Origin of the sequence: Allomuricauda sp. d1 (assembly GCF_039592695.1) — a bacterium.
In the GTDB taxonomy this organism is placed as follows: Bacteria; Bacteroidota; Bacteroidia; order Flavobacteriales; family Flavobacteriaceae; genus Flagellimonas_A.
This window is the reverse complement of the sequence record NZ_JBBUTK010000001.1, coordinates 805,221-862,891: the sequence shown is the minus strand read 5'-3', so window position 1 is coordinate 862,891 and position 57,671 is coordinate 805,221. Positions and strand designations below refer to the sequence as shown.

Below are 57,671 nucleotides of genomic sequence, written 5' to 3'. Positions count from 1 at the left end.
AAGTCCTGATCACACCATGGAACGACTGATTGCCGTGGCAAAAAAGCTACGTGAAGAGGAGAATTTCAATGGCTACATTCATTTAAAATCCATTCCTGGGGCGAGTGATGAGCTGATGTATGAGGCCGGGTTGTATGCGGATCGTCTTTCGGTCAACATCGAAGTGCCCACCATTTCTGGCCTCAAACTCTTGGCGCCCGATAAAAAGCATGAAGATTTCACCAAACCTATGCGCAAGGTCAAAAATGAACTGATTCGTTACAAAAACGAACGCAAGGTCATCAAAAGCACGCCAAAGTACGCACCAGCTGGGCAGAGCACCCAGATGATCGTGGGTGCCACGGGCGAGACTGATAAAGATATCATGTACTCCGCCACCTATTATTACAAGGCCTACAATATGAAACGGGTCTACTATTCGGGCTACGTGCCCGTGCTGGAAGATAATCGTTTACCGTCAATTGGGTCACAAGTGCCCATGTTGCGTGAAAATCGATTGTACCAGACAGATTGGCTCCTACGCTTTTATGGCTTTGCCGTAAAGGAAATTTTGAACGATGAACATCCGAATCTCGATATAGATGTAGACCCCAAGCTGTCATGGGCACTACGGAATCTGCACCATTTTCCTGTGGATGTCAACAAGGCGGGCAAACGGATGCTGGCCCGCATACCGGGTTTGGGCATGCTTTCGGTCAACAAGATTTTGCAGGCCCGAAAGTTTCGAAAATTGAACTGGGACCATCTCAAAAAGATTGGGGTGGCCCTCAACCGTGCCAAATATTTCATGGTATGTGATTCCCATCAATGGGAACGCCGTGATTTGGACGCGGAGAAAATCAAGGGACTGATTTTGCAGAACTCCACCGGTAAGTTTCGGAAACAGTACAGCAATCAGTTAGCACTATTCACGAGCGAAGCGACGTGAACTGTAAAATCAATGAATGAAGTGGGCGGATTGCTTCGCTTCACTCGCAATTGGAAATACAATGAAAACTCTGGTCAAAAAACAAAGCTATTTGGAACGCAGGCGCACAGCCATTCTCAACTTTGGTTATGACTATGTGGCCTTTAGAAACAGGGCCAAAAAATCATTGGTTCGATTAAAAGAATTGATTAGAAACGAAAGCAAGACTTTCTAGTGTTCATTGAAGACAGTGGTGTCAAAGAGGTCAAACTCTCGATACCACCGTCTTTTCGCAAGAGAATTAAAAAATAAGATTATGAATCCATCAACAACAGATTCCCATCAAAGTTTATCACGATCGCAGTCGAGAGGCGGGAATGACATAAAAAGTACTACACTAGTCTATGACGGAAGTTTTAACGGCTTTCTCACAGCAGTTTTCGTCGCTTTTGATGAAAAAATCGATGTAGCCGATATTCAGAAAAACGACCAGGGACAAAATGGACTCTTCTCAGAGACGGAAACCATTTTCACCAATGTTGAAAAGGCAAAACGCGTCTGGAACGGCGTTCGCAACAAAAGCTACAACGCCATCACCAATATCTATTTTGCCTTTTTGAGCGAGGAAGATGGGGTCGAGCTCCTCCTCTACTCCTACATTCAAAAGCTGATGACTTCTAAGAACAGAAAGCAAGTGGACTACTCCGATGGCGTGGTGTTGCGCATCAGTCAATTGGCACGTTCCGTGGGGCGTGAAAAACACCGCATGGAGGCTTTTGTACGCTTTCAATTGACCAAAGACAACATCTATTTTGCCAATATCGAACCTGATTTTGATGTGTTGCCGCTCATCTCTAAACACTTTCGTAATCGTTATGCCGACCAACAATGGTTGATTTATGATGTAAAACGCCGTTACGGTATTTTCTATAATCTAGAGCGCGTAGAAATTGTGTCGTTAGATCTGCACGAAGTGCATTTTAACCGTACCAAAAAGAGCTGGGTCTTTAACGACGGTGAATACGAATATCAAGACTTATGGAACAACTATTTTAAAAGCACCAATATCAAATCGCGAATCAATAAAAAATTGCATACCCAGCATGTACCAAAGCGGTATTGGAAGTATTTAAGTGAAAAGAAAGAGGCGGTGTAGGCCTCCCCTAACCCCTTCAAAGGAGGGGAATAAAATAGCTCACCCCTTTTGTCATCCTGAACGCAGTCGAAGGACAAAGGGAGGTGTTTTCTCCACCATCGGTGGAGAAGACGGAGGGGTCTGATTGTCCCCTTGAGGGGACAGCCAATCCGCCAGAGGCGGATTGCAGGGGTGTTAGTAAATAAATAAGTGTAACGGTGTGACACCACCAGTTCGCAAATACGGACTGCCCTCTCGCATCAAGTGCGGGGACAGGCTCTTCAAATGGGGAATCATTCAAAAGGTATTTATGCGAGAAGAAGGGGGCTGTCTAGACAGCCCCCTTCTAAGACGATTATTTTCGCCCGATTTTGAATTACTCTTGATTTGAAACCTGCTGTATCGCAGTGGCCCAATCCTCAACATGGTACGAACGTACCATTTTACCATCTTCAACGGTATGCACGTCGATGGTCATAATCTCGAACTTTTTGCTGCCATCGGTGGGGGCACCAAAGAAATGTCCCTCGGGTGAGTTGGGAGTGCCCGAGGCGATACTGCGAACGATTACCCGATTGCCATCGACCAACATTTCTTGCACTGCCCAGTTCAAATCAGGAATCATGCCGCCAAATGCGGCCAAGGTGTTTAAAAACCCTTGACGGCCAGGGCCACCCAACGGTTGTGGGGTTGACAACCAATCGTCTGCCATATATTCCTGTGATAAAGCATGAGCGTTCACATTGTTGGGATTACTTAATTGGTCGTAGAACTTTTGCACGAGTTCTTTCAGGTTCTCTTTTTCCATACCTTTCATTTGTTTGTGTTTCTCAACTGCTTTTTCAGCCACTTTTTGGGCATCAACCGTATTACAAGATACCAACAAGGCCAAAGCAGCAGTATAGATTAATGATTTCATCTTTAGTGATTTAGATTATGTACACAAAGTTGATGATCTAAACGTGGAGAAGGATTATCAATTTAGACTAAGAATTGTCATTTTCGAGTCGAAACTGCTTCGGGGTCATTTTTGTCATCGTATGAAAAAAACGATTGAAGTTTGAAGGCTCTGAAAAGTTGAGGCCATAACTGATTTCGCTAATGGTCTTTTTTGAAAACAATAATTGCTTTTTGATTTCTAGCAGTAAGCGTTCTTTGATAAGCTCAGAACAATTCTTTCCCAAAAATAGCTTGAGCTTTTTGTTCAAATGTGACGTACTCACCTGCAACAGCTGGGCATAATCTACAACTCGCTGTTTTTCAATTATATGCTTTTCCAACAACTTCCGGAATTGAAGCACCAATTGTTCTCTATAAAACGTTTTTGAAATTGAATGGGCAGTTTGGTACTCACGATTCAGTTGAATCAAAATATAATATAGCAGTGCCCGTAGAAAATGCCTACTATCGTCTTTCAGGCTTTTTAGTTCTTGTTGTACTTCCATTAATTTTTGTGACATCACACCCATTTCACAATCTGTAAGGTTTACATAAGAAGGAGTGTCTGTATTGTAGAAATAAGCAAAGCGGTACAAGTAGAGCGCATCATTAAAGAACCTGGAAATAAATTCCTCCTCAAAAATCAAGAACAAAGCATCGGTATCGTCAGAGAGGTGAAGCCATTGCCGCCATTTGTTGGGAGGAAGCAACAAGACCGTTCCTTTCTTAAAGGAGACTATTTCTTCATCAATTCGGAACTCCCCAAAACCTGAAGTAAAAAAGATAATTTCGTAAAACGTAACCCAAAAAGGTTGTGTAGACTTATTGACATTGAGATTCTCGCGCATCTCAAAACAATCGATGAGCAGCTCTCTGTCATACTTTTTTCGAAGAAAATCTACTTTCATTTACTCCGCTCCCCCACAAATCGGTCACTCTCATTTTTAAACAACACATTAAAACTGGTCAATGAGCCATAGATTCGGGTGATGTATTGTTGTAGGTCAACCTTTTCAGAATCATCCAAATTTTTACTGCTGTTGATTTTTTGTTCCATGACCCGAATACGGTCGCGAACCATCACAATTTTATGAAAAAAGGTTTCAATGGGCATTTCTTTATTGGCGAGGTTGTCACCGGGTTCTAAAATCAATTTGCCACCTTTCCACTTGTCCGCGATGGCTACTTTTTCATGGGTGTCGCTCCATTTTTGTAGAATTTCGACCAATGAACGTTCCACATCAAAAAGACTGACAGTGTCTAAATCATCCTCTGACGCTTCGATGACCTCAAATTCAGAGTCCAAGTCAATGGTTTCGAGTCCGTTGTCAATAAAAGTGACCCAATAATGTTTGTTAGAGACGTTGGTGACCACACCCTTGCCATATTCAGGGTGGTCAATGCGAGAACCTATACCTAGTAGTTTCATGAATCAAGAATATTTAATTTCCTCTTCCGCAAAGGCGGAAGACTTCACAACAGATTCCTGCTTCCGCAGGAATGACAGACCAAAAATAAACCATCACTTAACAAATTGGAAATATAATCCAGCTTCCTTTTTAAGCGGCAATTGCGTATTTTAGCATCTTGTGCTATGATTAACTACGAAGAAAATATTGAAGTCCGCGGTGCCCGCGTTCACAACCTCAAAAATATCGATGTCACCATACCCCGCGAAAAGCTCGTGGTCATTACCGGGCTTTCGGGCAGCGGCAAATCTTCCTTGGCGTTCGACACCATCTACGCCGAGGGCCAACGTCGGTATATTGAGACCTTTTCGGCCTATGCCCGCCAGTTTTTGGGTGGCCTCGAGCGACCTGATGTCGACAAAATTGACGGCCTCTCCCCAGTTATCGCCATTGAACAAAAGACGACCTCAAAATCCCCTCGCTCCACCGTGGGCACGATTACCGAGGTCTATGATTTTTTGCGGTTGCTTTTTGCCCGTGCAGGAGATGCCTACAGTTACAATACGGGCGAAAAAATGGTCAGCTATGGTGATGAGCAAATCAAAAAGCTCATTATTGAGGCCTACCAAGGCAAAAAAATCAATGTGCTGGCACCGGTGGTGAAATCCCGTAAAGGGCATTACCGTGAACTCTTTGAACAGATTGGCAAACAGGGCTTTGTGAAAGTTCGTGTCGATGGTGATATTGTTGACATTACCAAAGGAATGAAGGTCGACCGTTATAAGACTCACGACATCGAGATTGTCATCGACCGCTTAAAAGTTACCGAAAGCGAAGAGTTGGACAAACGCTTGAACGAGACCATCAATACCGCCATGTACAGCGGCAACAATGTGCTCATGGTTTTGGAAGAAGGTGAAAGTGTGCCCCGATACTTCAGTCGTGACCTGATGTGCCCGACGACGGGTATCTCTTACCCTACACCTGAGCCGAATACCTTTTCATTCAACTCACCAAAAGGCATGTGTCCACATTGCAACGGCTTGGGCCATGTGTATGAGGTAAATGAGAAAAAAATATTTCCAAATAAAAAACTGTCCATCAAAACAGGTGGCATCGCCCCTTTGGGGGAATACAAAAAATCATGGGCCTTCAAGCAATTGGAGACCATTGCACAGCGCTATGATTTTGATTTCGCCGACCCCATTTCTAAGATTCCAAAAGAAGCGATGGAGGTCATCCTTCATGGCGGAAAGGATAGTTTTACCGTAGAATCAAAGAGCCTTGGGGTGAAACGCAATTACACCATTGACTACGAAGGCATCAGCAATTTTATCAAGACCCAGTTTGAAGAGGCCAATTCTACCTCAATACGCAGATGGGCCAAGGAGTATATGGATAAAATCAAGTGCCCAACCTGTGAAGGTTCCCGGTTGCGAAAAGAATCGCTGTACTTCAAAGTGGCCGACAAAAATATTGCCGAGTTGGTCGAGATGGACATTGCAGAACTGGCCACCTTTTTTGAAGGTCTTTTTGAACGCTTATCCGACAACCAAAAAAAGATTGCCGAAGAAATTCTTAAAGAAATCAAAGCTCGTATTGGTTTTCTTTTGGATGTAGGATTGGATTACCTTTCACTCAATAGAAGCTCAAAGTCACTCTCGGGCGGTGAGGCCCAACGCATCCGCTTGGCAACACAAATCGGATCGCAATTGGTCGGCGTGCTCTATATTTTGGATGAACCCAGTATCGGACTGCACCAGCGTGACAACGAACGACTCATCCGTTCTTTGGAATCGCTTCGTGACATCGGCAATTCCGTCATCGTTGTCGAACATGACCGCGATATGATTGAATCGGCAGACCATGTGATTGACATTGGTCCGAGGGCAGGAAGGTATGGTGGTGAAATCATTTCTGAAGGGACGCCGGAAAACCTTCAGAATCATCACACCTTGACTGCTGACTATATTACTGGTGAAAAAGAAATCTCCATCCCTGAAAAACGTCGAAAGGGCAGCGGTAAAAAAATTGTGCTTTCTGGTTGCACCGGGCACAATTTAAAGAATGTCACGGCCACATTTCCTTTGGGCAAGATGATTGGGGTCACAGGGGTGTCTGGCAGTGGTAAGTCAACATTAATCAACGAAACGCTCTACCCCATCATGAACGCCCATTATTTCAATGGCGTCAGAAAACCGATGCCTTACAAAAGAATTACGGGGCTTGACCATATTGACAAGGTGATTGACATCAACCAATCTCCCATCGGTCGCACCCCAAGGTCGAATCCCGCAACTTACACAGGTGTCTTCAGTGAAATACGCTCTTTGTTCGCAAAAACGACAGAGGCAACAATCAGGGGCTACAAACCGGGGCGATTCAGCTTTAATGTGCAGGGCGGTAGGTGTGAAACTTGCCAAGGCGGGGGGCTGAAAGTCATTGAAATGAATTTTCTTCCCGATGTCTATGTTGAATGTGAAACCTGCAATGGCAAACGTTTCAACCGAGAGACACTGGAGATACGCTACAAAGGTAAATCCATTGCCGATGTTTTGGAAATGACCATCAATGAAGCTGTGAATTTCTTTGAGAACATTCCCAAAATCCATAGAAAATTGAAGACAATCAAAGATGTGGGGTTGGGCTATATTCGTTTGGGGCAGCAATCCACCACGCTTTCGGGCGGTGAGGCACAACGGGTCAAATTGGCCACTGAACTGTCCAAAAGAGATACCGGCAACACCTTCTACATTCTTGACGAGCCTACCACGGGCCTCCATTTTGAAGATATCCGGGTCTTAATGGAAGTTTTGAACCGCTTGGTTGACAAAGGCAATACAGTATTGGTCATCGAGCACAACATGGATGTCATCAAAATGATGGACCACATCATTGACATTGGTTATGAGGGGGGTCGTAGCGGTGGAATGATTGTTGCGGAAGGTTCTCCTGAAGCAGTGGCCAAAGACACCAAGAGCTACACTGCAAAGTTCTTGAAAAAAGAATTGGAAGCATCAAAAAAGACAATGGCCAAGGCCGTATGATACAATTATGAGGAAAGAACAACACCACAAGGGATGGAATGAGATCAAGACGAACGACTCATGGGCCATATTCAAGATTATGGGCGAGTTTGTCACCGGCTTTGAAAAAATGAGTGCCATTGGACCGTGTGTTTCTATTTTTGGTTCGGCACGCACCAAAAAAGGTGAGAAATATTACGATTTGGCCGTTGATGTTTCAAAAAAACTGGCCGAAGCGGGCTATGGTGTTATCACGGGTGGTGGTCCCGGTATTATGGAAGCTGGTAACCGTGGGGCGAACCAAGCTGGCGGTATTTCCGTCGGGCTCAACATTGATTTACCGTTTGAACAACATGATAATCCCTATATTGATGCCGACAAGAGTTTGGATTTTGACTATTTCTTTGTGCGAAAGGTCATGTTCGTCAAATATTCACAGGGTTTTGTAGTACTACCCGGTGGATTTGGCACGTTGGATGAACTCTTTGAAGCGATGACGCTCATCCAAACACAGAAGATACACAGATTTCCCATTGTTTTGGTCGGCACGGAGTTTTGGAAGGGATTGGTAGATTGGATACGCGACACCCTGCTCGAAGCAAAAAACATCAGCGCCACTGACCTTGACCTCTTTAAACTGGTGGACTCTGCAGACGATGTGGTTGAAATCATCGACAGCTTCTATAAGAGCCGCGATTTGAGTCCGAACTTTTAAAATTGTCCCTCCTTTTGAAAAATCACCTTGCGCACAGTCTTGTTTTGACACTTCTTGCCCTCTTTGCTGCACCGTCTTTTGCGCAGCACAAAAATATAATGACGGCGATACTTGACGGCGAAACCAAAAAAATTGAGATCAAACAACGGTTCACCTACAAAAACAACTCAGGATCAACGCTCAATGTGCTGTATTTCAATGATTGGAACCACGCTTACTCAAGTAACACGACCCCTTTGGCAAAAAGGTTTGGCGAAGACTTTAACCGAAGCCTTCACTTGGCAAATAGACGTGAGTTCGGGCACACCCATATCAAAAGCGTGGTCAACAGCAAGTATGAAGGTCTAGACTGGGAGCGCACCGCTGCCCAAGACATCATTCGTATTAAGCTCGCAGAGCCTTTGCCTCCAGATGCCGCCATTGAGATTTTTTTCACTTATGACATTCAATTACCTGATAGCAAGTTCACCGGCTACGGATATGATGGTGACCAGTATTACTACTTAAAGGATTGGTACCTGACCCCGGCAGTTTTTGACGGCGACTGGCAGCTGTATTCAAACAAGGGTCTGGATGACCTCTATACAGATGTGACCAACACTCGTATCAATTTTATCTTTCCCAGAGAACTGTTCTTGTCTTCTAATTTTGCAAACCAGAATGTGGCTAGATTTCCTCAGGGTCAGTCGGCTATTTTAGAAGCACCGAGCCGCAAAAACTGCGATATAGTCTTGACTCCTGAAAAAGAATTTACCAAGCATGTGACACCCCACCTCACGGTCACTTCAAATATAGAGGCAAAAAAATACGATGTGCCTTCCCAAGGAATTTCCATTGAAAAAATTGCACGGTTTATGAGGAAAAACCTCGGAGACTACCCCCATGACAACCTGAAGGTCAGTACCATGGAGTACAACAAGAATCCATTATACGGTCTAAACCAGCTTCCTTCTTTCATACGACCGTATGAGGAACAATTTCAGTTTGAGATGATGTTTCTAAAGACTGCCCTCAACAAATATCTGAGAGAAACTTTGTTCATGAACCCAAGAAAAGAAAGATGGGTGTATGATGCCATTGCCTATTATTTGATGATAAAGTTCGTTGAAGAGAATTATCCCGATCAAAAATTGATAGGCAAATTGGCCAATGTTTGGGGTGTTCGCAGTTTTCATCTGGCCGAAATGGGATTTAATGAGCAATATTATTTTTTACAGATGCTATCGGCCCGGAGCAATATTGACCAAGCTCTGACCACCCCAAATGATTCGTTGATCGTATTCAACCAAAAAATTGCCAATCGCTACAAAGCGGGGCTGGGGCTGGCCTATTTAGCCAATTATGTGGGCAAAGAGCGCATTGACAGCACCATTATTGATTTTTATAAGGTTCATCGGCTCAAACCAAAGACAAAAACCTCAGATTTTAAACAGGCACTCAAGTTTTGTACCGATGATGACATCGACTGGTTTTTTAATGAATATGTCAGCACACGAGACAAAATAGACTACAAAATAAAAAAGGTTTCAAAAACGGAAGACTCCATTACCCTGACTTTGAAAAACAAGCGGGGCACCAGAGTACCCATTTCACTTTTTGGGCTTCAGAATGATTCCGTCATTTCACAGTATTGGTTCACGGGCATTGATACGACAAGAACATTCACCATTCCTAGAAATGGTGAAGATCGCTTGGTTTTGAACTATGACAAAAAAATACCCGAGTTTAACCAACGTGATAACTGGAAAACGTTGAATGGCTTTTTCTCAGGCAATAAAAAGCTGCAATTTCGCTTTTTTAAAGACACCGAGGACCCGTATTACAATCAAGTGTTTTATGTGCCCATTGCCAATTTCAATGTTTATGACGGGATTACCCCAGGATTACGCATCTACAACAAGACGTTTTTAGAGCGCCCCTTTGTCTACGATTTTGCACCGACCTATTCATTTTTGGAAAGAACTTTGGTGGGCCGTGCAAGTTTTCGTTATCGCAAATATCACGGGAAAAGCGGACTCTATGTTTCCAATTATTTTATTGGCGGAAGTACTTCCCATTTTCAAGAAAACTCACGTTTTACAACCATAACACCAGCAATAAGCTTCGGCTGGCGGCCGAACGACTTGCGTTCGAACAAACGGCAGTCGTTGCTCATCAGACATCGAAATGTTTTTAGAAGTATTGATGAGGGGGTCTTGACCGATGATTCCATTGATTTGGATTTGGAAAACAATCCCGATTACAATGTGTTCAACGTACGCTACCAAAACCGCACGAACGATATTGTCAATTATCGGTCATCTTTATTGGACTTTCAGCATTCGAGCCAGTTTACCAAATTGGCATTGGAGCTGGAGTATCGTAGGTTGTTCACCAGCAACCGTCAGTTGAACCTAAGGTTTTATGCGGGGAAGTTTATTCGAAACAAGACAGACTCTGATTTTTTCAGCTTTGCCCTTGATCGCCCTACCGATTACCTATTTGACTTGGGCTATTTGGGAAGGTCGGAAGATTCAGGAATTTACAGCCAACAGATCATTATTGCCGAAGGTGGCTTCAAGTCACGGTTTGAAGACCAGTTTGGCAGTGATTGGATAGCCACCACGAACGCCAGCTTCAATGTATGGCGTTGGGTTGAACTGTATGGTGACCTTGGGTTTATAGCTGACCGAGGTGAGAATGCACGTTTTCACTATGATTCTGGGGTGAGGCTAAATTTGGTCACCGACTATTTTGAGCTCTATTTTCCAGTTTATTCAAATATTGGCTGGGAAATTGCCAGGCGTGATTATGGCGAGCGCATCCGTTTTATAGTCACTTTGGATATCAAGACATTAACGGGGCTTTTCACACGCAAATGGTTTTGAGGATTCTTTAATAAAGTACTGTATTTGTGTTACAGAATTAACAAAAATGATATTTATCGCTCCAAAAATGAGGATTTAAAAATTTTTAGCCACTTTTTTTGATTGCACGATTAATCGTTTTTTAGTAATTTTGCAAAAATCCTTTGACTTACGATGAAGCCCAATTCCGAGACCAGCAACGACATTTCCTTTAAAGATTTTCAAAAACAGATTTTGAAGGATTATGAAGTGGTCGTCACCAGTCGTGAGTGTAGTCTTCTTGGTCGCCGCGAAGTACTCACTGGCAAAGCCAAATTCGGAATTTTTGGGGATGGAAAAGAATTGCCTCAGATAGCCATGGCACGGTCTTTTCAAGATGGCGATTTTCGCAGCGGGTACTACCGTGACCAGACCTTTATGATGGCCTTGGGCCTTTTGGATGCCGTTGAATTCTTTCACGGCCTCTACGCAACCACGGATCTTGAAAAAGAGCCCATGAGCGCAGGGCGCCAAATGGGTGGGCATTTTATGACCCATAGCTTGAATGAAGATGGCTCATGGAAAGACCTCACAAAACAAAAGAACAGCAGTGCCGATATTTCATGCACAGCAGGGCAAATGCCCAGACTTTTGGGTCTTGCACAGGCTTCAAAAATCTACCGGAATGTTACCGAAATAGATTCCACTGGTTTTTCAATCGACGGCAATGAAGTCGCTTGGGGCACCATAGGCAACGCCAGTACAAGCGAAGGACATTTTTTTGAAACGATGAATGCCGCTGGGGTGATGCAAGTACCCATGGTAATCAGCGTTTGGGACGATGATTACGGAATTTCGGTTCCGGCAGAATTCCACACCACAAAATCCGATATTTCAGAAATGCTGAAAGGCCTTCAGCGAGATGATGACAATGAAGGTTTTGAGATACTCAAAGTGAAAGGTTGGGACTATACCGCTCTGATACACGCTTACGAAAATGCAGCGGACATTGCTCGGGAAGAGCACGTGCCCGTTCTGATACACGTCACTGAACTTACCCAACCCCAGGGACACTCAACCTCGGGTTCTCACGAACGTTACAAAACTGACAAAAGGTTGCAATGGGAACACGATAATGACTGCAACAAAAGATTCCGTGAGTGGATTGTGGAGAACCAGATTGCGACTGATGAAGAGCTGAAAACACTTGAAAAAGAAATCAAACAAACGGTCCGAAATGCCAAAAAGGAGGCTTGGGCCGAATTTTTAAAGCCACACATCCAACTTCAAAAAGAGCTCGTTGGTATTTTGGAAGCGTTGGCATCATCTTCGCCAAATAAAAATTTCATTGACAAACTGAAAAAAGACCTTGTTGCCATAAAAGAGCCCCTTAAAAAAGACTTGGCATCTTTTTCTAGGCGTGCACTGCGTTATGTCATCGGTGAAAATAGTGCACAAAGAAATAGATTGGTTCAATGGGTTGAAGCCTTTATGCAAGATGCACAGCCAAAATTCAGTTCTAACCTTTATGGCGAACATGCTGATGGCGCTGTTAAAGTTGCATCGATTTCACCAAATTATGATGAAAATGCTGAGATGGTCGATGGGCGGGTCATTTTGCGTGACAACTTTGACAAACTGTTCAAAAAATATTCCAACGCCCTTATTTTTGGAGAGGATACAGGCAAAATTGGTGATGTCAACCAAGGGTTGGAAGGTCTACAAAAAAAATACGGCCCTCTAAGAATAGCTGATACGGGCATTCGAGAAACCACCATTATAGGCCAAGGTATCGGTATGGCACTTCGTGGACTTCGCCCCATCGCCGAAATACAATACCTGGATTATATCCTTTATGCTTTGCAGACATTAAGTGATGATCTTGCCACATTGTTATATCGAACCGTCGGCAAGCAAAAAGCTCCATTGATCGTCCGTACCAGAGGCCACCGTTTAGAAGGCATTTGGCATTCAGGATCGCCCATGGGTGCTTTGGTGCATCTACTACGGGGACTGCACATCTTGGTGCCCAGAAACATGACCCAAGCAGCAGGTTTCTATAACACGCTTATGAAAAGTGATGAGCCGGCACTGATTATCGAAAGCTTAAACGGTTACCGCCTAAAAGAACCGGCCCCAAACAACCTCGGTGAATTTTGCACCCCAATTGGCAAAGTCGAGATTATAAGAGAAGGTACTGACATCACTGTGCTTTCCTATGGCTCAACATTACGGATTGTGCAGCAGGTTGCCGAAGAATTGGTAGAGGTCGGTATTGATATTGAAGTCATCGATGCACAGTCATTGCTTCCTTTTGATTTGGATGACCAAGTGGTCGAAAGTATCAAAAAGACCAATCGTTTCTTAGTGGTTGATGAAGATGTGCCAGGGGGCTGTTCATCCTACTTGGTCCAGCATGTGGTTGAAAAAAATGGTGCTTACAGATATTTGGATAGTGCACCACAGACGTTGACGGCGCAACCACACCGACCAGCCTATGCCTCGGACGGAGACTATTTTTCAAAACCCAACGCAGAAGATATTTTTGAAAAAATCTATTCAATAATGCATGAGGCTGATCCTGAGAATTATCCATCGTTTTCCTAATGATTTTTGAAAATACATTATCCGAGTTTGTCAAAAAATGATAAATTCGCAACAAACGTAACTCCCCCACGGAATGAAAAACAGTAATTTGGCCAACATTGGTTTAGCCATTCTTAGAATTGTGCCTTCCGCTTTTATGCTGACCCACGGCATACCAAAACTTCAAAATCTGATTGCCGGTAATATTGAATTTGGAAATCCCATTGGTATTGGTGAGGCCCCTACCCTTTTCTTGGCGGTTATTGCTGAATTTTTATGCCCTGTTTTGATCATTATCGGATTCAAGACCCGTTGGGCCACTATACCCACCATAGTCGCCATGGTCATTGCCGCTTTTGTTGTGCATGCACCTGATCCCTTTGGCACCAAAGAATTGGCACTTCTGTACTTGGCTATTTTTGTTGCCATCTTTTTGTTGGGTCCGGGCAAATACAGTATCGACAGAAAATGAACCTATTTAAACCTTTTGGATTGAAGCGAAAATTAAGGATTTTGCATTCAATTGAAGACTTTTTTGAGTTGCATAGCTAGGCTACGAAAGGAAAAAAAGGCAAAAAGTGGGTGAAAAAAACCAATTTTTTAGCCAATTGAAAAGTTTAAATGAGTTAATAAATCAAAAGACCTTTATCAAAAGCTCTTTCAGCAAATCGCCCTGCGATAAGTTCGATGCGCCCAATCCTTTTCCTTTGAGATCTAGTTCTCGCAGATAGCCGATGATATGGCTTACTTTTTTCATGGGATAATTTCTTGCGGCCGTCTGAAATTCACCAACAAAATAGGGATTGATGCCCAATGCACTTGATACGTTCTTGGCAGAATGGTCATTGAGTCCATGATACTGCAACAGTTGGGTGAAAAAGGTGTTCAACAGGGTTACGGTCACCACAAAAGGGTTTTCTTTGGGGTTTTGGGCGAAATAATTGATAATTCTGCTCGCTTTTTTGACATCACGCTCGCCGATTGCCTTCTTGAGTTCAAAGTTGTTGAAATCTTTGCTGATGCCGATATGCTGTTCAATCAACTCAGAGGTGATCTCGGTATTTTTCTCGGTGACCAAAAACAGTTTTTCAAGCTCATTGTTGATTTTTCCCAAATCGGTGCCCAAAAACTCCACCAATAACGCACTGGCCTTTGGGGAGATGGAGTACCCCTTTCCGCTCAAAAATCTACGAATCCAGTCTGCCACTTGGTTCTCGTATAGTTTTTTACTTTCAAAAAGGAGTCCATTGGCCTTTATGGCCTTGTAGAGCTTTTTTCGCTTGTCAAGTTTTTTATACTTGTAGCAGATGACCAGAACGGTACTTACCTGCGGATTTTCAGCATAGTGCACCAGTTTTTCAATGGTGCGTGAGAGTTCTTGCGCCTCTTTTACAATCACCACCTGATGTTCTGCCATCATTGGAAAACGCTTTGCATTGCCCACAATCTCATCAACACTCGTCTCCTTACCGTATAGCACCATGTGGTTAAAGCCCCGCTCTTCTTCAGTGAGCACGTGCTCAGAAATGTATGCGGCGATTTTATCGATATAATAAGGCTCATCACCCATCAGAAAGTAAATCGGGTGCAATTTTCGCTCTTTAATGTCTTTGGCTATCTGGCGAACGGCTTCCATTCAGAAAAAATGGTCATTTTTGTGGCATGCAGACACTCAATTTTCCTACATACGATTTCCGTTTCAAAAGTAGCGAAAATAAGGTGTGGATTTTTGATGACATCCGTAAAAAATATGTGGTGCTACAGCCCGAAGAATGGGTACGACAGCACGCTTTGATGTTTCTCATGAAAACTAAGAAATATCCGAAAAGCCATATCAATGTTGAAAAACAGTTGATGCTGAACGGCCTCAAAAAAAGGTATGACATTGTAGTATTCAACCCAGATGGAAGCATTAGAATTTTGGTCGAATGCAAAGCTCCCGAAGTCGGTATCACCCAAAATACCTTTGACCAAATTGCACGTTATAACATGCCTCTGCAATCAGAGTTCTTGATGATAACCAATGGATTGGAGCATTATTACTGTCAAATGGATGGGGCCAATGAAAAATATACCTTTTTAAAGGAAATTCCTGATTTTAGCCATTAATCAAAGACATTCCCCGATGCACTGCATCGGGTTCCTATTGAAATGTCGTTCCCGGGAATCCGTGAATCTGAAATAAATGAATTTAAGTCTTTAAAATTCATTTATTTTGCGCTCGTTTTGAATATTGCGGTCGTCATATTGAATTGGAACGGGGTGCATTTGCTTGAAGAGTACCTCCCATCGGTCATAAAGCATTCCCAAAATGCGGATATCTATGTCATCGACAATGCCAGCAGTGATGGTTCCGTGGACTTTGTGTCAGAAAAATATCCATCCATACAAATCATCCAAAATGAAGAAAACGGCGGATTTGCAAAAGGGTACAATGATGGGCTGAAAGACATCAGGGCAGATATCTATTGCCTGCTCAATTCTGATGTGATGGTAACCGAAGGATGGCTCGACCCAATCAAAAAGGCTTTTTCTGAGCTACCAGATGTTGGAATCATACAGCCCAAAATCCTTGATTTAAAGAAACCCGGTCATTTTGAATACGCAGGTGCGGCCGGCGGGTTCATTGACCAATTGGGCTATCCCTTCTGCCGTGGGCGCATTTTTCAAGCTCTTGAAAAAGATATGGGGCAATACGACGATATCAAGCAAATCTTTTGGGCCACCGGTGCCTGTATGTTCATCAAAAGTGGACTTTTTTGGGCTTTGGGTGGATTTGATGAAGACTATTTCGCCCATCAAGAAGAAGTTGACCTGTGTTGGCGTGCACAAAATAAAGGATGCAAAGTGTATTATGTGGGATCAAGCCACATTTACCATCTTGGCGGGTCAACCTTGAGCAACATGAATCCAAAGAAAACATTTTTGAACTTCAGAAACTCTTTGTATTCCATCACCAAAAACCTTCCGAAAAGAAAGGCATTGCCCATAGTCTTTTTACGCCTATTGCTTGATGGCATTGCCGCAGCACGTTTTTTGGCGCAATTAAAACCAAGGCACTTTCTTGCAGTATTTAAGGCGCACGCCAGTTTTTACGGTAATTTTCCAAAAATGTACGAAAAACGTGAAAAAACTAATTTTTTGGTAAAATACTACACAACGAAATCCATTGTGTGGGCGCACTTCGTAAATGGAGTAAAGAATTTTAACATTTTAGCAAAAGATTAACGATGCATGAATTTTGCTGGTTCACATTTTCTATAATTTTGCCACGAAATTCTCACAACGTTAACGAATAACCATTAAATACTAATGATAATGACTAAAAAATTGATGTTAGCAACCTTAGGTGTTGCCGTATTATTGTCTTCATGTGTATCTCAGAAAAAATATGCTGAGTTGGAGGCAAAACAAAAAGAAACCCAAGACCTTCTCAATTCTGCGACGGTCAAATTGAACACGTGTCTTGAAGAAAAAGCTGCTTCAGAATCTCAGTTGCAGACCCTTCAAGACCAGAACGCTTTCTTGAAGGCCAATAACCAGGAGCTGATCAACAACATGGGCAATTTGACCACGTTGACTTCTAAAGGTGCCGATAACTTGGAAAAGTCTTTGGAAAGCCTTCGTGAAAAAGATTTGACCATCAGAAAATTACAAGATGCCGTTACCCGTAGAGATTCTGTAAACCTTGCATTGGTACAGAGCCTCAAAGGTGTGTTGGGCAATTTGGATGATGAGGATATCGAAGTAAGCGTTGAGAAAGGTGTTGTCTTCGTTTCGATTTCAGATAAACTGCTTTTCAGCAGCGGAAGCTATAATGTCACCAACGCCGCCAAAGAAGTATTGGGCAAAGTGGCCAAAGTGGTCAACAACAAGCCTGATTTTGAGTTTATGGTAGAAGGCCACACTGATAATGTGCCCTACAGAAGCGGAGTGTTATTGGACAACTGGGATTTGAGCGCCAAGCGTGCCACTTCAATTGTCAGGATCCTTCAGAATGACTTTGGCGTAGAGCCTGCAAGAATGACTGCGGCAGGCCGTAGTTATCATGTGCCATTAGTGGGTAACGATACTGCTGCCAATAGGGCAAAAAACAGAAGAACCCGCATTGTCGTGCTGCCCAAGCTAGATCAGTTCTACAGCATGATTGAAGAAGGCATGAAAGACCCGGCCATAGGCGGAAGCGGTAGAAACTAATCCGTTCTAGATAACAGAAATAATAAAAAGCGACCCAGTTGGGTCGCTTTTTTGGTTCGAGACCTTTGCAGAATCGATTTGGCAAGAAAGTACAACGCCCGAAGGAAATTTTATCCCGCAGTAACCTTGGCTATGAGGACATAAAATTTTCAAGAAGGAAGAAAATTTGAAGCCAAATCAATAAGACAGCTATTATGCGAAGGTCTTGATTTAAAGAATATCTAAAGAGCCTTTTCCCTCACGAACAATTTGGGGCTGGCTTTCAGAAAGGTCTATCACGGTCGATGCCACGTTATCACCGTACCCCCCATCGATGACTATATCGACGAGATTATCCCATTTTTCATGTATCAACGAAGGGTCGGTTGTGTACTCAATGACCTCATCTTCATCATGAATGGATGTAGACACAATCGGATTGCCCAACCGCTCGACCAGGGTTCTGGCGATACGGTTATCGGGTATTCGAATACCTACGGTCTTTTTCTTTTTAAAATCTTTGGGGAGGTTATTATTGCCCGGAAGGATAAACGTATACGGTCCGGGCAGTGTCCTTTTCAATATTTTAAAGGTTGGGGTGTCTATCTGCCGTACATAATCGGAAAGATTGCTCAAATCGGCGCAGACAAATGACCAATTTGCCTTTTCGAGTTTTACTCCCTTGATGCGGGCGATTTTCTCCAACGCCTTGGTATTGGTGATGTCACAGCCCAAGCCATACACTGTATCGGTGGGATAAATGACCAGTCCGCCGTCGCGCAGCACATCGACTACTCTTTTGATTTCCCTCGGATTGGGGTTCTCTTCGTATATTTTGATGAATTCAGCCAATACTTTAGTAATTGCACTAATTAAAGTACGAATTACTTCGCTGATTACCTAAATCAAAATGCGAGTTTAGCTTTCCAAGACCTCCAATTTTGCAAACCGTAAGAGCAGCTTTTTCACATCACCCTGCTCAAAATGTATCTCGGCTTTTTTGTCATTGCCGACCCCCTCAATTTTTAAGACTTTACCCCTACCGAAACGGGTATGGTTCACTAAACTGCCTTCCGTGAGATTTGGGTCAATGGGATTCTTGCTTTTTGAAGGTTGCGATAGTTGCGGTTTTAGTTTTCGAAGCCGTCGCAACTGGTTCTCATCAGGTTTTCGAATCTGTGGCGGTGTCCCATTTTTTGGTTTTACCTGACGTAGTTTGGTCTTGTCGACCTCACCCCAAATGTCATCTTTGATCATTGATTGGTAACGGTATCCGTCATTAACGGGCACCAGGTTTTCAATGTACTGTTCATCCAACTCTTCCAAAAATCGGCTGGGTTCGGCGTCAATCAATTTTCCCCAGCGATATCGGTTGAGGGTGTAGGTGAGATACGCTTGTTTTTCGGCCCGTGTCAATGCCACGTAGAATAGCCTTCGCTCCTCCTCCAACTCACTTCGGGTATTCATACTCATGGCGGATGGAAAAAGATCTTCCTCCATCCCCACAATATAGACGTAGGGAAACTCCAATCCTTTTGCCAGATGAATGGTCATCAAAGCGACCCTGTCGTCGTCACCGATTTCTTTATCCATATCAGTGGCCAAGGCCACATCTTCCAGAAACTCGGTGAGGCTTCCCTCGGCATCGGCCAGTTCTTTTTGGCCCTCTACAAAATCTTTGATACCGTTGAGCAATTCTTCGATGTTCTCCATCCGGGCAATGCCTTCGGGGGTGCCATCCTTCTTAAACTCCAACAATAGTCCAGTTTTTTTGGCAACATGTTCTGCCAAGGTAAAGGCATCCGAAGCTTCATTCATGATCTGAAAGCTCTTGATCATGGTCACAAAATCATTTAGCTTGTTTTTGGTACCTGAATTAATTTTCAAATCAATTTTGTCCAAATTCTCCATGACCTCAAAAATGGAGCGCTGATAATGGTTGGCTGCTACGGTAAGCTTGTCAATGGTGGTTTGACCGATACCCCGTGCCGGAAAATTAATGACCCGTTTTAAAGCCTCTTCATCTTGTGGATTCACGATCAGCCGTAGATAGGCCAAGACATCCTTGATCTCCTTACGTTGGTAGAAAGAGAGTCCGCCATAAATACGATAGGGTATATCGCGCTTTCGCAAAGCATCTTCAATGGCCCGAGATTGTGAATTTGTTCGGTACAGCACAGCAAACTCACCATTTCTTATCTGTTGCTGCATCTTGTTTTCAAAGATGGAACCCGCAACGTACCGACCTTCTTCTGCATCGGTGTCACTGCGATGGATGATGATTTTGTTGCCCGCGTCATTAGCGGTCCAAACCACTTTCTCCAACTGGTCTTTGTTCTTCGCAATGACTGAATTCGCTGCGTTCACAATATTCTTGGTAGAACGGTAGTTCTGTTCCAATCGATAGACCGAAACATCATCATAATCACGCTGAAAATTGAGAATGTTGCTGATGTTAGCACCCCTGAAGGAATAGATACTCTGGGCGTCATCACCGACCACACAGATATTTTGATAGCGATCGGCCAAAGCCCGTACAATCAAATACTGTGAATGATTTGTATCTTGATACTCATCGACCAAGATATATTTGAACCGTTCCTGATATTTTTTGAGTACTTCTGGAAATCGATTGAGCAATTCATTCGTCCGCAATAAAAGATCATCAAAATCCATGGCACCCGCCTTAAAACAACGATCCACATAATTTTGGTAAATCTCACCCAAGCGGGGCCGTTTGGCCATCGCATCAGCTTCCATCAGTTCTGGATTCTGAAAATAGGCCTTTACCGTAATGAGGCTGTTTTTATAGGAGGAGATGCGGTGCTGCACCTGTTTGTACTTGTAGATATCCTTATCAAGACCCATCTCCTTGATAATGGAGCGAATCAACGATTGGCTGTCTTGGGTGTCGTAGATGGTAAAGTTGCTGGGGAAGCCCAGTTTATCCCCGTCATAACGAAGCAAGCGTGCAAAAATGGAATGAAAGGTGCCCATCCACAGGTTTTTTGCCTCTGAACTGCCCACAATATCGGCAATGCGCTTTTTCATCTCACGGGCCGCTTTGTTGGTAAAGGTCAGTGCGAGAATATTGAAACTATCGACGCCTTGTTCCATCAAATGGGCGATACGGTAGGTCAATACGCGGGTCTTACCAGAACCTGCCCCTGCAATAACCATCAGAGGCCCGTCTTTATGCAGTACAGGCTTACGTTGCGCCTCGTTCAATTCATCCAAATACGACATGAACTCTTCTTAAACTAAAAAGTGAAATTAGCCATTAATTGGAGTTTCAAAAAATGTTGCCATCAATACTTTTGAACAGTTTGTTACCGATATGCCCCTTTTTAAATATATTTAGAAATTAAAATCTTTCTATGAAGTACCTGAACCTTGTTGTTGGGATTTTAGCGCTCATCAATGTTGTGTATACATTTTTCAGCGAATCTGAAACTTCTACCTTTTTCGGAATGGAAATCAGCATTTGGCTATATCGGCTCATTTGGTTGATACTGGCGGCCCTATGTTTCTACGGATATTACACCAGAAAAGTCGCTGACCAAAAATGAAAGTTGTCTCCAAAAGTTTGTTTCTAATTTGTGTATTGGGAACAATAGCTCTCTATTGCCAAGAAAAAAAGGCCGGACCCATCATAAAAGATTATGGCAACGTTTGGGAAATACCGAATCCTGATTACGACATTGCCCCCAACACTGAGTTCAAAGTGGTCTTTGATATCATGAACAGTCCTGAAGACCATTCAGCCCGTAGTTCCACTATTGAAACCGCTGCCCGTTTTTTGAACATGCATGCCCAAAGCGGCATGGCACTTGAAAAAATGAAAGTAGTGCTTGTGGTACACAACAAAGCATCAAAGGATATCATCACGAATGCCGCCTACCAAAAAAGATATGGTGTTGACAACCCCAATGCCGATATGGTCAACCAATTGATGGATGCAGGGGTTGAGGTCATTTTTTGCGGACAATCTTCGTTATCACGAGATTTCCCCAAGCAAGAGTTGCTTCCCGATGTACAACTGGCACTTTCGGCCATGACCGCCTTGATTCAACTACAAAACGAAGGCTATCGCTTGATAAAATTTTAAACTATTGACTATGAGAGTATTGACTACATCACTTTTAAGTATTTTGACCTTATCCGTTTGTGCACAAGGTCCAAATCTAGAAAAAGAGTACGAGGCCATTGAAGACAAGGTCATTGAATGGCGGCATGACATCCATCAAAATCCTGAATTGAGCAACCGCGAGTTCAAGACTGCTGAAAAGATTGCCAACCATCTGAAGTCATTGGACATTGATGTGCAAACAGGAGTCGCCCATACCGGAGTTGTTGGTGTTCTAAAAGGAAGCGGTACGGACAATGGTAAAGTCGTGGCGCTTCGTGCCGATATCGATGCCCTGCCAGTGACCGAACGCAACGATTTACCCTTTAAATCAATCGTTACCGCTGAATTCTTGGGAGAAAAAACAGGCGTGATGCATGCTTGTGGCCATGATACGCATACTGCCATTTTGATGGGTGTGGCCGAAGTGCTTTCAAATAACAGGGACAAAATCAACGGAACAGTCAAATTCATCTTTCAGCCAGCCGAGGAAGGTCCGCCACCGGGTGAGGAAGGTGGTGCTTTGTTGATGGTCAAAGAGGGCGTGCTTAAAAACCCAGACGTGGACGCCATCTTCGGGCTGCATATCAACTCACAGACCCCTGTGGGAATGATACGCTTTAAAATTGGTGGTACCATGGCCGCAGCCCAAAGTTTCACCATCAATGTCAAGGGAAAACAAAGCCATGGCTCGCAGCCTTGGAGTGGTGTTGACCCGATTCTTATCAGTGCCAAAATTATTGATGGCCTACAGACCATCATCAGTCGTGAATCGAATCTGACCAATGAAGCGGCCGTAATCACTGTGGGCAAAATCAAGAGTGGAGTGCGTTTTAACATCATACCGGAAAGTGCCGAGATGATTGGTACCATTAGAACGCTGGATTATGATATGAAAGACCACATTAACAAACGAATGAAGGAGATGGTCGCCACTATCGCCAAGGCCTACGGAGGTGAGGCAACCTGCGAAATCAAGGATGCTACCGACATCACATACAATGAACCTGATCTGGTCCAAAAGATGCTGCCCACCCTGAAGCGTGTTGCAGGAACTGAAAATGTCGTGGCCCAAAAAGCGATTACCGGTGCCGAGGATTTCTCCTATTTTCAGAGGGAGGTTCCCGGGTTCTTTTTCTTTTTAGGGGGAATGACCCCGGGCAATGAAACACCCTATCCGCATCACACGCCCGATTTTTTGATTGATGATGCAGGAATGCTTTTGGGGGTAAAGGCCATGACCGAACTGACGTTGGATTATTTGAATATGTAGTTTCAAGTTTCTTTCGTTTCTGGTTTCTATTGTTTTTAGTGACTGACCTGAAACCCTAAACTCGAAACCTTTTAAGGAAGAGTTTTTAATATTCTGGAAAATGTCCCTTAGTGCTTCTGAGCTCTTTCCTTGTTAGCCACAAAGGTTTTCACTCCGAACTTGACAAAATAATTACCTTTGCACCCGTTTGGAAAATTAACCGCATAAAATGGAACCCATGCAAAAAACTACGCTTCTAATTCTGTTACTGTTCTTGGGATGTTTTTCTTTTTCCTTTTCCCAAAAGAAAAAAGAACTTCTGGCTGATATTGCCTCATTGCGATTGGAGCTTGATACCACGCGGCAGGCTTTATCGCAGGCTACCCGAAAAATATCAGTGGCCGAGGCCTCAGCAGAGACCCTGAAGAGAGAAAACACCAGTTTACGTGACGCCAATGCAACCCTGCTCAAAAACCTGAGTGGCTTTTCAGAACTGTCTAAAAAGAACAGTGAGAATGCCAATAGCGCATTGGCGCGACTTGAAGCAAGGGAAAAACAGCTGAGTGCCATCAATGATGCCTTCACGACCAATGATTCAACGGCCATAGCCTTATTGACAAGGTCAAAACAGATTTTGGGCGATGGCTCACAAATCGGTGTGGCCGGTGGTGATATTGTCATCTCAAACTCGCTGTCTTCTTTATTTGGAAGTGAAAGTGGAACAAAAATCACCGATGCTGCCAATGAATGGTTGGCAAAGATTGCCCAAATCGCAAAGTCAACACCTGAACGGGTATTAGTGGTTGAAGGATTGAACATCACGGGTGAGTTTGACCTTACTTTTCAACAGGTCAGTGCAGTTGCGGCCACCTTGGTAAAATCACACGCCTTAGCCCCAGAAAATATGAAAATTATTGTCAAGGATGGCAATTTTAAGGAAGGCATCAACCTTCGTCTTGAACCCAACCATGAAAAGTTCTATACCATGGTCAAGAAAGATGTGCGGTAAGCATCCGAATATAATTTTTGTGCGTTTCACCCGTTAGCTATTCAAACCAAAGAACAAACCATGACCGGAGACGACATCTTTCAACTTTTTGCATTTCTTTTGCCAGCCGTAGTGACCGGGGCTGTTGCCTTTTACTTTTTTAGATTGCATACTCGAAATGAGGATGGCCGGCGCCGTTTTTTATTGCAGAAAGATGCCCAAAAAGATGCGTTGCCCATCCGACTACAGGCCTATGAGCGCATGGTACTGTTCTTGGAGCGTATTGCTCTCAACAGCCTAGTAGTTCGAGTAGCACCACAATCAAAAGACAAGGCGAAATATGAAAATCTGTTGATCAAGAATATTGAAAATGAATTTGAGCACAACCTTTCGCAACAAATCTATATGAGCGACGAATGTTGGAGCATTATCAAAACTGCTAAAAATGCGACTATACAAATCATTCGTTCCGCAGGTATGAGCGAGTCTGATTCCGCAGACAAACTACGGGAAGATATACTCAACCAGACCATGGACAAGCAATCACCTTCTTCAGCTGCCTTGGCCTATATTAAAAAGGAAGTTTCTGAACTTTGGTGAAAAGTGAGTTTAAGTGTTGATGAGTTTATACGTTTATCAATAAAAACCAAGCGTACTTTCAAAAACTAATAAACATGGAAAATGCTTTTCGTTTTTCATTCCTGTATTTCAGGCTGTATCGGCATACTTTCTGAATTTTTGTTCTTGGCATACAGATAGCCGCGCATCCACCAATGCGTCATCTTCTCTTTGTTGAAAATCAAGGAGTTGGTGGTCAAAATCGTAGGCGTATAATAAATGTTGATAATCGCGTTCTTCTGACTAGCCACCAGTTTGCCTACCCGTATGTTCTGGTTCTCAATACGGTCGAGAATAAAGCCCATCATCGTGGTAATCAACTCAAAGGGGTTTCGGGAGGGCATCCGGTTGTAATAACTCACCTCGGTGTGCAATACCACCACATCGACTTCTGTCGCACCCTGTTTTATGGCTTCCTCAATGGGTACAAGGCTTCCCAATCCGCCATCTGCATATTCACACCCATCTTTTCGAACCAAGCTCATAAAAGGCGTGTAGTTGGAGGATATCCATATCCAATCCAAAAACTCTTCGTATGAATAATCCTTGATGGATTTGTATTCGACCCGGTTCAGTGAAAGGTTGGATACCGTGACCACCACATCGGTAGAGCCGTTTTTCAAGGTATCGAATTCCTCTTTTGTAATGCTCTCACCTATAAGCCGCCGAAGGTTTTCACTCTCGCCAAAGGTTTTCTTGCCTTTCAAAAGGTTTTTAAGGATGTTCCAATGGTTCATCGCAATGATTTCAGAACCGTGCCTCTTTTTGATTAGAAATGGGCAACTATCAAAAATACTGTCCTGGTTGACCGATGAGTAAATGTTCTTGATTTTATCAATCTTGCCCAATGCCAAATGCGAAATCAGCAGACTGCCTGTTGAAGTGCCCACAAAAAGGTCATAGTGGTGCTTGGCCTCTTCAATAAGAAATTGGGCTACACCACCAGCAAAAGCTCCTTTGCTACCACCACCTGAAATGACCAATGCCCTCAATTCGCTAGTATTTTATTGATTCTTGATTGCTTTTCTTCAGATATCGTTGTCATGATTTCATCAAACCGCTCCACTTCTTTGTCGGCCAGCGCTCTCAATAAATTTCTGGCAGATTTTCGAAACTGCCAAACATGGTGGTCGGTGGCGTCAAAGAGGTTCAAAATCGATTCGTCACTGAAAGCCGAAATTTCACTAAGATATTGAAAGGCCAATTGCCGTACCTCAAAATTAAAATGGGCAGCTGTGTAGCCATTCAATTCTTGGTAATATGCTTTTTTGGATGCAGGATGGTACCCTTCGGTCACCAAGGCCAAGGTCAGCCAAAGCAATCGTATGTTTTTATTGGGAAGGCCGATGCAGTTTTTGGTCGCATCAAGGTATTTTGTTCTGTCTTCTGGATAAGATGCCCAAAGTTTCAGCAACGCATTTTCTTTGGTCACATAACCGGCATCATTGAGCAAGGATTCAAATTGCGCTTTAGGAAGCTGTTTTGCATCCTGCGCAGCGATTGCAATGGCCTGTCGTAATTTTAATCCCCCTGAATTCATCGCCTGCAAGACCAAATCCTTTGGCAATATTCGAAAATACTTCTGGAGATTGTATTTTTTAAAGGGGATGGATGTGCTGGCGTTCCAATACTTCCAAAAGTCGACATCATCGCTCTGTATTCGCTCAAATTCTTCTTCAAGCTCGAACAATAATTTTAAGGAAGGAGACTTTTCTTTGAGAAAGGTTTTCGCCTCACTAAAAAGAAATTGATTATTCTCAAGCCAGTCTTCACGAAAATCTTCCAAGCCTTGTCCACCTGATTGCTTGATTTCACTTAAAAATTTTTCGATGGTCACGTTTTTGTACGCAAAACGGTTGAGATAATTTTTGATGCCTTCTTTAAAGGCTTCTTCCCCTACCCTTTCTCGCAGCATTACCAAGGCCCACGCCCCCTTTTCATAAAAGGTCAAGCTGTTCGCATTCGGGTCCGCCAGTGCTTCACCATCACCGTTTTCAGAAAGGTTATGCAGGGTTTTGGCGGTCTCATAAAGCTTCCAATAAAAATAATCGTCGCCAAACAGGTGCTGCTCTGCCAAATAAGCGTAATAGGTCGCGAAGCCTTCATGAAGCCAGTGGTGTTTGCCGCTTTCTTCAGTGACCATATTGCCAAACCATTGGTGGGCCAGTTCATGGGCGTTGACATTGACGTAATTTTTGTCCACAAAGGCGGTGGAATCAATCACATACTGGTTTGAAAAAATGGTGAGTGTGGTATTTTCCATACCTGCATAGAGAAAATCTTGTACGGGCACTTGTTTGTAGTTCTGGAAAGGATAAAGCACCCCTATTTCATCTTCCAAAAAATCAAAGATCTCTTTGGTATAGCGATAGGTCGGCTCAACCTTGAGGCTGTCTTTGTGCTCATAATACAATTCGATGGGCACACCAGATTTAGAATACGTGACTTTCTTCTCGAAATCACTGATGGCAAAGGCTGCGAGATAGCTGCTCATGGGCCTGAACATATCAAAGCTCCATGCGGTCATTCCTTCCTTGGGAAACTTCTTTTTCAATAGTCCATTAGCGATTACAGTATACGCCGAATCTGCTCGAATAGTAAGGTCAAATTCTACCTTTTCATTCATGTCGTCAAAGCTGGGCAACCAATGACTGGTATATTTACCTTGACCTTGGGTCCATATTTCTTCATTGCCAATAATATCATCATCAGCACCAATAAAATAAACGGTTTGCTTTGGTTTGCATGAGTATTCGAGGCTAAGCGTATTAGAATCTCCCTTCTCGAAGCTTTCCCGAATGACGATTTTACTGTTGTCATATTCAAATCGAACTTTTTCTCCGTTAATTTTGACTTTTGAAAAACCCATGTTCTTTGCATCCAAAAAAATGGAATCTATTTTTTCCATTACATCGAAATGGTACGATACGCTACCTTTTAAGTCCTTTTCCTGAAAACTTGGGGTCACAACAGCATCCGCCCTGATAAAATCAACTTTTTCTTGCCGCTGGGAAAAAATCTGAAAAACAAAACAAAAAACGAAAACGAATGGAAGTAGCCTCATAGTTCTTGGGAAGCAAAAGTCAATCCAAATTACATAATTTCGTCAGATGAGTTCCAATTTTCTGAAAACTCCCATTGCATACCTCAAAGGGGTTGGGCCCAATCGAGCCAACATTCTAAAAACCGAGTTGGGTATCGAAACCTACGCAGACTTGCTGCAACTCTATCCCAATCGCTATCTCGACAAGACTTCCTATTATAAAATCAACCAGTTGCAAAACAGTGGTGCCGATGTTCAAATCGTGGGCAAGATCATCCATTTAAAAACGGTGGAACAAAAACGGGGCAAACGTATGGTGGCCACTTTTGTTGATGATACAGGTGAAATGGAACTGGTCTGGTTTCGAGGGCAAAAATGGATTCGTGAAAACCTAAAACTCAACGAACCTTATGTAGTTTTTGGCAGGGTCAATCGCTATGGAAGCACTTATTCTATGCCCCACCCTGAGATGGAACTGCTCAAAAACCATCAGACCGGACTCAAAGTGGCTATGCAACCGATTTATCCATCCACAGAAAAATTAAGCACCTCTGGCATCACCAACAGGGTCATCAGCAAACTGCAACAGCAATTGTTGTTGGATTCCAAAGGAAATTTTGAGGAAACGCTGAATGCAGAATTGCTGTCATCATTGAAATTGTTGAACCGGTCAGATGCGTTGTTGAACATCCATTTTCCTAAAAGTCAAGAATTGTTGGCAAAGGCGCAATTCCGTTTAAAGTTTGATGAGTTGTTCTTCATTCAATTGCAATTGCTCTCAAAAAAAGCCCTTCGAAAACAAAAGATTAAAGGCTTTCAATTTGGTACTGTTGGTGACCATTTCAATTCGTTTTTTAACGAGCATCTGCCCTTTGAATTGACCGACGCCCAAAAAAGGGTCATCAAAGAAATTCGGGCCGACATGGGCAGCAGTGCCCAGATGAACCGTTTGCTTCAGGGCGATGTTGGCTCGGGCAAGACCATCGTGGCCCTTATGTGTATGCTCATAGCCATCGACAACGGTTTTCAGACCTGTTTGATGGCACCTACCGAAATACTGGCCCAGCAGCATTACAATGGTCTGAAAGAGCTCTTGGGCAAGATGGAGGTCAAAATGGCCCTATTGACAGGTTCTACCAAAAAGTCGGAACGCACCTTGCTTCATAATCAATTGGAAAATGGCAATCTCAATATTTTGGTGGGTACCCATGCCGTTTTGGAAGACAAAGTGCAATTCAAAAATCTGGGTCTGGCCATCATCGACGAGCAGCACCGTTTTGGAGTGGCACAACGCTCTAAACTTTGGAAGAAAAACAAAATTCCTCCCCATATTTTGGTGATGACCGCCACGCCAATTCCAAGAACTTTGGCGATGAGCCTTTACGGGGATTTGGATATTTCGGTCATCGATGAACTGCCGCCCGGTCGTAAACCCGTGAAAACCGTGCACCGCTACGATTCCAACCGCTTGAAGGTCTTTCGGTTTCTAAAGGATGAGATCAAAAAAGGGCGACAAATCTATATTGTTTATCCCCTGATACAAGAAAGTGAAGCCTTGGATTATAAGGATTTAATGGATGGATATGAAAGTATTGTTCGTGAGTTTCCCCTGCCCGATTATCAAATTTCCATCGTGCATGGTAAAATGAAAACCAAAGACAAAGATTATGAGATGGAGCGCTTCGTTAAAGGGGAAACCCAAATTATGGTGGCCACAACGGTGATTGAAGTTGGTGTCAACGTACCCAATGCATCGGTCATGATTATTGAAAGCGCCGAACGTTTTGGATTGTCGCAATTGCACCAATTGCGTGGGCGTGTGGGCCGTGGTGCTGAACAGAGTTTCTGTATTTTGATGACGGGGCATAAATTATCTGAAGAGGCCAGAACCCGACTGGAAACCATGTGCCGAACAAATGACGGTTTTGAAATCGCTGAAGTGGACTTAAAACTACGCGGCCCAGGGGATTTAATGGGAACCCAACAAAGCGGATTGCTCAATCTGCGTATTGCCGACATTGTCAAAGACAACCAAATTTTAAAATCCGCCCGCTACCACGCTATTCAACTTCTAAAAGATGACCCAAAACTGGAAAAATCGAAAAACCTACCCATTCGAATGGCGTATGTCCAGTTGACAAAAGATAAAGCGATTTGGGGATATATCAGTTAATTAACAAATTGTTGACTATCAGTAGCTTTAAAAGTTGATACATTCAGGAAAAATTAATCAACATGAAAAAAGTTATCTTTCCAACAATCCTAATGGTGTTTGCTTTTATTGCCATTTCAGCCAACCTAAAGACAGCACCATCTGACCTTACTGCAGGATTTACCTACGGTAATCCTGAGATTAAATCCATCAATTCCCTAAGCTTTGGTCCAGAGGGCATCTTATTTATTGGAGATTCGAAAAATGCTGCCATTTATGCACTGGATACCCAAGACAAGACCAATAAATCAAGTTCTGAAGAGGTACGTATTGAGGGTTTTGATGAAAAAATAGCTGCTTCACTGGGCACAACACCAGATAATGTTGAAATCAGCGACATGGCAGTAAACCCGATTTCAAAAACAGTCTATTTTTCCATACATCTTACGGATGGCACACCTGTTCTATTGAAATTAACTGGAGAAAAACTTGAAAACGTTTCACTGAAAGAAGTCAGTCATTCAAAAATCAGTTTAGAAAATCCAATTGGTGAAAATGTAAAAGACAAATGGGATAGGCCCCAAAGGGTTTGGGCGATTTCAGATTTAAAGTACCATAATGGCAAAGTGTTGGTCTCTGGCCTATCGAACAAAGAATTCGCCTCAACCTTCAGGAGCATTCCTTTTCCATTCAACGAAAGTCAATCCTCTACGTCACTGGAAGTTTGGCACGCAGCACATGGGCAATATGAAACCCATGCGCCAATCAAAACTTTTGATGTGATATCAATTGACAACAAAGAATATCTCATGGCAAGTTATACTTGTACTCCCTTGGTTTTGTTTCCAATGGAGGACTTAAAAGATGGCACCCATAACAAGGGCCGCACTGTTGCAGAACTTGGCTCTGGCAACTCACCGCTTGATATGATTTCGTATAAAAAGGATGGTAAGAAATACTTTTTGATGTCGAACAATAATCGCCCCGTTATGCGTATTGATTATGGTGACATTGCCAATTTCAAGGATTCTATCACAGAAACCGTAGAAGAATTTGCAGTCGCAACCGGAGTGGCCTATGACAATCTACCCTTCCCTTATGTATTGCAAATGGACCTTCTGGACGAGAATCAAGTACTGTATGTACAACGCACATCAAATGGAGACTTATTGTTGAGAAGCCGAAGCACTAAATGGATGTAAAAAAACATAATCGGGTAAAAAAAAGGATCAAGGTTTTCTTGGTCTTTTTTTATGCTGGAATTCTATTGGGATGCCAAGAGGCAGAAAAACCGATTTCGGTCGCAGTAAACTTTCAAGATGGTAAAGCGGTCAGTGTTGCCTTTTTTCATCGAGGCGATTCTGACAGTTTGAACTTTTTTTTGGTGGGCAATTCTGATACTCCAATTTTGGGAGAGCTGAAATCAGATAAGAGCAGTCATCTTTTCACTCCTGTTGTTCCTTTTTCAAGTTATCAAGAATATCAAATTGCTTATAAGGGTGAAGCCATTGCGAAATTTAAGGTTGAGCCCGTCGAAACCAATATAGCCCCTGAGATTTTAACTATTTATCCGAGCCGTGATACCCTCCCCGTTAACCTTTTAAAAATGTATTTTATTTTCTCACAGCCCATGCAACATGTGGGAAGCCCTTCTGACTTTATAACAGTATTCGATGAAACCGAAAATAAAGAAGTATCTCCTTTTTTAGAGCTGGAAGCGGAGCTTTGGAACAATGACCATCAACGCTTAACGCTTTGGCTTGATCCTGGTCGCATAAAAACTGATCTTATTCCCAATACAGAAAAAGGGCTTCCCCTGAAAGAGAATCACAACTACGAACTGGTCATAAATAAAGATTGGAAATCAAGTCAAGGCACTTCGTTATTGCAATCTCATTCCAAGCACTTTTATGTGGCTGCACGAGATGTGCAAAAGCCAAATGCTGAAAACTGGATGATTACTGTTCCACAGAAAAACACTGTAAGCCCACTCAAAATTGACTTTCAAGAACCGCTGGATGCCATTCTAGCCCAAGAAAGCATTGCCATTTACAAAGGAGATACGATTGTTGAGGGTGTCTTGAGTTTAACCGAGAAGGAAAAAATGATGGAATTCCGTCCAGAAACTGCTTGGGCCAATGGTGAATACAACATTTTCATAAACCCCATCTTAGAAGATTTGGCGGGCAATAACCTGAACCATCTTTTTGACACAGATTTGAAAAAGGAAAACAACACTTCGAATATCACTGAACAGAGAATTGGCTTTGTCATCAAGTAAACGACTTCGGGGCAATCCCGATAGGTATTGGGACACGACGCATTGAAAGGATTCCTTATTATAAGCGTCGGGGCATTTTAAATCTCAATTATTGAGTAAGTAAAAAAGCCCAATCGTAAGACCGGGCCTTCCAATAGTCTAAAAATAAAAGGTTAGTTGATATCCGTTCCTGCCTGTAGTTTATCAAGATTGGCCGCAATCGCAGTTTGGTTTTGCGTGTCCGGTGCACGCCCTTCGGCTACTTTTAAATGCTTTAATGCCGACTTGTAATCACCCACAGCGGAATAGCCGCGTGCAAGGCCGTAATCAACAGGCCAAGTATCCTTATGGTTCTTGGCATTCCATTTAAAGACTTCTAGAGCCTTGTCTTTCATTCCAGCAGCAATCAATTGACGGCCGTAGCCATGCACTTGAAATACGGTGCCCATGGGCAATGCTTCTTCCATGATGGCTTCAGCTTCGGCAGTTTTTTCCTGTTTGGCCAAAATCTGTGCTTTGATGGCCAGGTTATTGAATGTTTTCTGGCTGAAGAACTGTCCGGCAATGGCGGCGTCAACCCATCCAAGGGCTTCATCCAAATCCCCATCATTGTTCAATGCAAAATTGGCCGCTTGCTCCCACGACTGACGATTGAAACCTGGCTGTGTCTGCAGTTTTGAACGAATATCCGTCAAAACAATATTGGTTACGGGTACCTCTACCTTAAAAGGGATGGCCTTCTTGCCCCATTTTAGGGTAGCGAGTGCAGAAGTAGCATCCACTTCATCAAAATCAAACCGTAACTGCTCCACATGCGGAATTTCTTTGGTGGTGACATCCACTCGCAAAGCATCTTCGGCAGGGTCGTAAAAATAGCTTCCCCAAGCCCCATGGTTTTTTGAAAAAATGATTATTGCCGTGTTATCTTCGTTCACAATCATGTGAAGTCCATATTTACCTGCGGGCAATGATTTCCCTTCCACAGAAATATCATTTTCGGTCTTAAAGATGGTGTTTTCATTGGCACCGGCCCGCCATGGCGACTCAGTGGCTGTGCCAAAACCGAGGTTGTTCATACCGTAAGGCACCAATTGCCCCCAAATTTCACGCTCATTGACACTGGGTCGTGAGTACACGATGGTGATATCGGTGATACCGATGCGCTGTGAGACTTTGGCCATTTGACTGCCCCTTGGCAAATCAAGCTGGGCCTGGGCTTGAAATGGCACACTAAGCCCGATAATCAAAATAAGAACTAAAATTTTAAGGTAACATCTTTTCATTGGTAGTTGTTTTAAGTTACTATGAATTGTATGACAAATTACCAATCAATAAAATACCGCAACGTTACCACTCTGTTAACAGAAAAATTAAAATGTTAAACTGGGTATTCTTGGGCTGGGAAAAATCAAAGAGTAGCTATTGACAATTTCGATGTGGGTTTGGGTATCGTAATTTTACAGGAAAATATTTCGCCCTAGATAGGCTCTTTTGTAAGTTTGGAGCTTGTTTTTACAACGATTTCCCTGTTTTCAAAAATTGGGATAAACATGATTTTCTATGAAGAAAACGTTATTTGATAAAGTTTGGGATTCACATGTGGTCCGAAAGATTGAAAACGGCCCCGATGTGCTTTTCATTGACCGCCATTTCATTCATGAAGTGACGAGTCCGGTTGCCTTTTTGGGCTTGCAACAGCGGGGTAATTCGGTGTTGTATCCTGAACGTACCTTTGCGACCGCCGACCACAATACACCGACTTTGAACCAACATCTGCCAGTTGCTGACCCCCTATCGGCCAACCAATTGAAGGCATTAAAAGAAAACACGGCCCAGTGGAACATTGTGCACTGGGGGCTTGGCCACCGTAAAAATGGTATTGTGCATGTTATTGGCCCTGAAAACGGCATCACATTGCCTGGGGCAACCATTGTCTGTGGTGATTCGCATACCTCTACCCACGGTGCTTTTGGGGCCATAGCCTTTGGCATCGGCACCTCTGAGGTCGAAATGGTGTTGACCACCCAATGCATCATGCAGCCAAAACCCAAAAAGATGCGCATCAATATCGATGGCGAATTGGGTTATGGCGTTACACCAAAAGATGTCGCACTCTTTATCATTTCTAAATTGACCACCTCGGGTGCCACAGGCCATTTTGTGGAATACTCAGGCGAAGTGTTTCGAAATATGACCATGGAAGGGCGAATGACCGTTTGCAACCTCAGTATCGAAATGGGGGCTCGCGGCGGCATGATTGCTCCCGATAAAACTACCTTTGAGTACATCAAAGGCCGTGAATATACCCCAAAAGGTGCTGATTGGAACAATGCCATGGAGTATTGGAAAACCCTGAAGACCGATGATGGGGCAGTTTTTGACATGGAATTCAATTTTCATGCCTTGGAAATCGAGCCCATGGTCACCTACGGCACCAATCCCGGAATGGGCGTGGGTATCACGAAACATATTCCCTCTGCCGAGGAAGCAAAAGCCAATGAAGTTACCTTCAAGAAGTCATTGGATTATATGGGCTTTGCCGAAGGTGAACCCATGATGGGCAAGAAAGTGGACTATGTATTCTTGGGAAGCTGTACCAATGGACGTATCGAAGATTTTCGTGCCTTTGCTTCAGTGGTGAAGGGTAGAAAAAAAGCGGATGACATCACAGTATGGCTCGTACCCGGTTCGCATGTGGTCGAAGAAAAAATCAAGGAAGAAGGTATTCTGGATATTTTAACGGAAGCTGGATTCTCACTGCGAGAACCCGGTTGTTCGGCTTGTTTGGCAATGAATGATGATAAGATTCCTGCTGGAAAATTGGCGGTCAGTACTTCAAACCGGAATTTTGAGGGCAGACAAGGACCCGGAGCACGCACCATTTTGGCAAGTCCGTTGGTAGCAGCGGCCACAGCAGTCACTGGAAAGGTCACGGATCCGCGGAAGCTGCTCAAACCCGAGCTCGTCTAATGTCTAACATCTAGCATCTAACGTCTACTATTATGGCATACGATAAATTCGAAATATTAAAAAGTACGGCGGTTCCGCTTCCCATAGAAAATGTGGATACCGACCAAATCATTCCAGCCCGATTCTTAAAAGCTACGGAACGCAAAGGGTTTGGGGATAATCTTTTTAGGGATTGGCGTTACAATCCTGATGACTCCCCAAAAGAGAGTTTTGTTCTCAACAATCCAATCTACAGTGGCAAGATTTTGGTGGGCGGAAAAAACTTTGGCTCCGGTTCCTCTCGTGAACATGCGGCATGGGCCGTGTATGATTATGGCTTTCGCTGTGTGATTTCCAGTTTTTTTGCGGATATCTTTCGGGGCAACTGTCTCAATATCGGGGTGCTTCCCGTACAGGTGAGTGCTGATTTTCTGGATAAAATCTTTAAGGCTATCGAGAATGACCCCAATACGGAGTTCGAGGTGAACCTCCCCGAGCAAAAAGTCACGATTTTAACTACTGGCGAAAGCGAATCCTTTGACATCAACAGCTATAAAAAGGGCAACATGCTCAATGGGTATGATGACATCGACTATCTCGTGGCCATGAAAGATGAAATTCAAGACTTTGCCGAGCAACGTCCCTTTTAGAAAATCCGTAAGAACACCATGAAAAAAAGGGCCATTGAAATCATGGATACCACGCTGCGTGACGGTGAACAGACCTCAGGGGTCTCCTTCTCAGCGTCCGAAAAACTCACATTGGCGAAACTCTTGCTTGATGAACTACAGGTAAACCGCATCGAGGTAGCCTCTGCACGTGTATCGGAAGGAGAGTTTGAAGCCGTACGAAACATCACGGATTGGGCCACTAAAAATGGCAAAATCAACCAAGTGGAGGTGTTGACATTTGTGGATGGCGGGGCTTCCATAAAATGGATGCAAAAAGCTGGAGCCAAGGTACAAAACCTATTGACCAAAGGCTCTTTGAACCATCTGAAGCACCAATTGAAGAAAACACCCGAGCAACATTTTAAGGGCATTGCCGAAGTCATCGAATTGGCACAACAGGCCAATATTGAGACCAATGTGTATTTGGAGGATTGGAGCAACGGCATGCGCAATTCCCAAGACTATGTTTTTCAGTTTTTGGATTTTCTGACCCAACAGCCTATCAAACGTATTTTGCTGCCCGATACTTTGGGGGTTCTGACGCCTTCGGAAACTTTTGAATACATTGATAAAATTGTCAAGCGTTACCCAAATACACATTTTGATTTTCACGGGCACAACGACTATGACCTGAGTGTCTCCAACGTCATGGAAGCACTGAAGGCAGGCTGCCATGGCTTGCACTTGACCGTCAACGGCATGGGCGAACGTGCAGGTAATGCACCGTTGGCAAGTACCATCGCTGTCATCAACGATTTTATGCCCGATGTAACCACCCAAGTAGTGGAATCCTCCTTGTACAAGGTGAGCAAATTGGTGTCTACCTTTACGGGTTTTGGCATTCCCGCAAACAAACCCATTGTCGGTGACAATGTTTTCACGCAAACTGCTGGTATACATGCAGATGGAGACAATAAAAACAACCTTTATTTCAGTGATTTGATGCCCGAGCGATTTGGTCGAAAACGCAAATATGCACTGGGCAAAATGTCAGGCAAGGCCAACATCCAAAAAAATTTACAAGAGCTTGGCTTGACGCTCAACGATGAGGAGCTGAAGAAAGTGACGGCGCGTATTATTGAACTCGGTGACAAAAAAGAGCGGGTCACCAAAGAAGACCTGCCCTATATCATTTCAGATGTGCTCGACAGCAGTGCCTTTCAACAAAAGGTGTTCATAAAATCGTATGTGCTGACCCATGCCAAGGGATTAATGCCCTCCACTACCCTATCCATTGATATTGAGGGGGATTCGTATGAAGAAAATGCCCAAGGCGACGGACAATTTGATGCCTTTATGAACGCTCTTAAAAAAATCTATGAGAAACGAGGAAACAAACTACCCAAACTGGTGGATTATGCCGTTCGGATTCCCCCGGGAAGCAGTTCCGATGCACTTTGTGAGACCATGATCACCTGGAAAACACCCAAAAATGATTTTGTCACCACAGGATTGGACTCCGATCAAACCGTATCGGCCATCAAAGCCACTGAAAAGATGTTGAATTTGATTTAAAAATAGCTTTGAGCTATACGCTATGCGCCATACGCTTTTCGAATATAGCTATTGCGTAAAGCGTAATGCTTACGGCGTAAAGCCATAAAAAATGAACCTAAAAATAGCCCTACTCCCCGGAGATGGAATCGGACCCGAAGTCATAGATCAAGCCGTAAAAGTGTGTGACGCCATCGCCCAAAAACACAGCCACAAAATCACTTGGGAGTCCGCACTCGTTGGCGCAGCCGCCATTGATGCGGTCGGTGACCCCTATCCTGATGAAACCCATGAAATCTGTGCCAGTTCGGATGCAGTGCTCTTTGGGGCCATCGGCCATCCGAGGTTCGACAATGACCCCTCGGCCAAAGTGCGCCCTGAACAAGGGTTGTTGAAAATGCGCCAGAAATTGGGACTGTTCGCCAATGTTCGTCCCACCTTTACTTTTCCATCCTTAATTGATAAATCCCCTTTGAAGCGTGAGCGCATTGAAGGAACGGACTTGGTTTTTTACAGGGAATTGACCGGTGGCATTTATTTTGGCAAGCGTGGCCGTGAGGACAATGGTGAAACTGCGTACGATACCTGCACCTATACCCGGGAGGAAATTAAGCGATTGGCCAAAAAAGGTTTTGAAGCAGCACAAAAACGCCGAAAAAAATTGTGCTGTGTCGATAAGGCCAACGTATTGGAATCCTCACGTTTGTGGCGCGAGACAATCCAGGCCATGGAAAAGGACTATCCCAAAGTGGAGGTCTCATACGAATTTGTCGATGCCGTGGCCATGCGTTTGGTGCAATGGCCCAGCGATTATGATGTATTGATCACAGAAAATCTTTTTGGGGATATCCTTACGGATGAAGCCTCTGTGATATCAGGCTCCATGGGTTTGATGCCCTCGGCGTCGTTGGGGAGTACGGTGTCGCTATACGAACCCATTCATGGGTCGTACCCCCAAGCAGCGGGCAAAGATATTGCGAATCCGTTGGCGACCGTGTTGTCTGCTGCCATGCTGTTTGAGGACATGGATTTGCAGCAGGAAGCCGATGAAATCCGAAGGGTGGTCTACAAATCGCTGGCCGAAGGTGTGGTCACCGAAGATCTAGCCGAAGGCGGAAAAGCCTATAAAACATCGGAAGTCGGAGATTGGTTGGCAAAAAACATTTGAATATCGATTCCCCCTTTGAAGGGGGCAATCCGCCAGAGGCGGATGGGGGATGTGAAGAACCACTCAAAGAATCGAGTTACAGCATCCCTGCTCAAAAAGCTAAGCTTTTTTCGCTGTCCCCTCAAGGGGACAATTACACTAGATTTTGGTTGGAAAAAACCTCACTCTGTATCACTGCTGAAAAAAATAGCAAATAGATTATCTGGGCCTCCCCTCCTTGGATGGGATTAAGGGGTGGTGCTTTAAAGTATACTTTCGGGGGTATCTGCAAAAACTTCTTGCATTAAAGCATACAAATCCGGAATAACATGTCTGGCAATTTTTGAATTGGAGTTGAGCAGCACACAAATACCCAAATCCTCTTCTGGGTAAAGGGCAATCTCGTTGCGATAATTGTTTACGCTACCTCCGTGATGCCAAATTGTTTTTTCCGTGCCTGTTTCTTTCTCTTTCACGGTATGGATACGCCAACCAAAACCATATTGTGAACGCACATGGCCAGGCCATTTTTGGTAATATTTTCGATTATAGCTTATGGAAACAGTTGGGCAAAAGGCCTCTTGTATGGCGGATTGGGAAAAAACTTCGGGATTATGGCCCAAAAGAAACCGCATCCACTTGGCCATGTCAGATGAGCTGGCATTGATGCCCCCTGCTGCAACCGCATTGTAATAATGGTCATTGAGCCGTAATTTTCTCCATCCGTTCCTGCGCTTCGAATGCGGCAGGGCCACATTGCTGGCCTTTGACAAGGTATTATAGTCCATGGAAACGTTTTTCATTTCCAAAGGGATAAAAAACCGTTTCTTCAAGAGCGTTGTAAAGTTATCACCCGTGGCTTCTTTCATGGCTTCTTGACTCAAGGCAAATAGGGCATTCTGATAGCTGTAGGTGGAACCAGGTTCGCTTATCGGAGTGACCTCATGAAACCTGGAAGCGATTTCGGTCATGGGCAGACCCGCTTCCACGAGATTGGTATAGCTGTGGTAGGGTGTACCCGCGGAATGTGATAAAATATGCGCCAGGGTAATCTTTTGGGTATTGGCCTCTGTTCCCAATTGAAATTGCGGTAGATATTCCGTAACCCTGTCATTAAAGTCCAGTACATTCTCAGATTGCAAACTGGCGGCCAAGACCCCGGTAAAACCTTTGGATAAGGAACCCAACCGAAATACGGTCTCTCCATCCACGTTTTTCGTTCCGTCTACACTTCTTTTTCCGAATCCGTCAGATAATATTATTGAGTCCCCTTGCACTATACTGACCCCAGCTCCGACGATATCGCCTTTAGCTATGGCCCTCTCAAAATACGCTTGGATTTCGAATTTTAACTGTTGTTGCCTCTCCAAATACAATTTTAAGGCCTTTTTATCCACGTTTTTGTTGACCGCCACCAATTGGTTATTTTCAATACGGGTAAGATTCTTTTCTTCATCTGTCGCTTTAGATGCGATGATGATCGATGAAAGAAAAATCAGTATGGCGCTTCCGAAGAGAATTTTAAGGCGTCTCACGGCAAAGTAGGTTTTAGGATTTGGATGTTATATCTAAACTAAAAAAACCAGTATTTATTTTGTTTATACCCTCATTTCTAGGGAAATCAAATGTTAGCAGTTCACATATAAAAATGAATATCAACCCCTTGATTCTAACTAAAAAATCAGCGAACTTCGTTATCGGTCGATATAGCACATTTAAAAAAAACGAGACCATATCTAAACATTAGCGTTTATTATGAAATACTCATCAGGATAACAAAACCCAGTTCATGTATATACGCCTAAGCACAATTTTGTTTCTACTGGTTATCTTGTTTGCTTGCGATAAAACTTCTCAAGGGAAAGTCTTAGACGGAATTATAGAGGTTCCTGAAAACAGGAATAACCCAAATTCTAGAAACCTTCAACTAGTTTACAAAGTATTAAAGGCGAAAAATCCCGATTCGACAAAAGCGCCAATTGTCTATCTGCAGGGTGGACCTGGAGGGGCTACCTTGATAATGGAAGAGTTTTGGGCAGATCACCCTTTACGTAACGATAGAGATATTGTCCTTATGGATCAACGAGGGACGGGGGCATCTGGAGCGAATTGCATAAATATTGGAGACGCAATGTTTGCCGTAATGGCAAAGGACTATAACTTGAAACAGGATTATGAAGCTACAGCAGACCTATTGACAGAATGCAAAAAAAAGATTCAACAAAAAGGAGTTGATCTTGAAGGATATAACAGTAGGGAGATTGCCGCTGATTTTGAGGATTTGCGCAAAGCTTTGGGCTATAAAAAATGGAACCTTTATGGAGCTTCCTATGGTTCAAGGTTGGGGTTGACCATTATGCGAGACTTTCCAAAAAGCGTTCGAAGCACCATCCTGCTAGGAGTATTTCCACCAGAATCGAATCTGTTCGGAGATAGGGTAAGAAGCATTGAAAAATCACTTTTAGCTGTTCTACAGAATTGCAAAGAAAGTAAAGGTTGTAATAGCAGATACCCCAATCTAAAAGAACGCCTGCAAGAAGTACTGTTAAAAATGCAGACGGAACCTTTGCGTTTTGATTATAAAGGCAGTCAGTTCGTTCTTAATTCACATGATGCTTTTATATTACTATTTGTATCGCTATACAGCCGTCATTCAATCCGCAATATCCCTTTATTTATAGAGGCTTTAGAAAATAACGATTCCAAACCGGTCATTGAGTTTATAAGGACTTTCGAATCCTTTCATAGCCTCTTTAATTTTCCAATGAACTATTCGGTGAATGCTTATGAAGAACTTCCTTTCTTTGATAAGCCAGATTTAGATATGGCAATAGAGCAATCCGAATTTAAATCCGCTTTTTCTTTTCATAATTCGGCCTACAAGTTGTTATCGGATTGGCATTCCTACCGAGCGACAAATATTGAAAACCAACCCGTTGTCTCTGAAATCCCTACGTTAATGATATCGGGCAGCCTAGATCAAGTCACGCCACCAAGTAACGCAACTGAAGCTCTTAAATATTTGACGAATGGTTATGAAGTCATTTTTCTGGACGAGAGCCACAGTTTTTTGAATCCATGTCTTTTTGACATCACCGAAGAATTTATAAACAACCCTTACCAAAAACCCGAAATGGCTTGTAGTTCCGAAAGGAAACCTATTGAATGGAATTATTAAAATCAGGTTAACAAAAATAACAAACGCTAACACGGTGTATAAGTAATGGCAGTTTAAGTGATAAGATGAAAGTATAAATATAAAAACAAGAGTCGGTGCAAAACCGAAAGGTTTGCGAGTAGAAATCCGCTACTACTCATACACTAAACCGATGATGTCGAATACGCCTGCGGCGTACTTTTGCTGCACTGCTGGCGCAGTCACCGCACCAAAAGCGCGGCGATAACAAAACCTCTCTATTTTTAGAACAACCTGGGCTTTTTATCACTTATGATATTCTTACAGTAAAGATTCCCACCACACAATAGCCATAGGGAAAGAGAGATTGACAATAACACCCCTGCCCGCCGATGGCAGACTGTCCCCTCAAGGGGACAATTACACCTGAGATGTTTGGATAGCCAGATATAAAACCAGTCTTATGTCTTATCTAAAAGCGAAGCGGTCTTACGTCTATAAAATATAATCCGTACTCAAAAAATTACTGACCTTGGCCTCCAGTAGCTGCTCGATGGTCTCGTTGTTCAACTCATTGTCCTTAAAGGCGACAAAGGTGCGAATACTGAACGAGCGCAGCGCATCATGCACACTCAGGGTCGATTGCGCGGAATCTTTTCTTCCAGTAAAGGGATACACATCGGGGCCACGTTGGCATGAACTGTTCAGGTTTACACGGCAGACCAAGTTGGCCAAAGTATCGATCAGGGGCGACATGGTGTACACATCTTTGCCGAACAAACTCACTTGTTGGCCGTAGTTGCTCTCTGCCATATCGTCCAATGGTTCAGAGATATCTGAAAAAGAGAGCACTGGTACTATAGGGCCAAACTGTTCTTCTTGGTACACCCGCATGTCTTTGGTCACGGGGTACAGCACCGCGGGCCAAATATAGTTTTCGGTACGCTGACCGCCTTTTTTGTTCTGTATTTTGGCACCCTTTGCCAAGGCATCGTCCAACAATTCTTGAATGTAATCGGGTTTTCCAGGCTCAGGCAATGGCGTCAGTTTCACACCCTCATCCCATGGATTTCCAAAATTCAGGCCATCGATGGCTTCGGAATATTTTTTTAGAAATTCCTCTTTTACATCCTCATGCACATACACCACTTTCAATGCGGTACAGCGTTGCCCGTTAAAGGAAGTGGTGCCCGCAATGACTTCGTCAATCGTCAATTGCATGTTGGCATCTGGCATGATGATGGCGGGGTTTTTCGCTTCCAATCCCAAGACCAAGCGCAACCGATTGCTTTTTGAATGCTGTTCCTGCAATGCATTGGCAGATTTACTGTTACCGATCAATGCCAAAACATCCACTTTGCCCGTTTTCATAATCGGTGCGGCCACTGCCCTGCCACGGCCGAACAGAATATTGACCACGCCTTTCGGGAAACAACTTTTAAAAGCCTCCAGCAACGGTGTAATCAACAGCACGCCATGCTTGGCAGGTTTGAATATAGTAGTATTGCCCATAATAATGGCGGGAATCAGCAAGGCAAAAGTTTCGTTCAAGGGGTAATTGTACGGCCCCAGACAAAGCACGACCCCTAGCGGACCTCTTCGAATATGTGCATACACACCATCATGCTTTTGAAATTTGGCCGAATCACGGTCCAATTGCTTGTATTCTTCAATGGTATCGTAGATGTATTCCACCGTACGGTCAAATTCTTTGTACGAATCGGGTTTTGATTTTCCGATTTCCCACATCAAGAGCTTGACGACCTCCTCACGCTTGGTCTCCATCTTTTTGACAAAACCTTCCATGCACTCCAAACGGTCCTTGACCTTCATGGTCGGCCATAGGCCCTGCCCTTGGTCATAAGCTGCCAAAGCTGCATCCAAGGCTTCCAGTGCTTCCTCTTCGCCCATATCGGGGATGCTCCCCAAAACGGTCGGTTGGTAGTTTTCTGTGGAGGAAATAGTGGAAATTACCTCAGCCATCTTTCCATCCCAAGGTTTGAACCCCCCATTGACCAAATAGTGTCGCTGGTGGATCTGCTCCTTGATTTGATATTCTTCTGGAATCGTTACTTTTTTAGCATCCATAATCAATTCTTTGGGATTGTGGGTAAGTTTATGTAGAGATTCAAAGTCCTCTCCCTCTTGGGGAGAGGATTTAGGAGAGGGGACTATGCAATCGGTTTCATGGCTGTCATTGATTCACGCAACCGTGCCCCAACAACTTCCACATCATGGTCACGGATGGCTTTGTTGACCTCAATGAGTCGGCGATTGTCCACTCCATTATTGCGGTCTTTCCCATACTGCTGCCCGATGACATCTGTATCAATGTTTTTCATAAAATCTTTGAGCAAAGGTTTGCAGGCATGGTCAAAGAGATAACAACCATACTCGGCCGTATCAGAGATTACACGGTTCATCTCGAAAAGCTTTTTGCGGGCTATGGTATTGGCGATTAAAGGTGTTTCATGCAACGACTCATAATAGGCCGATTCACCGATAATGCCCGATTCGGTCATCGTCTCATAGGCCAGTTCGACCCCTGCTTTCACAAAAGCCACCATCAACACCCCAAGGTCGTAATATTCCTGTTCTGAAATTTCATCACTGCCTGCAGGCGTTTTTTCAAAAGCGGTTTCGCCAGTGGCCGCACGCCATGTCAACAAGTTTTTATCGTCATTGGCCCAATCTTCCATCATGGTTTTTGAAAAATGACCGCTCATGATGTCGTCCATGTGTTTTTGGAACAACGGTCGCATGATTTCCTTCATTTCCTCTGACAAATCAAAAGCCTTGATTTTCGCGGGATTCGAAAGTCGGTCCATCATGTTGGTGATGCCACCATGCTTCAGACTTTCGGTGATGGTCTCCCATCCATATTGAATCAATTTGGATGCATATCCCGCATCCACTCCTTTTTCCACCATTTTATCAAAACACAGAATGCTGCCCGTTTGTAACAAGCCACACAAAATGGTCTGTTCTCCCATTAAATCAGACTTTACCTCGGCCACAAAAGAAGACTCCAGCACGCCGGCTTTATGTCCGCCCGTGGCGGCAGCATAGGCTTTTGCCTGTGCCAATCCTTTACCTTCTGGGTCATTTTCGGGGTGCACCGCAATCAGCGTCGGCACGCCAAAACCCCTTTTATACTCTTCACGAACCTCAGACCCAGGGCTTTTCGGAGCTACCATGATAACGGTCAGATCGTCGCGTACCTGCATGCCCTCTTCCACGATATTGAATCCGTGGGAATACGAAAGCGTCGCCCCTTTTTTCATCAAGGGCATCACGGTACTCACCACATTGGTGTGTTGTTTGTCGGGCGTGAGATTGATGACCATATCAGCTGTCGGAATCAATTCTTCATACGTGCCGACATTAAAATTGTTCTCGGTGGCATTTTTGTAGGATTGTCGCTTTTCTTTAATGGCAGCCTCTCGCAAAGCATACGAAATATCAAGACCCGAATCGCGCATGTTCAAGCCTTGGTTCAGACCTTGCGCCCCGCAGCCTACAATCACAATTTTTTTACCCTTCAAAGCATTCACACCGTCGCTGAATTCATGAGACTCCATAAAACGGCATTTACCGAGTTGTTGTAGCTGGTCTCGCAGCGACAATGAGTTGAAGTAATTCGTCATATTTAATTTGTTTTTTCCATTCCCGAGAAGTCGGAAATCCATATTAGTGTTACTATTATCTATTTTAATTGTTCAGTTGAAATTCTTCTAAGATTTCGGTAATCGGCATTTCGGCCTTTGAGACGGCAATACGGCCTGAACGCACAAACTGCATGATGCCAAAAGGTTCCAAGCGGTCGTGCATCTCGTCGATTTCATGCCTTCGCCCCGTTTTGGCCAACACAAAAAATTCTCGATGCACCGTAACGATCTTGGAATTGCTTTCCTTGATGGCATTTTGAATTTGGGGTTCGTCAAAAAGCAAACCGGATTTAATCTTGAACAGTGCCGACTCTTGGTAAACAATTTCATCATCGGTATGATAAAAAGCTCTGATGACCTCTACCTGTTTTTCTATCTGTCGGACTATTTTTTGAACCCAATCTTCGGTCGTGAATACCACTATGGTAAACTTTGACACGTGCTCTATTTCAGATTTTGACACATTCAAACTTTCGATATTGATGTGTCGTTTCAGAAATATGCCTGAAATGCGGTTGAGCAAGCCAACACTGTTTTCGGAATAGACCGATATGGTGAACCATTGATTTTTCATAAAGCCCCTCTCCCCGACCCTCTCCCCAAAGGGGAAAGGGAGATTATTCGGGAAATTTAGATTAGTATTTCATTTTGTTAGGACTTCTCAGGTTTAAAAAAACTTGAGAAGTCTGTTAAATATGCTATTATCCTATTCGTTTATAAACTGCGAATTCTTTTTTTACTTTAAGCGGATTTCTGAAACCGATGCCCCCGAGGGAATCATCGGAAATACATTATCTTCTTTCTCTACCTCAACCTCCAAGAAATAAGGACCGTCAAAATCCATCATCTGCTGGATTGCGGATATTAAGTCCTTGCGCTCGGAAACCCGATTCGATTCGATGCGGTATCCTTCTGCAATCTTCACAAAATCAGGATTCACCAATTCGGTGGATGCATAGCGTTTTTCAAAGAACAGTTGTTGCCATTGCCGTACCATCCCCAAAAAATTATTGTTGAGCACCACAATCTTTACCGGAAGGTTATGCTGGGCAATCACCCCCAGTTCTTGTATGGTCATTTGGTAGCCCCCGTCACCAATGATGGCAACGACAGTGCGTTCGGGCGCACCTTGCTGTGCCCCGATGGCAGCGGGCAGTGCAAAACCCATGGTGCCCAAACCACCTGAGGTAATATTGCTCTTGCTCTGCTTGAATTTCGCATATCGACAGGCCACCATCTGATGCTGCCCTACGTCGGTCACAATGACCGCTTTATGCTGTGAGGCCTTGTTGATTTCTTCCACCACCTCACCCATGGTCAGCCCTGGTTTATCAGGATTCAAATCATTTTTGATGACCTGGTCGAATTCTTCATCGTATTTCTTTTTGAACTCGTTGTGCCATGTTTCGTGATTGTTTTTTTTAACCATGGGAAGGATAAGCTCCAACGTTTCCTTACAATTTCCCAAAACAGCGACATCAGGTTTCACATTTTTGCCCACTTCGGCCGGGTCTATCTCAAAATGGATGACTTTGGCCTGTTTGGCATACTCGTCCAATCGACCGGTCACACGGTCGTCAAAACGCATGCCGATGGCAAGCAGCACATCGCACTCATTCGTCAAAACATTTGGGCCATAATTGCCATGCATCCCCACCATGCCCACATTTAAGGGATGGTCGGAATCAATGGCCGATTCGCCCATAATGGTCCAAGCGGCGGGAATGCCCGCTTTCTCAATCAATGCTTTCAGTTCCTCTTCGGCTTGGCCTAAAATGATTCCCTGACCCCAGACGATATAGGGTTTTTTGGCATCATTAATCAGTTTTGCGGCTTCTTCCAAAGCACTTAAATCTGGAGCGGGAACCGGTTTATAACTGCGTACCCCTATACACTTTTCGTAAGTGAAATCAAGCTCATCAAATTGTGCGTTTTTGGTGATATCGACCAACACCGGACCTGGCCTACCCGATTTGGCAATAAAAAATGCCTTGGCCATGATTTCAGGAATCTCGGAGGCTTTTGTTATCTGATAGTTCCATTTGGTAACAGGCGTTGAAATACCCACAATATCCGTTTCTTGAAACGCATCCGAACCCAATAGATGACGTGGCACTTGGCCCGTGATGCACACCATGGGGGTGGAATCAATCTGGGCATCGGCCAAACCGGTTACCAAGTTGGTCGCCCCCGGACCTGAAGTGGCCATGGCAACCCCGACCCTACCGCTCACTCTGGCATAACCCTGTGCGGCATGGGTGGCACCCTGTTCGTGGCGTGTCAAAATATGAGTGAGTTTATCTTGAAATTTATAGAGTTCATCATAAACCGGCATGATGGCCCCACCGGGATACCCGTAGATCAAATCAACACCCTCAGCAAGAAGGCAATGAATGATGGCCTCGGCCCCACTCACCCGTATCGTTGCTTTGTTCTCGGTCGTTTTCTGTTCTTTTTTTAATGTTTCCATAGGCTATACACCTTTATAAGATATTTTGCAACACCCCTAAAGTCCCCTCAAGGGAACAATTTCAACTAACACTATAATAAATCTGTAACACAACCTTGTGAGGCTGATGATACCGTCTTTGCGTATTTGTACAAACTTCCTTTTTTGACTTTTAAATTTGGCTGTTTCCAATTTTTTTGTCGCTTCTGCAATTCTTCAGCTGATAAATCCACCGAAATCATATTTTTTTCGGCATCGATTGTGATTATATCGCCATCTTGCACCAAGGCGAGGTTACCGCCATCTTGTGCTTCAGGGGCAATGTGCCCCACTACAAAACCATGGGTACCCCCAGAAAAGCGTCCGTCGGTGATCAACGCCACATCCTTGCCTAGACCCGCACCCATAATGGCAGCAGTCGGTTTGAGCATCTCGGGCATACCCGGCCCACCTTTAGGGCCTTCATATCGTATAACGACTACATCACCTTTTTTAACCATACCATCCCGAATGCCATCATTGGCTTCAAACTCCCCATCAAATACTTTGGCCGGGCCGGAAAAATGCAATCCTTCTTTACCGGTAATCTTGGCAACGGCTCCCTCTTCAGCGAGATTGCCGTGTAGAATGCGGAGATGGCCAGTCTCTTTAATGGGATTATCCAAACCGTGTACCACTTGTTGGCCTTCTGCCAAACTGGGCACTCCTGCCAAGTTTTCAGCAATGGTTTTTCCAGTTACCGTAAGGCACCCACCATGCAACATTCTGTTTTCGAGCATGAACTTCATCACGGCGGGGATACCGCCCACTCGGTGCACATCTTCCATCAAAAATTTTCCGCTGGGTTTTAAATCTGCCAAAAACGGTGTGGTATCACTGATACGTTGAAAATCATCCAATCCAAAATCAATCTCTGCCGCTTTTGCAATGGCCAAAAAGTGCAATACCGCATTGGTCGAACCGCCCAGCACCGTTATCAATCGCACCGCATTTTCCAAGGATTTTTTTGTGATGATGTCACTTGGTTTGATATCATTTTCCAAAAGGTGACGCAATGCCTTACCGGCAGCGAGGCAATCGTTTTTCTTTTCTTTTCCGATGGCCGGATTGGAGGAACTATACGGCATCGACATGCCCAAGGCCTCAATGGCCGAGGCCATGGTATTGGCCGTGTACATACCACCACAGGCACCCGCGCCAGGACAAGCATTTTGAATCACGGCTTTATAATCTTCTTCGTTTAAAGTACCAGCCACCTTCTGGCCCCAGGCCTCAAAGGCAGAAACCACATCCAACTTTTTATCGTTGAGGCAACCGGATGCAATGGTGCCCCCATACACCAATATCGATGGACGGTTCAAACGAATCATCGCCATCAACGCACCGGGCATGTTTTTGTCACAGCCCACAACGGTTATCAATCCGTCATAATTCATGGCCTGTACCACAGTTTCCATGGAATCGGCTATGATGTCCCTTGACGGAAGGGAGTATCGCATACCGTATGTACCCATGGAGATGCCATCGCTGACACCAATGGTGTTGAAAATCAATCCGACCAAATCTGAGGATTGAATGCCTTCTTTTACATGTTTTGATAGGTCATTCAAGTGCATGTTACAGGGATTCCCTTCATACCCCGTGCTTCCTATGCCTATCAAAGGCTTTTTCAAATCATCTTCACTCAGCCCTATGGCATGTAGCATAGCCTGTGCGGCAGGTTGCGTGGGGTCTTGGGTGACGTTCTTGCTGTATTTGTTCAATTCTTTCATAAAAACTTCTTCCAAACCGTTGAAAGAGACCTATTTTCTTAAGCTTTCAAAGATAAATGATTGGAATACCTTAATTTTTTAACAACGTTAATGACTTTAAATCCACAATTAAAAAAAAACATTCAACTGACTGATTATAAATGGAATAAATCGTTTGTGATTACCATATTCACTTCACCTTTTGCGTGGACAAGAAGTGGGGTGCCTGATGAGATAAATCTTTTTGACTATTGCAACAAGGCAAACTTGATTTTATCACCCATTCTTTTTTGCGCCAAAATATTGATGGCGGCCGGAGTCAGGTTCAACACCCTGGGGTATCCGCCAGTGGTCTGCCCGTCTTTCATCAAAATGATGATTCGGCCAGAGGGTGTCAATTGTACTGTACCCGGCAAGGTAGCAGAGGTCAGCATGCTTTTAGTGTGCACTGAAAGCTTTTCATTAAGCTGATATCCCATTCGGTTATTCTCTTTGGAGATGGTGAACTCTTTAGAAAAAGGTAGCCCAGCTTCCTTCTTTCCCAACAAATCGAATTCAGGCCCCTTTGTAGCTTCAAGAATAAATTCATCGAGAAAGTTGTCCATTTTTGCCTGAATGAGTTTGGGCGTAAAATCTGGGTGGGGTACATACGCAAGTTGCATATTTTCAGTTATGCATTTGTGTTCTGTCACTGGATGGTAGTATGAACGACTTCCCAAAACTTCATCCAACAGAAATCCACCTTTAATGCCAAGATAGGTTCGTAATCCCTTCACCAGCGTGCCAAAGGAAAGTACGTCACCCGTTTTCACCTGAATGATTTCAAGGTTATTTACCGATTGACCATTCAATTCAGGGGACATCAGTGCGCCTGTCAGGCAAATGGTCGTTTCTTCGGTAAACTCAAGCACAGGGCCTGTCATGGTAATCTCAAGTACTGCATCATTGGGGTCATTTTCAAGCATGGCATTGGCATTGGCGGCCGAATAGGCATCCATCACACCTGAAACGGGCACCCCTTTGTTTCTGTGGCCAAATCGGCCCTGGTCTTGCAATGTTGTATAAAAACCGGGTTTTAGTACCTTAAGCATCCCACTCTTCCTTTAAGGGTTCAAAAATGCCCACTTCGCCTTCAATTTTATGTAAGCCATGCTCCGCTTTGGTAATGGCCTCAAATTGAATCTTGTCGCCTACATTGATGAAACACGGTTTTTTGTTTTCGATGTTGAACATGGGTATGGGGCAGCTGCCGATGATGTGCCAGCCCCCCGGCGATTCTTGCGGGTAGATGCCTGTCTGTAGACCAGCAAGGCCCACAGCACCCTTGGCCACTTTCATTCTTGGTTCTTTGCGTCGCGGCAGTTGCAGGCCATCGGGCAATCCGCCCAAATACATAAATCCCGGTAAAAAACCGATTCCATAGACCGTGAAGCTTTGCGAGGTATGCAGTCGAACGACTTCTTCGGGTGCAAAGTTCAATTCTTTGGAAACATACGGCAGGTCGATACCAAAAACTTCATCATAACAAACAGGCAGCTTCCACAAAAATCTTCTGAGTTTTAAACCCGGTGTCATTTCTTTATACCAAATCTTCACGTCATTGCTCAATGCTTTTAAATCCGTTGTGCCCGCTACATCAATCAATGTCAATGAATTGTAGGCCACAATCAATTCAAACGATTTGGAAAGCTTTTGTGAAAGATGCTGTTCAAACTGAAGAATATTCTTTAAAATGGACTCCGAAACTTCTTCTGGCCATTCTAGCAGGAGGGCATTGCTGCCATACAGTTTTATTGAAATCGGATAATGGGTCACTTTTTCAAATGAATGTCAGCTTTGGGTAATTGTTCTGTAAGATACATCAATATTTGCAAAGCTTTTGGGTTGTCGCCATGTATGCAAAAGGTCTGTGCAGTTAACGGCAACTGTTTACCGGAAAGTGTCTTGACCTTTTGCTCTGCAATGATGTGTTGCATGTGCTGAAGCACCACTATCGGTCTTTCTATAACAGCTTTGGGGTTATGGCGTGAAACCAGAGTTAGGTCATCGTTGTAATTGCGATCGCCAAAAGCTTCATGTTTGACCCTGAACCCCCTTCTATTGGCTTCATTGGCGATATGCGATTGGGGAGGCACGTACAAAATGGCCTCAGCCCGATAGATTTCAACGGCATCCAAAAAAGCCACTGCCAAGGTTCTGTTCGCCGCCACTGCATTGTACAGTGCCCCATGTGGTTTGATATGGTGCATCCGTATTTTTTCTTTGGCAACCACATTGAGAAACAATTCAAGTTGTGAACTGATGGATGCTTTTAATTTCTCAATTGAAATATCCATCATTTTACGGCCAAAATTCTTTTTATCGGGATAGGACGGGTGCGCCCCTATTCTAACATTGTGCTCGTTGGCAAGCAATACGGTTTTTTTTATGGCCTCAGCGTCACCCGCATGCCCGCCACACGCAACACTGCACGAACTGATATATGGAAAAAGTGCGGATTCATTCTGCACCCCTTCGCCCACATCACAGTTGATATCTATATATGTTGGTTTAGAATTTATCGTTTGTAGTTTGCTGTTCATTTTTATTTGGGCTGTAAGCCGCACGCCTTATGTTTCGTTATTCTACATTCGTACTTCTAAGTTCTTACTTTGTATTTCGCATTTCAAATAATACCAAAAACTTTTAAAATACCACTGGCACCGAGAAAAAAGGCCAAACCGACAATAGCATATCCCAAAAGTTTTTGTGTGGAAGTATTGGCAAAATCTCCCAACACACTCCTTTTATTACAAATCCATACTAAAAATACAGCAACCACGGGCAATAACAGACCATTGGCAACTTGGGCGAATCGAATGATTTCAATGGGACGGATTTCAAAAAAGAGGCTGATGACCCCAATAAACAAAATGACCATCCATATTGTCCTGAAACGCCAATCCTTTAAATCGTTTTTCCATCCAAATACACTACTGGCAACATAGGCAGCAGCCAGCGGAGCCGTAATGGCCGAGGTAACACCGGCAGCAAACAGTCCAATCCCCAAAAAATAGCGTGCAGCAGCACCATAAACCGGCTCCAACGTTTTTGCCAGGTCGAGGGCGTTGTTGAGCTGATTGCCGTCAATGGCAGCTGCGGCCACGATAATGGCCATTGAAACAAGTCCGCCAAGACCAATTGAGACAACAGTGTCCCATCGTACATATTGCATATCGTTCACAGACTGCCATTTTTCATTGACCAATGAGGCGTGTAAAAAAAGGTTGTAGGGTACGATGGTGGTGCCTACCAATGCAACGATGGTCAACAGGCTTCCCTCTGGGATTTGTGGGACAAACAACCCCATCAATAACTCACTTAATACAGGTGAGACCAAAATAGCGGCCAAAAGAAAGGATAAACTCATCACTATCACCAAAGTGATAAAGACCTTTTCAAGAAACTTATAATTGCCAATGTACAGGAGCAAAAATGCCAGAGATCCTATTATAAACGGATAACTTAATGAAAGTCTTGTTCCGAATAATGCTTCAAGACCAAGCGTTCCCCCACCGATATTTCCTGCTTCATAAGCTGCATTTCCAATCAATATGGCAACAAGGATGATAATAAGGATTGTTTTTTTGAGAAGCGGATTTTTAATTTGTTGTTGTATCGTGCCCGCCAAGCCCTTTTTGGTCACCAGTCCCAAACGGGCCGCCATTTCTTGCAGCGCCATCGTTGCCAAAATCGAAAGCAGCAACGCCCACAGCAATGCGTATCCGAAGCCTGCTCCAGCGAATGTACAAACGGTTACAGTTCCAGGTCCAATAAAAGCAGCGGCCACAAGAACACCTGGGCCTAATTTTTTAAACATATTGTGTTTTGGTTCAGTATCGAAAAATAAGGTGTTTCTATCATTCTTGTCGCGTTTCATCTAAAAAAACACTTTTCACAACAAACTGGGTGTCGTACATCGATTTTTTTATACGAAACTCAATAGGCTCTAGTTATAATAGTCCCAAATCTTAGTATTAAACTTAACAGACCAATTTTACATGACCTGCAAAGATTGTAATAAGGCGATTGGCTATCTTGAGCATAAAGAAGCTATGGACTCTCTCGGTGTCGAGCTGTGCAAGCGCCACACCAAGCTTATCAAAAAAGTAATTCTCGACAATAACACCTCTGTAGAGGCAGTACAACTATTCTATGCGCTGAAAAAAGCCGGTGTCAACCCCATGCTTGAATGGTGGGATGGTAAACGCTTTGTAGACATCGCCATTTCTAGGGTAAAACTCAACATTGAAATTGATGTCGATACCGAGTTGATTACCCATGAGCAAGCCATCAATGATCTTGAACAGGCCATGCATTCGTTCAAAAATGGGTTTACAACAATACGTATTCCGAGTGTGGCCGTAAAGTATTATCTGAACGATACCGTAAAGAATATTCTGGGCATTATCGACGGACTGAGAAAGAATATCAAGGTTATCTCATAAATCGTAAGTCTAAAATCACCCCAACCATCCTTCCCTGTCCAAACTTCGGTATTGAATGGCCTCGCCAATATGGGTGGTTTTGATGGTCTCGTTGTTTTCAAGATCGGCAATGGTTCTTGCCACTTTTAAAATTCGGTCATAGGCCCTTGCCGATAAATTTAACCGCTCCATGGCGTTTTTGAGCATATTTTTTGAATCGTCATCCAACGCACAAAATTCACGAATCTGTTTGGTGCCCATCTGGGCATTGTAATGTATGTTTTCAAAGTCTTTGAACCGCACTGTCTGAACCTCCCTTGCATCTGTAACACGTTTTCTGATTTCAACGCTGCTCTCCCCTTTTTGATTGCTTGACAATTTTTCAAAGGGTACGGGGGTCACTTCTATGTGAATATCAATCCTATCCAACAATGGCCCTGATATTTTACCGAGATACCGCTGCATCTCTGCCGGTGATGAAGTGACGGGCGCATCGGGGTCATTGAAATATCCACTGGGGCTGGGGTTCATGCTGGCGACCAACATAAAGCTACTGGGGTAGGTCACCGTGAATTTGGCCCGGGAGATGGTGACTTCACGGTCTTCCAACGGTTGGCGCATCACTTCGAGCACCTTTCGTTCAAATTCAGGCAGTTCGTCCAAAAACAAAACCCCATTGTGGGCCAATGATATTTCGCCTGGTTGTGGGTAACTACCCCCGCCAACAAGAGCAACACTGCTACTAGTATGATGCGGACTGCGAAAAGGGCGTTGTGCCATAAGCCCCATATTTTTAATCTTGCCCACGACGCTGTGTATTTTGGTCGTCTCTAAGGCTTCATGCAGGGTCATGGGAGGCAAGATGGAGGGCAGCCGTTTGGCGAGCATGGTCTTGCCCGCGCCCGGTGGACCGATAAGAATGATGTTGTGTCCACCCGCAGCGGCGATTTCCATACAGCGTTTGATGCTTTCCTGCCCCTTGACATCCGAAAAGTCAAATTCGGGAAAGTCCAGATTCTTGTAAAATTCAGCACGGGTATCAACAATAGTTTGTTCCAAAGGGGTGCCCACATCAAAAAATTCGATGACCTCTTTGATGTTTTCCACACCAAAAACTTTCAGATTATTCACTATAGCAGCCTCTTTTGCATTGGCTTTGGGAAGAATAAAGCCCTTAAAGCCCTCTTTTTGAGCCTGTATCGCTATCGGTAAGGCCCCCTTGATGGGCTGTACCGTGCCATCCAACGACAGTTCCCCCATTATTACGTATTCATTGATGTTTTCTGATTGAATTTGCGCCGACGCCGCCAATATGCCCAATGCCAATGTCAAGTCGTAGGCAGACCCTTCTTTTCGCAAATCGGCCGGGGCCATGTTGATAGTGATTTTTTTTCCGGGAATCTTATACCCGTTGTTTTTCAGGGCCGCCGCAATACGGTAATTGCTCTCTTTGATGGCATTATCGGGCAGGCCAACCAAATGATAGCCCACTCCTTTGTCAATATTGACCTCGACGGTTATGGTCTGGGCCTCTACCCCGAAAACGGCACTACCAAAGACTTTTGTGAGCATAATCGATGTTTGGGTCTAAAGTATACCTTTTCTGAATACGTTTTATGGCAGATTAAATTGGATTATTTCACTTCAAAGGTTTCTTTCAGTGAAATTGGCTTTAAATCGCTGGTAAACCCCTCAATTGAAATTTCATATTCACCCTCAACATCTGAAGTGAAAAATTCAATAGTGTTAGTCTCACCAACCATTGTAATATTGGGATTCCATAAAAGTTGATGTCTAAAATCTGGTATCCGGTCAGCAGCATTGTTTTCATCACCATAAACTTGATTGAAATAGTACTTTCTTGGCTGTGGCGCAAACAAGGAGAATCTGTTGCGTTGTTCGTAATCAAGAAATTCAGTATAGTTTTCGTCAAAGGTCGCAATATCGATTACACCTTGAAAAACTTGTGGCCCCATGACATATTTACCTGATAAAACACTTATTTTCTCAATCTTCCTGGCATCAAATTCCAAAAGTTTTTCATAGTCTTGGGTGTAATAACCATCAACCAATATCAATGGTAAAAAACCTGATTGGTTGTCTTTCTCAAAATAGGCATCAACCTCGATTTTTTCATCCCCTCCAACACGTTTTATGGTCACACTTCTCAATATCTCAATAACTGTCTCACGAAAAGTTTTGAATCGCGTATATTCATCTAGAATGTAGCTCTCACCCACGTTGCCATAAAAGGGAACTTTTTTAGGCTGAATCTTTACACTATCAGGTTTGAATGAAAAATAATTGTTTTCAATTTGATTGCGAATGCTTCTTTGAACAATTGTCTTACGCATGTCTTGATCCAAATTGAATTGGTAAAAGGGCGTGTTGTCAATATCAAGCTCTTCATGGGTATTTAAAGCAACTTTCAATTCGTTGCCTGTTCCCAAACCTTGAAAGAAAATTTCATCACCACCGTAATCAAACAAGTTTATGTAAAAGTTGCCTTTTTCGTCTGTTTTTATGGTAGAGAAAAAATAGTCGTCATCAGGAATAGAGACAACCAATGATTCATTTGACAATGTTTTTGAGGTAACATTTGATAAGGCCTTTCCAGAAATCAGCTCACCTCTCAATTCAGGCAAAAGTTCCTGTTTTTTCAGTGTTATTGGGGCCTTTGATGTAATTGTTCTTATATGGAATTTAGCGGTAGGGATTAGTGGTGTGGTAATTTCATCCTTCTTTCTCACAGATACAGAAAATGATTTTTCTGTCGAAATGGTAGAAAATGCTTTCAACTGAAGCGTGACCTTATCCCTTGTGTTAAAATTGTCTTTATTTAGGGAAGCAGATAAAACATTGCTCTTCTCTACACTTTCGTTCGAGTGGACAGTCTCGCTTTTGCCCCTGAATTTTTGTTGATTATTGGTGTAAGGGTTGACCACAATCACATTACCTTGAAAAAAATCTTCTTGAGGCCCATTGCGCATAAACTGTGTATACCCAAAAAGTTTACAGCTACCTGAGGGAGTATCCGAAGGAATAAAGAAATCTCCCTGCCCCCTTCCATTCTCCAACTTTATTTTATGTTTGAAAACTACGTTGCCTTCATCGTTGATCAACTCGACATAGGCTATTTTACTTAAATTGCTAAAGGTTCGACTTTGCCTATCCAAACAATAGACACTGTAATAGATGTATTCTCCGGTCAAAAACAGAGAGCTGTTGTAATGCACATAGATACTTTCTTGTGGAAAAGCTGACAGACCAAGTTTGTCTTTAGCTGTTTGTGCAAAAGCCAATGCACTAAAAAATACCGCAAGCAGTATCATTGATTTATAGATTATTTTCTGCATGTTCTTTATCATTCTTCCCAAAATTCAGGTTCAATATTTGTGCCCAATAAAGTACAGTCTACACATTCAGCTGGCGCCAAATAATATGCGCCAAATTCGAAAGTAACAAAACGAAAATTTCCTGAATTCAAAAGGTTGACCAATTCTTGGTCATTCAACAAAAACCCACCCTCAATGGCATCACTTCCACAATCCGCTACAAAAGCTGGGAAGTTGATGTCAGGAAACACATCCCTAAAATCAAAAAAAACTCTTTGTGACCTAACAGACGAAACTTCGAAATACCCCAAAACTTTTTCGTTCGGGTTTTCCAAAGCCTCTATATTACCCTGTATAAAACCTGCTTGTGTCTGGGCAAAAACGCTTTCCAAATCTGAAAACTCTTGCAGGTTTTCATAAAAAGCATGTGCTTGCCTAGTCTGGGTAA

Annotated in this window: 47 protein-coding genes (2 of these 47 cut by a window edge); 25 read left to right on the top strand and 22 right to left on the bottom strand. The window is 43.6% G+C overall.

The window, feature by feature from the left end; translation table 11 throughout:
- From AAAH86_RS04025 to AAAH86_RS04015, 3 genes are all read left to right on the top strand, one after another.
- A protein-coding gene (locus AAAH86_RS04025) for a putative DNA modification/repair radical SAM protein (RefSeq protein ID WP_343486215.1) crosses the window boundary here: on the top strand, positions 1–928 show its 3' portion. 347 nt of this gene lie to the left of the window's left edge; only the last 928 of its 1,275 coding nucleotides appear in the window; its start codon lies beyond the left edge, outside the window; the stop codon is at positions 926–928.
- Between the two features lie 61 nt (positions 929–989).
- Positions 990–1,142, top strand: coding sequence for a hypothetical protein (locus AAAH86_RS04020; RefSeq protein WP_343486214.1), 153 nt, complete (start codon positions 990–992; stop codon positions 1,140–1,142).
- Between the two features lie 81 nt (positions 1,143–1,223).
- Positions 1,224–2,063, top strand: coding sequence for a TIGR03915 family putative DNA repair protein (locus tag AAAH86_RS04015; protein ID WP_343486213.1), 840 nt, complete (start codon positions 1,224–1,226; stop codon positions 2,061–2,063).
- A 355-nt stretch (positions 2,064–2,418) separates the two neighbouring features.
- On the opposite strand, the gene AAAH86_RS04010 is transcribed toward AAAH86_RS04015, so the two are convergent.
- The 3 genes from AAAH86_RS04010 to AAAH86_RS04000 all read right to left on the bottom strand — a co-directional run bounded on the left by AAAH86_RS04010 (position 2,419) and on the right by AAAH86_RS04000 (position 4,410).
- Complete coding sequence (locus tag AAAH86_RS04010; RefSeq protein WP_343486212.1) at positions 2,419–2,961, bottom strand: ester cyclase; 543 nt, start codon at positions 2,959–2,961, stop codon at positions 2,419–2,421.
- 67 nt (positions 2,962–3,028) lie between these two features.
- Positions 3,029–3,889: an AraC family transcriptional regulator gene (locus AAAH86_RS04005; protein ID WP_343486211.1), complete on the bottom strand. Its 861-nt coding sequence runs from the start codon at positions 3,887–3,889 to the stop codon at positions 3,029–3,031.
- Complete coding sequence (locus AAAH86_RS04000) at positions 3,886–4,410, bottom strand: hypothetical protein (RefSeq protein ID WP_343486210.1); 525 nt, start codon at positions 4,408–4,410, stop codon at positions 3,886–3,888. The genes AAAH86_RS04005 and AAAH86_RS04000 overlap by 4 nt, the downstream gene beginning before the upstream one ends.
- A 165-nt stretch (positions 4,411–4,575) precedes the next feature.
- Between AAAH86_RS04000 and uvrA the strand changes: the two genes are divergently transcribed.
- The 5 genes from uvrA to AAAH86_RS03975 all read left to right on the top strand — a co-directional run bounded on the left by uvrA (position 4,576) and on the right by AAAH86_RS03975 (position 14,014).
- Complete coding sequence (gene uvrA / locus AAAH86_RS03995; RefSeq protein WP_343486209.1) at positions 4,576–7,437, top strand: excinuclease ABC subunit UvrA; 2,862 nt, start codon at positions 4,576–4,578, stop codon at positions 7,435–7,437.
- A gap of 7 nt (positions 7,438–7,444) precedes the next feature.
- Positions 7,445–8,131, top strand: a complete 687-nt coding sequence (locus tag AAAH86_RS03990) for a TIGR00730 family Rossman fold protein (RefSeq protein ID WP_343486208.1) — start codon at positions 7,445–7,447, stop codon at positions 8,129–8,131.
- A 98-nt stretch (positions 8,132–8,229) separates the two neighbouring features.
- Positions 8,230–10,998 carry a metalloprotease gene (locus AAAH86_RS03985; protein ID WP_343486207.1) on the top strand — a complete coding sequence of 923 codons (2,769 nt, stop codon included), beginning with the start codon at positions 8,230–8,232 and terminating at the stop codon, positions 10,996–10,998.
- 153 nt (positions 10,999–11,151) lie between these two features.
- Positions 11,152–13,563, top strand: coding sequence for a thiamine pyrophosphate-dependent enzyme (locus AAAH86_RS03980; protein WP_343486206.1), 2,412 nt, complete (start codon positions 11,152–11,154; stop codon positions 13,561–13,563).
- Positions 13,564–13,636: 73 nt separating this feature from the next.
- A complete protein-coding gene (locus AAAH86_RS03975; RefSeq protein WP_343486205.1) occupies positions 13,637–14,014 on the top strand; it encodes a DoxX family protein in 378 nt (125 codons plus the stop codon).
- 162 nt (positions 14,015–14,176) lie between these two features.
- On the opposite strand, the gene holA is transcribed toward AAAH86_RS03975, so the two are convergent.
- Entirely contained in the window at positions 14,177–15,178 is a 1,002-nt protein-coding gene (holA, locus tag AAAH86_RS03970) for a DNA polymerase III subunit delta (RefSeq protein WP_343486204.1), read from the bottom strand.
- A gap of 26 nt (positions 15,179–15,204) precedes the next feature.
- Between holA and AAAH86_RS03965 the strand changes: the two genes are divergently transcribed.
- The 3 genes from AAAH86_RS03965 (at position 15,205) to AAAH86_RS03955 (ending at position 17,739) form a co-directional block, all read left to right on the top strand.
- Positions 15,205–15,651 carry a type I restriction enzyme HsdR N-terminal domain-containing protein gene (locus AAAH86_RS03965; RefSeq protein WP_343486203.1) on the top strand — a complete coding sequence of 149 codons (447 nt, stop codon included), beginning with the start codon at positions 15,205–15,207 and terminating at the stop codon, positions 15,649–15,651.
- Between the two features lie 117 nt (positions 15,652–15,768).
- The gene (locus tag AAAH86_RS03960) at positions 15,769–16,770 is read left to right on the top strand and encodes a glycosyltransferase family 2 protein (protein WP_343486824.1); all 1,002 of its coding nucleotides are present in this window, start codon (positions 15,769–15,771) and stop codon (positions 16,768–16,770) included.
- A gap of 105 nt (positions 16,771–16,875) precedes the next feature.
- Positions 16,876–17,739, top strand: a complete 864-nt coding sequence (locus AAAH86_RS03955; RefSeq protein WP_343486202.1) for an OmpA family protein — start codon at positions 16,876–16,878, stop codon at positions 17,737–17,739.
- A gap of 210 nt (positions 17,740–17,949) precedes the next feature.
- Here the strand turns inward: AAAH86_RS03955 and AAAH86_RS03950 are convergent, their stop codons facing one another.
- Together AAAH86_RS03950 and AAAH86_RS03945 are read right to left on the bottom strand one after the other, a co-directional pair.
- Entirely contained in the window at positions 17,950–18,570 is a 621-nt protein-coding gene (locus tag AAAH86_RS03950) for an L-threonylcarbamoyladenylate synthase (protein WP_343486201.1), read from the bottom strand.
- Positions 18,571–18,636: 66 nt separating this feature from the next.
- Entirely contained in the window at positions 18,637–20,964 is a 2,328-nt protein-coding gene (locus tag AAAH86_RS03945; protein WP_343486200.1) for a UvrD-helicase domain-containing protein, read from the bottom strand.
- Positions 20,965–21,095: 131 nt separating this feature from the next.
- Between AAAH86_RS03945 and AAAH86_RS03940 the strand changes: the two genes are divergently transcribed.
- The 5 genes from AAAH86_RS03940 (at position 21,096) to AAAH86_RS03920 (ending at position 24,684) form a co-directional block, all read left to right on the top strand.
- Complete coding sequence (locus AAAH86_RS03940) at positions 21,096–21,287, top strand: hypothetical protein (RefSeq protein WP_343486199.1); 192 nt, start codon at positions 21,096–21,098, stop codon at positions 21,285–21,287.
- 35 nt (positions 21,288–21,322) lie between these two features.
- The gene (locus tag AAAH86_RS03935; protein ID WP_343486198.1) at positions 21,323–21,826 is read left to right on the top strand and encodes a DsrE family protein; all 504 of its coding nucleotides are present in this window, start codon (positions 21,323–21,325) and stop codon (positions 21,824–21,826) included.
- 10 nt (positions 21,827–21,836) lie between these two features.
- A complete protein-coding gene (locus AAAH86_RS03930) occupies positions 21,837–23,117 on the top strand; it encodes an amidohydrolase (RefSeq protein ID WP_343486197.1) in 1,281 nt (426 codons plus the stop codon).
- Between the two features lie 217 nt (positions 23,118–23,334).
- Entirely contained in the window at positions 23,335–24,105 is a 771-nt protein-coding gene (locus AAAH86_RS03925) for a hypothetical protein (protein ID WP_343486196.1), read from the top strand.
- A gap of 60 nt (positions 24,106–24,165) precedes the next feature.
- Positions 24,166–24,684 (top strand): hypothetical protein, encoded by a 519-nt coding sequence (locus tag AAAH86_RS03920; protein WP_343486195.1) that lies wholly within the window; start codon positions 24,166–24,168, stop codon positions 24,682–24,684.
- A gap of 95 nt (positions 24,685–24,779) precedes the next feature.
- On the opposite strand, the gene AAAH86_RS03915 is transcribed toward AAAH86_RS03920, so the two are convergent.
- Together AAAH86_RS03915 and AAAH86_RS03910 are read right to left on the bottom strand one after the other, a co-directional pair.
- Positions 24,780–25,694 (bottom strand): patatin-like phospholipase family protein, encoded by a 915-nt coding sequence (locus AAAH86_RS03915; RefSeq protein WP_343486194.1) that lies wholly within the window; start codon positions 25,692–25,694, stop codon positions 24,780–24,782.
- The gene (locus AAAH86_RS03910) at positions 25,691–27,766 is read right to left on the bottom strand and encodes a M1 family aminopeptidase (RefSeq protein ID WP_343486193.1); all 2,076 of its coding nucleotides are present in this window, start codon (positions 27,764–27,766) and stop codon (positions 25,691–25,693) included. The genes AAAH86_RS03915 and AAAH86_RS03910 overlap by 4 nt, the downstream gene beginning before the upstream one ends.
- 46 nt (positions 27,767–27,812) lie before the next feature.
- Between AAAH86_RS03910 and recG the strand changes: the two genes are divergently transcribed.
- From recG to AAAH86_RS03895, 3 genes are all read left to right on the top strand, one after another.
- Positions 27,813–29,918, top strand: a complete 2,106-nt coding sequence (gene recG / locus AAAH86_RS03905) for an ATP-dependent DNA helicase RecG (protein WP_343486192.1) — start codon at positions 27,813–27,815, stop codon at positions 29,916–29,918.
- 62 nt (positions 29,919–29,980) lie between these two features.
- The gene (locus AAAH86_RS03900; protein WP_343486191.1) at positions 29,981–31,099 is read left to right on the top strand and encodes a hypothetical protein; all 1,119 of its coding nucleotides are present in this window, start codon (positions 29,981–29,983) and stop codon (positions 31,097–31,099) included.
- Positions 31,090–32,178 carry a hypothetical protein gene (locus AAAH86_RS03895; RefSeq protein WP_343486190.1) on the top strand — a complete coding sequence of 363 codons (1,089 nt, stop codon included), beginning with the start codon at positions 31,090–31,092 and terminating at the stop codon, positions 32,176–32,178. The genes AAAH86_RS03900 and AAAH86_RS03895 overlap by 10 nt, the downstream gene beginning before the upstream one ends.
- 152 nt (positions 32,179–32,330) lie before the next feature.
- Here AAAH86_RS03895 and AAAH86_RS03890 read toward each other — a convergent pair whose 3' ends face one another.
- Positions 32,331–33,440: a DUF2911 domain-containing protein gene (locus AAAH86_RS03890; protein ID WP_343486189.1), complete on the bottom strand. Its 1,110-nt coding sequence runs from the start codon at positions 33,438–33,440 to the stop codon at positions 32,331–32,333.
- Positions 33,441–33,717: 277 nt separating this feature from the next.
- Between AAAH86_RS03890 and leuC the strand changes: the two genes are divergently transcribed.
- From leuC to leuB, 4 genes are all read left to right on the top strand, one after another.
- Positions 33,718–35,127 (top strand): 3-isopropylmalate dehydratase large subunit, encoded by a 1,410-nt coding sequence (gene leuC / locus AAAH86_RS03885; RefSeq protein ID WP_343486188.1) that lies wholly within the window; start codon positions 33,718–33,720, stop codon positions 35,125–35,127.
- Positions 35,128–35,159: 32 nt separating this feature from the next.
- Entirely contained in the window at positions 35,160–35,756 is a 597-nt protein-coding gene (gene leuD, locus AAAH86_RS03880; RefSeq protein ID WP_343486187.1) for a 3-isopropylmalate dehydratase small subunit, read from the top strand.
- A gap of 18 nt (positions 35,757–35,774) precedes the next feature.
- Complete coding sequence (locus AAAH86_RS03875; RefSeq protein ID WP_343486186.1) at positions 35,775–37,292, top strand: alpha-isopropylmalate synthase regulatory domain-containing protein; 1,518 nt, start codon at positions 35,775–35,777, stop codon at positions 37,290–37,292.
- Between the two features lie 91 nt (positions 37,293–37,383).
- Complete coding sequence (leuB, locus tag AAAH86_RS03870; protein ID WP_343486185.1) at positions 37,384–38,439, top strand: 3-isopropylmalate dehydrogenase; 1,056 nt, start codon at positions 37,384–37,386, stop codon at positions 38,437–38,439.
- A gap of 242 nt (positions 38,440–38,681) precedes the next feature.
- Here the strand turns inward: leuB and AAAH86_RS03865 are convergent, their stop codons facing one another.
- Positions 38,682–39,953, bottom strand: a complete 1,272-nt coding sequence (locus tag AAAH86_RS03865; protein ID WP_343486184.1) for a serine hydrolase domain-containing protein — start codon at positions 39,951–39,953, stop codon at positions 38,682–38,684.
- A 254-nt stretch (positions 39,954–40,207) separates the two neighbouring features.
- Here AAAH86_RS03865 and AAAH86_RS03860 point away from each other — a divergent pair, with 254 nt between their 5' ends.
- On the top strand, positions 40,208–41,596 hold the full coding sequence (locus AAAH86_RS03860; RefSeq protein WP_343486183.1) for an alpha/beta hydrolase: 1,389 nt from the start codon (positions 40,208–40,210) through the stop codon (positions 41,594–41,596).
- 453 nt (positions 41,597–42,049) lie between these two features.
- Here the strand turns inward: AAAH86_RS03860 and AAAH86_RS03855 are convergent, their stop codons facing one another.
- The 9 genes from AAAH86_RS03855 to AAAH86_RS03815 form a co-directional block, all read right to left on the bottom strand.
- A complete protein-coding gene (locus AAAH86_RS03855) occupies positions 42,050–43,642 on the bottom strand; it encodes an NADP-dependent glyceraldehyde-3-phosphate dehydrogenase (RefSeq protein WP_343486182.1) in 1,593 nt (530 codons plus the stop codon).
- 83 nt (positions 43,643–43,725) lie between these two features.
- Positions 43,726–45,201, bottom strand: a complete 1,476-nt coding sequence (gene ilvC / locus AAAH86_RS03850; RefSeq protein ID WP_343486181.1) for a ketol-acid reductoisomerase — start codon at positions 45,199–45,201, stop codon at positions 43,726–43,728.
- A 64-nt stretch (positions 45,202–45,265) separates the two neighbouring features.
- Positions 45,266–45,796 carry an acetolactate synthase small subunit gene (gene ilvN / locus AAAH86_RS03845; protein WP_343486180.1) on the bottom strand — a complete coding sequence of 177 codons (531 nt, stop codon included), beginning with the start codon at positions 45,794–45,796 and terminating at the stop codon, positions 45,266–45,268.
- Positions 45,797–45,958: 162 nt separating this feature from the next.
- Positions 45,959–47,692, bottom strand: a complete 1,734-nt coding sequence (gene ilvB, locus AAAH86_RS03840; RefSeq protein ID WP_343486179.1) for a biosynthetic-type acetolactate synthase large subunit — start codon at positions 47,690–47,692, stop codon at positions 45,959–45,961.
- Positions 47,693–47,763: 71 nt separating this feature from the next.
- Entirely contained in the window at positions 47,764–49,443 is a 1,680-nt protein-coding gene (gene ilvD, locus AAAH86_RS03835; RefSeq protein WP_343486178.1) for a dihydroxy-acid dehydratase, read from the bottom strand.
- A gap of 227 nt (positions 49,444–49,670) precedes the next feature.
- The gene (locus tag AAAH86_RS03830) at positions 49,671–50,513 is read right to left on the bottom strand and encodes a biotin-dependent carboxyltransferase family protein (RefSeq protein WP_343486177.1); all 843 of its coding nucleotides are present in this window, start codon (positions 50,511–50,513) and stop codon (positions 49,671–49,673) included.
- Entirely contained in the window at positions 50,506–51,237 is a 732-nt protein-coding gene (gene pxpB, locus AAAH86_RS03825; RefSeq protein WP_343486176.1) for a 5-oxoprolinase subunit PxpB, read from the bottom strand. Before pxpB ends, AAAH86_RS03830 begins: the two co-directional genes overlap by 8 nt.
- Entirely contained in the window at positions 51,234–52,004 is a 771-nt protein-coding gene (gene pxpA, locus AAAH86_RS03820; RefSeq protein ID WP_343486175.1) for a 5-oxoprolinase subunit PxpA, read from the bottom strand. Before pxpA ends, pxpB begins: the two co-directional genes overlap by 4 nt.
- 83 nt (positions 52,005–52,087) lie before the next feature.
- Positions 52,088–53,281, bottom strand: a complete 1,194-nt coding sequence (locus AAAH86_RS03815) for an Nramp family divalent metal transporter (RefSeq protein ID WP_343486174.1) — start codon at positions 53,279–53,281, stop codon at positions 52,088–52,090.
- A gap of 181 nt (positions 53,282–53,462) precedes the next feature.
- Here AAAH86_RS03815 and AAAH86_RS03810 point away from each other — a divergent pair, with 181 nt between their 5' ends.
- Positions 53,463–53,909 (top strand): hypothetical protein, encoded by a 447-nt coding sequence (locus tag AAAH86_RS03810; protein WP_343486173.1) that lies wholly within the window; start codon positions 53,463–53,465, stop codon positions 53,907–53,909.
- A gap of 15 nt (positions 53,910–53,924) precedes the next feature.
- On the opposite strand, the gene AAAH86_RS03805 is transcribed toward AAAH86_RS03810, so the two are convergent.
- The 3 genes from AAAH86_RS03805 to AAAH86_RS03795 form a co-directional block, all read right to left on the bottom strand.
- Complete coding sequence (locus tag AAAH86_RS03805; RefSeq protein WP_343486172.1) at positions 53,925–55,460, bottom strand: YifB family Mg chelatase-like AAA ATPase; 1,536 nt, start codon at positions 55,458–55,460, stop codon at positions 53,925–53,927.
- A 62-nt stretch (positions 55,461–55,522) separates the two neighbouring features.
- Positions 55,523–57,244 carry a hypothetical protein gene (locus tag AAAH86_RS03800; RefSeq protein ID WP_343486171.1) on the bottom strand — a complete coding sequence of 574 codons (1,722 nt, stop codon included), beginning with the start codon at positions 57,242–57,244 and terminating at the stop codon, positions 55,523–55,525.
- 8 nt (positions 57,245–57,252) lie between these two features.
- Positions 57,253–57,671, bottom strand: partial view of a DUF4249 domain-containing protein gene (locus tag AAAH86_RS03795; RefSeq protein WP_343486170.1) — the final stretch only. It continues 709 nt past the right edge of the window; 419 of the gene's 1,128 nt are visible here — the last part of the coding sequence; its start codon lies off the right edge, out of view; its stop codon occupies positions 57,253–57,255.

Coding starts and splice junctions, on each gene's coding strand:
- AAAH86_RS04020 (WP_343486214.1), top strand. CDS start 990: ATGAAAACTCTGGTCAAAAAACAAAGCTATTTGGAACGCAGGCGCACA.
- AAAH86_RS04015 (WP_343486213.1), top strand. CDS start 1,224: ATGAATCCATCAACAACAGATTCCCATCAAAGTTTATCACGATCGCAG.
- AAAH86_RS04010 (WP_343486212.1), bottom strand. CDS start 2,961: ATGAAATCATTAATCTATACTGCTGCTTTGGCCTTGTTGGTATCTTGT.
- AAAH86_RS04005 (WP_343486211.1), bottom strand. CDS start 3,889: ATGAAAGTAGATTTTCTTCGAAAAAAGTATGACAGAGAGCTGCTCATC.
- AAAH86_RS04000 (WP_343486210.1), bottom strand. CDS start 4,410: ATGAAACTACTAGGTATAGGTTCTCGCATTGACCACCCTGAATATGGC.
- uvrA (WP_343486209.1), top strand. CDS start 4,576: ATGATTAACTACGAAGAAAATATTGAAGTCCGCGGTGCCCGCGTTCAC.
- AAAH86_RS03990 (WP_343486208.1), top strand. CDS start 7,445: ATGAGGAAAGAACAACACCACAAGGGATGGAATGAGATCAAGACGAAC.
- AAAH86_RS03985 (WP_343486207.1), top strand. CDS start 8,230: ATGACGGCGATACTTGACGGCGAAACCAAAAAAATTGAGATCAAACAA.
- AAAH86_RS03980 (WP_343486206.1), top strand. CDS start 11,152: ATGAAGCCCAATTCCGAGACCAGCAACGACATTTCCTTTAAAGATTTT.
- AAAH86_RS03975 (WP_343486205.1), top strand. CDS start 13,637: ATGAAAAACAGTAATTTGGCCAACATTGGTTTAGCCATTCTTAGAATT.
- holA (WP_343486204.1), bottom strand. CDS start 15,178: ATGGAAGCCGTTCGCCAGATAGCCAAAGACATTAAAGAGCGAAAATTG.
- AAAH86_RS03965 (WP_343486203.1), top strand. CDS start 15,205: ATGCAGACACTCAATTTTCCTACATACGATTTCCGTTTCAAAAGTAGC.
- AAAH86_RS03955 (WP_343486202.1), top strand. CDS start 16,876: ATGTTAGCAACCTTAGGTGTTGCCGTATTATTGTCTTCATGTGTATCT.
- AAAH86_RS03945 (WP_343486200.1), bottom strand. CDS start 20,964: ATGTCGTATTTGGATGAATTGAACGAGGCGCAACGTAAGCCTGTACTG.
- AAAH86_RS03940 (WP_343486199.1), top strand. CDS start 21,096: ATGAAGTACCTGAACCTTGTTGTTGGGATTTTAGCGCTCATCAATGTT.
- AAAH86_RS03930 (WP_343486197.1), top strand. CDS start 21,837: ATGAGAGTATTGACTACATCACTTTTAAGTATTTTGACCTTATCCGTT.
- AAAH86_RS03925 (WP_343486196.1), top strand. CDS start 23,335: ATGCAAAAAACTACGCTTCTAATTCTGTTACTGTTCTTGGGATGTTTT.
- AAAH86_RS03920 (WP_343486195.1), top strand. CDS start 24,166: ATGACCGGAGACGACATCTTTCAACTTTTTGCATTTCTTTTGCCAGCC.
- AAAH86_RS03910 (WP_343486193.1), bottom strand. CDS start 27,766: ATGAGGCTACTTCCATTCGTTTTCGTTTTTTGTTTTGTTTTTCAGATT.
- recG (WP_343486192.1), top strand. CDS start 27,813: ATGAGTTCCAATTTTCTGAAAACTCCCATTGCATACCTCAAAGGGGTT.
- AAAH86_RS03900 (WP_343486191.1), top strand. CDS start 29,981: ATGAAAAAAGTTATCTTTCCAACAATCCTAATGGTGTTTGCTTTTATT.
- AAAH86_RS03895 (WP_343486190.1), top strand. CDS start 31,090: ATGGATGTAAAAAAACATAATCGGGTAAAAAAAAGGATCAAGGTTTTC.
- AAAH86_RS03890 (WP_343486189.1), bottom strand. CDS start 33,440: ATGAAAAGATGTTACCTTAAAATTTTAGTTCTTATTTTGATTATCGGG.
- leuC (WP_343486188.1), top strand. CDS start 33,718: ATGAAGAAAACGTTATTTGATAAAGTTTGGGATTCACATGTGGTCCGA.
- leuD (WP_343486187.1), top strand. CDS start 35,160: ATGGCATACGATAAATTCGAAATATTAAAAAGTACGGCGGTTCCGCTT.
- AAAH86_RS03875 (WP_343486186.1), top strand. CDS start 35,775: ATGAAAAAAAGGGCCATTGAAATCATGGATACCACGCTGCGTGACGGT.
- leuB (WP_343486185.1), top strand. CDS start 37,384: ATGAACCTAAAAATAGCCCTACTCCCCGGAGATGGAATCGGACCCGAA.
- AAAH86_RS03860 (WP_343486183.1), top strand. CDS start 40,208: ATGTATATACGCCTAAGCACAATTTTGTTTCTACTGGTTATCTTGTTT.
- AAAH86_RS03855 (WP_343486182.1), bottom strand. CDS start 43,642: ATGGATGCTAAAAAAGTAACGATTCCAGAAGAATATCAAATCAAGGAG.
- ilvC (WP_343486181.1), bottom strand. CDS start 45,201: ATGACGAATTACTTCAACTCATTGTCGCTGCGAGACCAGCTACAACAA.
- ilvN (WP_343486180.1), bottom strand. CDS start 45,796: ATGAAAAATCAATGGTTCACCATATCGGTCTATTCCGAAAACAGTGTT.
- ilvB (WP_343486179.1), bottom strand. CDS start 47,692: ATGGAAACATTAAAAAAAGAACAGAAAACGACCGAGAACAAAGCAACG.
- ilvD (WP_343486178.1), bottom strand. CDS start 49,443: ATGAAAGAATTGAACAAATACAGCAAGAACGTCACCCAAGACCCCACG.
- AAAH86_RS03830 (WP_343486177.1), bottom strand. CDS start 50,513: ATGCTTAAGGTACTAAAACCCGGTTTTTATACAACATTGCAAGACCAG.
- pxpA (WP_343486175.1), bottom strand. CDS start 52,004: ATGAACAGCAAACTACAAACGATAAATTCTAAACCAACATATATAGAT.
- AAAH86_RS03815 (WP_343486174.1), bottom strand. CDS start 53,281: ATGTTTAAAAAATTAGGCCCAGGTGTTCTTGTGGCCGCTGCTTTTATT.
- AAAH86_RS03810 (WP_343486173.1), top strand. CDS start 53,463: ATGACCTGCAAAGATTGTAATAAGGCGATTGGCTATCTTGAGCATAAA.
- AAAH86_RS03805 (WP_343486172.1), bottom strand. CDS start 55,460: ATGCTCACAAAAGTCTTTGGTAGTGCCGTTTTCGGGGTAGAGGCCCAG.
- AAAH86_RS03800 (WP_343486171.1), bottom strand. CDS start 57,244: ATGCAGAAAATAATCTATAAATCAATGATACTGCTTGCGGTATTTTTT.